This is a genomic window from Kineococcus auxinigenes (assembly GCF_050871525.1).
GTDB lineage: Bacteria > Actinomycetota > Actinomycetes > Actinomycetales > Kineococcaceae > Kineococcus.
Genome location: NZ_JBKBCT010000001.1, coordinates 115343 through 172216 on the forward strand (window position 1 = coordinate 115343; position 56874 = coordinate 172216).

Sequence of the window (56874 nt, forward strand, 5' to 3'; positions counted from 1 at the left end):
CGCGCTGCGCGCCGCCGCCGACCGGCGCGAGGGCCTGGCCCGCCTGGGCGGGCAGGTCGCCGCCGCGCGCAGCCGAGTGGAGGCCGCCGAGGCCGAGCTGGAGCGCCTGTCCGGTGCGCTGGCGGACGCCGAGCAGCGCCGCGAGCGCGCCCGCTCGGACTTCTCCGCCCTGGAGACCCAGGTCGCCGGCGTCGAGGAGGGCGAGGAGGGCCTGGACGCCGAGCACGAGGCCGCCGCCGCCGCGCTCGCCGACGCGGAGGGCGCCTGCGAGGCCGCCCGCGCCGAGGAGCGCGCCGCCGCGCAGGAGCGGGCCGGCTGGGCCGCGCGCAAGGAGGCCCTGGAGATCGGGCTGGCGCGCGGCGACGGCGCCGGGGCGCTGCTGGCCGCCGGGCCCGCCGTGTCCGGGGTGCTGGGTTCGGTGGCGGCGCTGCTGGAGGTGGAGAGCGGCTGGGAGCAGGCCGTGGCCGCCGCGCTCGGTGCGGCCGCCGACGCCGTGGTCCTGGCCGGCCCGGCCGAGGCGGTCGCCGCGATCGAGCACCTGCGCGCCGAGGACGCCGGGCGCGCCGGGATGGTCCTGGCCGGGGCTGGTGCACCCCCCACCACCCCCGCCGAGGACCCCGCCGCCGGCGCCCTGCCCGAGGGGGCCCGCCCCGCGCTGGCGCTGCTGAAGGCCCCCGCCGAGCTGGCCGGGGCGCTGGCGCGGCTGCTCGGCGACGTCGTGGTCGTCGCCGACCTGGGCACGGCCCGCGCCGTGGTCGCCGCCCGGCCCGACCTGGTCGCCGCCACCCGCGACGGCGACGTGCTCTCCACCCACCGCGCGGCGGGCGGTTCCGCCTCGGCGCCCAGCCTGCTGCAGGTGCAGGCCGCCGTGGACGAGGCCACCGACGCCCTCAGCGCCGCCGAGCACCGCCTGCAGCGCGCCCAGTTCGCCCTCACCGGCGCCCAGCACGCTCGTGAGCAGGCCGCCGACCGGGTCGAGGCGGTCCTGGAGCGCCTGCACGAGAACGACGCGCGGATGAACGCCGTCGCCGAGCAGCTGGCCCAGCTGGGTGCCGCGGTGCGCGCCGCGGCCGCCGAGGCCGAGCGCACGCTCGCCACCCGCACCCAGGTCGCCGAGCGCCTCGAGGCCGACCGCGCCCAGCTCGCCGAGCTCGGCGAGCGCCACGAGGCCGCCTCCGCCGCCCCCGACGACGACGACACCGCCACCTCCACCGACGAGCGCGACCGCCTGGCCGAGCACGCCCGGTCCCTGGGCCGCGCCGAGACGGAGGCGCGCCTGGCGCTGCGCACCACCGAGGAGCGCGCCCGCGCCCTGGCCGGCCGCGCCGACGCCCTGGAGCGGCAGGCCGCCGAGGAGCTGCGCGCGCGGGAGCGGGCCGCGGCCCGCCGCGCCCGGCGGGCCGAGCAGGCCCGCGTCGCCACCGGTGTGCGCGAGGGTGCCGACCGGGCCCTGGCGCACTGGGAGACCTCCGCCGCCGAGGCGTCGCGGCTGCGCGAGGCGGCCGAGGCGGCCCGCGCCCGCTTCGAGGAGGAGGTGGGCACCGCCCGCCGCGCCGTCGAGGCGCTCACGGCCGAGCAGCACCGCCTGGGCGACTCCCGGCACGCCGACGAGGTCGCGCGCGCCCAGCAGCGCTGGCGCATCGAGGCGCTGCGCACCCGGGCGGTCGAGGAGCTGGGCACCGACCCCGACGTCCTGGTCGCCGAGTTCGGCCCCGACCAGCTCGTGCCGCCGTCCCCGCCGGCGCCCGGAGACCCCGAGCCCGACGAGCCGCCGCAGCCGCGCCCCTACGTGCGCGCCGAGCAGGACAAGCGCCGCCGCGCCGCCGAGCGGGCCCTGGCGCAGCTGGGCACGGTCAACCCGCTCGCGCTGGAGGAGTACGCGGCGATGGAGGAGCGCCACGCCTTCCTCGTCACCCAGTCCGAGGACCTGAAGAAGTCCCGCAAGGACCTGCTGGACATCGTCAAGGAGGTGGACGAGCGCGTCGAGCGGGTCTTCTCCGAGGCGTTCGCGGACGTCTCCGCCCAGTTCGAGCAGGTCTTCCCGCGCCTGTTCCCCGGCGGTGAGGGCCGCCTGGTGCTGACCGACCCGCGCGACATGCTCGCCACCGGCATCGAGGTGGAGGCGCGCCCGGCCGGCAAGAAGGTCAAGCGGCTGTCGCTGCTGTCCGGCGGGGAGCGCTCGCTGGCCGCGGTGGCGCTGCTCGTGGCGATCTTCCGCGCCCGCCCCAGCCCCTTCTACGTCCTGGACGAGGTCGAGGCCGCGCTGGACGACGCGAACCTGTCGCGGCTGATCACCCTGTTCGAGGAGCTGCGCGCCTCCAGCCAGCTCATCGTCATCACGCACCAGAAGCGCACCATGCAGATCGCCGACGCCCTGTACGGGGTGACGATGCGCGGCGACGGCATCAGCACCGTCGTCAGCCAGCGGCTGCGCGAGGCCGCACCGGCCTGACGGGGACCGTTCCCGGAACCCGCGGGCCGGTGCCACCGGGAACCGGGTGGTGACGCATCTGCGAAGGGTTGGTCACGGAGCGGCAACATCGTCGTGGCGCGGTGGTGCACCCGGGACGCGCGGGGCACTGTTGTCCTCGTGGTGATGACGACGCTGATCGTGACGTTCTTCCTCGTGGTGGGACTCGCGCTGGCGGTCCTGCTCTCCGTCGCCGCGCCGCCCATGCGCGCCCGGGGCAGCCGGCTCCAGGCTCGCCTGGACGCCCTCGCGGCCCGCTGGACGCCGGTGCTGCTGCGCGCCGCCGCCCGGGCCCGCGCCCGCGCCCGCGCGCACGCCGAGCACCTCGCCCACCGCCTGGCGGCGCACCGGGCCCGCCCGGGCGACGAGGCCGAGGCCGCCCGCGCCCGCTGACGCGCACCTGACGCGCGGCTCCGCGCCCGACGCGCCGGGACGGCCGGCGGACGCCGCCGCACGGGTCTGGGAGGATCGGCCCCCGTGGGAACCCTCGACATCCTCATCGGCGTCGCCGTCCTGATCGCCCTCGCGGCGGTCGGTGCCGTCGCGGGCCTGGTGCGCCCGCGGCGGCGCCGCTCCTCGCTGCCGCCGCGCGCGGGGGAGCAGGCCGGCCGCTCCAGCCTCGGCCCGCGATCGGACACCGACCCCCTGCCCGGGGTCGGGGACGACGCGGAGGTGCCCCGCGACTCGCCCAGCCGCGCCGTGGACGTCGTGGAGCTGCCCGAGGAGCCCGCCGGCCCCCTCACCGAGCGGCCCGAGTCCGCCGTCGGGCGCCTGGTCCGGCTGCGCGAGCGGCTGGCGCGCTCCAACTCCGCCCTGGGCCAGGGCCTGCTGGCGCTGCTCTCGCGCGACACCCTCGACGAGTCCACCTGGGAGGAGGTCGAGGAGACGCTGCTGCTGGCGGACGTCGGTGTCGGCCCCACCACCGAGATCGTCGACCACCTGCGCGAGCGGGTGCGGGTGCTCGGCACCCGCGAGCCGGCCCAGCTGCGGGAGCTGCTGCGCGAGGAGCTGCTGGCGGCCATCGGCCCCGACGTGGACCGCTCCCTGGCCACGCAGCGCCACGGGGACCGACCCGCGGTCGTCCTCGTGGTGGGCGTCAACGGCACCGGCAAGACCACCACCGTCGGCAAGCTCGCCCGGGTGCTCGTCGCCGAGGACAAGGACGTGGTGCTGGGCGCCGCCGACACCTTCCGCGCCGCGGCGGCCGAGCAGCTGGCCACCTGGGGCGAGCGCGTCGGCGTGCCCACGGTGCGCTCCGAGCGCGACGGCGCCGACCCCGCCTCGGTCGCCTTCGACGCCGTCAAGGCCGGTGCGGAGGCCGGTGCCGACGTCGTCCTGGTGGACACCGCCGGGCGCCTGCAGAACAAGGCCGGGCTCATGGACGAGCTGGGCAAGGTCAAGCGGGTCGTGGAGCGCCACGGCCCCGTGGACGAGGTGCTGCTCGTGCTGGACGCCACCACCGGGCAGAACGGGCTGCGCCAGGCGGCGGTCTTCTCCGAGGTCGTGCAGGTCACCGGCATCGTGCTGACCAAGCTGGACGGCACCGCCAAGGGCGGCATCGTCGTGGCCGTGCAGCGCCAGCTGGGCGTGCCGGTGAAGCTGATCGGCCTGGGGGAGGGCCCGGACGACCTGGCGCCCTTCGAGGCCGAGGCGTTCGTGGACGCGCTGCTGTCCTGACCCGACCCACCACCGGCCGCCCCCCCGGCCCGCACCACCGGCCCGCACCACCGGCCCGCACCACCGGCCCCGTCGCACCCCGTGCGGCGGGGCCCTTCGCGTCCGGGGCGCGTAACACGAAGTTCACACGGCTGCCGGGCTCGTCACCGGTGCGAAACACGCGGTGGACGCGGGTGTAACAGGGCGGGTCCACGGTTGCTCCCGTTCCACCGACCAGCCCCGCCGCGCACCTCGCGGCGACCCCGTCCCCCCGCCGGCACGCGCCGGCCTCGCGGAAGGCCCCGTTGCCCATGGATACCGGTGACACCGCCTGGGTCCTCACCAGCGCCTCGTTCGTGCTGCTGATGACCCCCGGCCTCGCGCTCTTCTACGGCGGCATGGTCCGCGCCAAGAGCGTCCTGAACATGATGATGATGAGCTTCGGCGCCCTCGGCCTGATCGGGGTCCTGTGGGTGCTGTACGGCTATTCGATGGCGTTCGGGAACGACGTCGGCGGCGGCCTGCTGGGCGACCCGTTCGAGCACCTGGGTCTGAACGGCCTGCTGGGCGAGGACAACCTGTCCGCCACCCTGCCCGGCATGGCGTTCGTCGGCTTCCAGGCCGCCTTCGCCATCCTCGCCGTCGCCCTGATCTCCGGCGCCATCGCCGACCGCGCCAAGTTCGGCGCGTGGATGGTCTTCGCCGGCGTGTGGGCCACGATCGTGTACTTCCCCGTGGCGCACTGGGTCTTCGCCTTCGACAACGACGACGCCGGCGTCGTGGGCGGCTGGATCGCCAACGGCATCGAGGCCATCGACTTCGCCGGCGGCACCGCCATCCACATCAACGCCGGCGCCGCCGCCCTCGCCCTCGTGCTCGTCCTGGGCAACCGCAAGGGCTTCGGCCGCGAGCCGATGCGCCCGCACAACCTGCCGATGGTCATGCTGGGCGCCGGGCTGCTGTGGTTCGGCTGGTTCGGCTTCAACGCCGGCTCGGCCGTCTCCTCCGGCAACACGGCCGCCGTCGCGTGGGTCAACACCCTGGTGGCCACCTCCGCCGCGATCCTGGGCTGGCTGCTCACCGAGCGGTTCCGCGACGGGCACGCCACCTCCCTGGGCGCCGCCTCCGGCGCCGTCGCCGGCCTGGTCGCCATCACCCCGGCCTGCGCGGCCGTCAACCCGATCGGCGCCATCGTGATCGGCGTCCTCGCCGGCGTCCTGTGCGCCCTGGCCGTGGGCCTGAAGTACAAGCTCGGCTACGACGACTCCCTCGACGTCGTCGGCGTGCACCTCGTCGGTGGCCTGTGGGGCACGATCGCCGTGGGCTTCCTGGCCACCGCCGACGCCCCCAACGGCGTCGACGGCCTCTTCTACGGCGGCGGCGTGGACCAGCTGTGGCGCCAGGTCGTCGGCGCCCTCGCCGTCCTGGTCTTCTCCTTCGTCGTCACCTGGGTCATCGGCCTGGCGATCCAGAAGACGATGGGCTTCCGCCTGGACGCCGAGGACGAGGCCGTCGGCATCGACACCGTCGAGCACGCCGAGTCCGGCTACGACTGGGGCACCCTCGGCGGCGGCCACCTCGGTGGCGGCGGCGGAGCGCCCCGTCCCGACGCCCGCCGTTCCACCACAGGTTCGTCCTCGGAGGTCTCCGCGTGAAGCTGCTCACCGCCATCATCAAGCCGCACAAGCTCGACGACGTGAAGTCCGCCCTGGAGTCCTACGGGGTGCAGGGCCTGACGATCTCCGAGGCCTCCGGCTACGGCCGCCAGCGCGGCCACACCGAGGTCTACCGCGGTGCGGAGTACACCGTGGACATGGTCCCCAAGGTGCGCGTGGAGGTCCTCGTCGACGACGACGACGTCGACGACCTCGTCGAGGTCGTCGTCAAGAGCGCGCAGACCGGGCGCATCGGCGACGGCAAGGTGTGGACCCAGCACGTGGAGGACGTGGTGCGGGTGCGCACCGGCGAGCACGGGCCGGACGCGCTGTGAGCACCCGTCCCGGCACGACCAGGTCCGCGCGGCCGCGGGGGCGGCGCTGAGCGCCGACCTGCGCACCGAGCGGCTCGCGCTGGCGGTGCGGGCCGGGCGACCCGGCCCGCACCGCCGCGCCGAGCTGGTCCAGCTCGTGGAGTCCCGCCTGCGCGACGTGTGGGACCGCGCCGTCGCCCCGCTGCCGCAGCTGCTCGCCGACCCGGACGGTCCCGCCGGCGCCACCACGGGGCTCGCCCTGGCGTGCGTGGGGTCCCTGGCCCGCGGCGACTGCGGCCCCGCCAGCGACGTCGACCTGGTGCTGCTGCACGACGGGCGCCTGGGCGCCGACGACGTCGCGGCCCTGGCGGACCGCCTCTGGTACCCCCTGTGGGACACCGGGCTGCGCCTGGACCACTCGGTGCGCACGGCGCGCCAGTGCCGCGAGGTCGCCGCCGCGGACCTGACCGCCGCGATCGGGCTGCTGGACCTGCGGGTGGTCGCCGGTGACGGCGGCCTGGTCGCCCGCACCCGCGGGCACCTGCTGGACGACTGGCGGGCCGGTGCCCGGCGGCGCCTGCCGCAGGTGCTGGAGTCGCTGGCCGAGCGCGCCGCCCGGTGCGGTGAGCTGGCGCACCTGCTGGAACCGGACCTGAAGGAGGCCCGCGGGGGCCTGCGCGACGTGGTCGCGCTGCGCGCGCTGGTCGCCACCTGGCTCACCGACCGCCCGCACGGCGCCGTCGACGCAGCGCACGAGGTGCTGCTGGACGTGCGCGACGGGCTCCACGCGTGCACGGGGCGCCCCGGCGAGCGCCTCGTGCTGCCCGAGCAGGACGCCGTGGCGGTCGTCTGCGGCTACGCCGACGCGGACCTCCTGCTGGCCGCGCTGGCGCAGGCCGCCCGCACCGTCTGCGCCGCCGTGGACACCACCGCCCGCCGCGCCCGTCAGTCGGGGCCCTCGCGCCGCTTCCGCGCCGCGGGGCGCCGCCCCCGGCTGCGCTCGCTGGGCCACGGCCTGGTCGAGCACGACGGCGAGGTCGTCCTGGGCGCCGGCGCGGTGCCGGCGCAGGACCCGGTGCTGCCGCTGCGCGCGGCCGCGACCGCCGTGCGCGCGGACCTGCCGCTCTCGCCGGCCACCCTGGAGCACCTCGTCTCCACCTGCCCGCCGCTGCCCGTCCCGTGGCCGTCGGCCGCCCGCGAGGCGCTGCTGGAGCTGCTGGCCGCCGGGCCGGCGCAGGTGCCGGTGTGGGAGCAGCTGGACCAGGTGGGCCTGGTGGAGCGCTGGGTGCCCGAGTGGACGGCCGTGCGCAACCGCCCCCAGCGCAACGCGGTGCACCGCTGGACGGTGGACCGCCACCTCATCGAGACCGCGGTGGCCGCGCGCGCCGCCGTGCGGGACGTGCCGCGCCCGGACCTGCTGCTGCTGGCCTGCCTGCTGCACGACATCGGCAAGGTGGCCGGGTCGCAGGACCACGCCCGCACCGGCGCGCCGCTGGCCCGCCGGGCGTGCGAGCGCGCCGGCCTGGAACCCGCTGACGCGGCGGTGGTGGAGCGCCTCGTCGCCGAGCACCTGACGCTGGTGGACCTGGCCACCCGCCGCGACCCCGACGACCCGCGCACGGTCGAGGCGCTCGTGGCGGCCGTGGACGGGCGCTCGGACGTGCTGGACCTGCTGCGGGCGCTGACCGAGGCCGACGCCCGCGCGGCCGGGCCCGCGGCCTGGTCGCCGTGGCGGGCGCGGCTGGTCGACGACCTGGTGGCCCGGGCGCGCGCCAGCCTGGCGGGGGAGCCGGTGCCCGCCGTGGGCGGCTTCGACCCCGAGGAGCAGGCGCTGGCCGCGGACGTGGCCGCCGGGGGCCCCACCCGCGTGGACGTGCGCGAGGTCGACGGCTTCCTCGTCGTGCGGGTCGTGGCGCGCGACCGCACGGGCCTGTTCGCGGACCTGGCGGGCCTGCTGGCCGGGCACCGCCTGCTGGTGCGCTCGGCCCTGGTGCGCACCCTGGGCGGGGTGGCCGTGGACTCCTGGTGGGTGGAGTCACCCTCCGGCGACGCCCCGGCGGCGGAGCTGCTGCGGCAGGGCCTGGAGCGCATCGCGGCCGGCGACGTCGCCCTGCTGGACCGGCTGGCGGCCCGCGACGCGCGCACCCCCCGGCCCACCGGCGGGGTGCGCGCGCTGGTGGCGCACCCGCGGGTGGTGATCCTGCCCGGCGCCTCCGAGCGGGCCACCGTCCTGGAGGTGCGCGCGGCCGACCGCCCCGGGCTGCTGCACGCGCTGGGGCGGGCGCTGGCCACCGAGGGCGTCGACATCCGCTCCGCGCACGTGGCCACCTACGCCGCCCAGGCGGTGGACACCCTGTACCTGGCCGAGGCGGACGGGCGGCTGCTGACGCCGCCGCGGGTGGCGATGGCGGTGCGCGCGCTGTCGGACGCCGCGGAGGTGCCGGGCTGACGGGCGGGCGGGCTGGCGGGGCCGCGGCGCGCCTCCCGTAGGCTGAGCAGGTGTTCGCCACGCTCTCCGACCGCCTCACCGCGACGTTCAAGTCCCTGCGCGGCAAGGGGCGGCTGTCCGCCGAGGACGTCGACGCGACCGTCCGCGAGATCCGCCGGGCCCTGCTCGACGCCGACGTCGCGCTGCCCGTGGTGCGCGAGTTCACCGCGCAGGTGCGCGAGCGGGCCACCGGCCTGGAGGTCTCCCAGGCCCTGAACCCGGCCCAGCAGGTCGTCAAGATCGTCAACGAGGAGCTCGTGGCGATCCTCGGCGGCGAGACCCGCCGGCTGCGCTTCGCGAAGAACCCCCCGACGGTGATCATGCTGGCCGGCCTGCAGGGCGCCGGCAAGACCACCCTGGCGGGCAAGCTGGGCCGCTACCTCAAGCACAACGGGCACCGCCCGCTGCTGGTGGCCTGCGACCTGCAGCGCCCCAACGCGGTGAACCAGCTGCAGATCACCGGTGAGCGCGCCGGGGTGGACGTCTTCGCCCCCGAGCCCGGCAACGGCGTCGGCGACCCCGTCGCGGTGGCCCGCGCCAGCGTCGAGCACGCCCGCCACCACCACCACGACGTCGTCGTCGTGGACACCGCCGGCCGCACCGGCGTGGACGCCGAGATGATGCAGCAGGCCATCGACATCCGCGCCGCCGTCACCCCCGACGAGGTGCTCTTCGTCCTGGACGCCATGATCGGCCAGGACGCCGTGGCCACCGCCGAGGCGTTCCGCGACGGCGTCGGCTTCGACGGCGTGGTCCTCACCAAGCTCGACGGCGACGCCCGCGGCGGCGCCGCCCTGTCGGTGCGCCAGGTCACCGGCCAGCCGGTCGTGTTCGCCTCCACCGGCGAGAAGCTCGACGACTTCGAGCTCTTCCACCCCGACCGGATGGCCTCGCGCATCCTGGACATGGGTGACGTCCTCACCCTCATCGAGCAGGCCGAGAGGGCGTTCGACGCCGAGCAGGCGCAGTCCATGGCGGCCAAGTTCGCCGCCGACGAGGACTTCACCCTCGACGACTTCCTCCAGCAGCTCAACGCCGTGCGCAACATGGGCTCGATCAAGAAGATGCTCGGGATGCTGCCCGGCATGGCCCAGCTGCGCGACCAGCTCGACGCCTTCGACGAGCGCGAGTTCGACCGCATCGAGGCGATGGTCCGCTCGATGACCCCCCTGGAGCGCCGCCAGCCGCGCATCATCAACGGCTCGCGCCGCGCCCGCATCGCCGCCGGCTGCGGAGCCAGCACCTCCGCCGTCAACGACATGCTCGAGCGCTTCGGGCAGGCGCAGAAGATGATGCGGCAGATGCGCAACGGCCTGGGCGGCGGTGGGCTGCCCGGCATCCCCGGCATGCCCGGCGTGGCGGGCGGCGCCTCCAAGAAGCAGAAGGCGCGCGCCGCGGCCGCCAAGGGCCGCAAGGGCAAGTCCGGCAACCCGGCCAAGCGCGCCGAGCAGGAGCGGGCGGCCGCCTCGCGGGCGATCACCAGCGAGCCCGGCGGCGGCTCCGCCTTCGGCGCCGCGCAGCCGCCCGCGGAGTTCGACCCCTCGCAGCTGAACCTGCCCAAGGGCTTCGACAAGTTCCTCGGCGGTCGCTGAGCCGGGACGCGGAGCGGGCGGCGGCGTGGCCGGCATCGAGGCCCTGCACCTGAGCGGGCCGGTGCTGACCGGCCCGGACGAGGTGCGCGGCGAGGCGTGGGTGGTCGGCGGCCGGCTGACCTTCTCCCGCCCCGCCGGCGCGAGCACCACCGAGCTGCCGGGGTGGGTGCTGCCCGGCCTGGTGGACGCGCACTGCCACGTCGGGGTGGGCCCCACCGGGTGGGTCGACGACGCCACCAGCGAGGCGCAGGCGCTCGCCGACCGCGACGCCGGTGCGCTGCTGCTGCGCGACGCGGGCTCGGCCTCGCAGACCCGCTGGATCGACGAGCGCGAGGACCTGCCGCGCATCGTGCGCGCCGGCCGGCACATCGCCCGCACGAAGCGGTACCTGCGCGGGCTGGCCCACGAGATCGAGCCGGAGGACCTCGTCGAGCACGTGCGCGCCGAGGCCCGCCGCGGCGACGGCTGGGTCAAGCTCGTGGGCGACTGGATCGACCGCTCCCGCGGCGACCTCGCCCCCTGCTGGCCGGCCGACGTGCTGCGCGCCGGTGTCGAGGCCGCCCACGCGCTCGGTGCCCGCGTCACGGTGCACCAGTTCGGCGAGGAGGGCGTGGAGGACCTCCTCGCCGCCGGCGTGGACGGCATCGAGCACGGCACCGGCCTGAGCGCCGCCACGATCGAGGCCGTGGCCGCCCGCGGCGTCGCGGTCGTGCCCACCCTGGTCAACATCGCGACCTTCCCAGGCATCGCCGAGCGCGGGGAGGTGAGGTTCCCCGCGTACGCGGCGCACATGAGGGCGCTGCACGCGCGCCGGTACGCCACCGTCGCCGCCCTGCACGAGGCCGGGGCGCCCGTCTTCGCCGGCACCGACGCCGGCAGCGTCCTGCCGCACGGCCTCGTCGTGGACGAGCTGCACGAGCTGGTGGCCGCGGGACTGCCGCGCGCGGCGGCCCTGGACGCCGCGGCCTGGTCGGCGCGGCGCTGGCTGGGTCACCCGGCGCTGGCCGAGGGTGCGCCCGCGGACCTGCTGGTCCTGGACGGCGACCCGCGCGCCGACCTCGGCGTGCTGCGCCGGCCGCGCGCGGTGGTGCTGCGCGGGCGCGCGGTGGCGGGAGCGGCGCTGCGCTGACGGCGGTCGAGCGGCACCGCGCACCTCTGGCACAATGGCGGGTGCACCCGAACGCCCAGGGACCCTCTCACCCGCAGCGTTCGCGTCCACGAGCCCCGCTCACCGGCGTCCCCACACCGGGTGGTGGCGGCTCACCCTGATGAGAACCGGAGACTTCCCCACGTGGCTGTCAAGATCCGCCTGAAGCGCATCGGCAAGATGCGTTCGCCGTTCTACCGCGTCGTCGTCGCGGACTCGCGCTCCAAGCGCGACGGCCGCGCCATCGAGGAGATCGGCGTCTACAACCCGATGACGCACCCCTCGACCATCGAGATCAAGTCCGACCGGGCGCAGTACTGGCTCGGGGTCGGCGCGCAGCCCTCCGAGCAGGTCGCCGCGCTGCTCAAGGTCACCGGCGACTGGCAGAAGTTTAAGGGCACCAAGGGTGCCGAGGGTCGCTACCAGCAGCCCTCCACCACCACCAAGCAGGCCACTGCCGCGTCCCCGGCCCCCGCCGCCGCGGAGGCCCCGGCCTCGGAGTCCTGACCCGGTGCTCGCGGACGCCCTCGAGCACCTCGTGCGCGGCATCGTCGGGCACCCGGACGACGTGCGCGTGACGTCCAAGACGTCGCGCCGCGGCCCCCTGCTCGAGGTCCGCGTGCACCCCGAGGACCTGGGCCGGGTCATCGGCCGCTCCGGCCGCACGGCCAAGGCACTGCGCACCGTCGTCGGTGCCCTGGCCCCCGGGCGCCAGGTCCGCGTCGACCTCGTCGAGGTCGACCGCCGCTGAACCCGCACCACCGGTGAGCGCCGGGGTCGCCGACCGCGACCCCGGCGCTCGCTGCGTTCCACCCCCGCACACCCCTCTGCACGCATCCCAGCACCGCCCAGGAGAGACCGCCGTGGAGTACGTCGTCGCCCGCATCGGCCGCCCGCACGGCGTGCGCGGCGAGGTGACCCTCGAGCTGCGCACCGACGCGCCCGAGGAGCGCTTCGCCCCCGGCGCGGTCCTGCGCACCGACCCGCCCGCCCGCGGCCCGCTCACCGTGGCCTCCGCCCGCTGGCACACCGGCACGCTGCTCGTCACGTTCACCGGGGTGGACGACCGCAGCGCCGTGGAGGCGCTGCGCGACACCCTCCTGCTGGCCGACGTCGACGAGGACGCGGGTGCCGAGGAGGACGCCTGGTACCCGCACCAGCTGCGGGGCCTGGCCGCGGTGAGCGCCGACGGCACAGCGCTGGGCACGGTCGCCGACCTGCTCACCGGCACCGCCCAGGACCTGCTGGTCGTCACCGGCACCGACGGGCGCGAGGTGCTGGTGCCCTTCGTGGAGCGGCTGGTGCCGACGGTCGACGTGGCCGGCGGGCGGGTCGTCCTGGACCCGCCCGGCGGGCTGTTCGCCGAGCTGCCCGGCGACGAGGACGGGGCCTGAGGTGCGCGTCGACGTCGTCTCCATCTTCGGCGAGTACCTCGCACCGCTGTCGCTGTCCCTCATCGGCAAGGCGCGCGCCCAGGGCCTGCTCGACGTGCGCGTGCACGACCTGCGCGAGCACACCCACGACCGGCACCGCACCGTCGACGACACCCCCTACGGCGGCGGCGCCGGCCTGCTGATGAAGCCCGAGCCCTGGGGCGAGGCGCTGGACGCGGTCCTGGCCGACCCGCCCGACGGTGTCGGCGGGGACGGCGAGGACGGCGGGGACGGGCCGGTGCTGCTGGTGCCCAGTCCCGTCGGGGAGGTCTTCACCCAGGCGCTGGCCGTGGAGCTCGCGGCCGAGCCGTGGCTGGTGTTCGCGTGCGGGCGCTACGAGGGCATCGACGCGCGCGTCGCCGAGCACTACCGCTCGCGCGGCGTGCGGGTGCGCGAGGTCTCCCTGGGCGACTACGTGCTCAACGGCGGGGAGGTCGCCGTGCTCGTCGTCGTCGAGGCGGTGGCCCGGCTGCTGCCGGGGGTCGTCGGCAACGCCGCCAGCCTGGCCGAGGAGAGTCACGCCGCCGAGCACGACGGGCTGCTGGAGCACCCCGCCTACACCAAGCCCGCCAGCTGGCGCGGGCTGGACGTGCCCGCGGTGCTGTCCAGCGGCGACCACGGGGCGGTGGCGCGCTGGCGGCGCGAGCAGGCGCTGCGCCGCACCGCCCGGCGCCGCCCCGACCTGCTGGCCCGTCTCGACCCCGCCCGCTGCAGCGCCGCGGACCGGGCCGTGCTCGCCGAGGAGGGCTACGTCCCCGGCGCGCACGGGTTCGATCCGGCCCCGTCCGCTGTGGCAGACTGAACAGCTGACCACACCAACCAGCCGCGACGGCCGGTGACCCCTGCCCCCGGGCGGGGCGGTGCGCCCGCCACAGGGGGCGCACCCGGCCGGAGACACCCGTCGCGGGACCGATGCCCGAGCCGGGGACCTGTGGCGCCGGCAGGGGAGAAGAGCGACACCATGCACGTGCTCGACACCGTCGACGCCGCCAGCCTGCGCGACGACGTCCCGGAGTTCCGCGCCGGCGACACCCTCAAGGTCCACGTCAAGGTCGTCGAGGGCAACCGCTCCCGCGTCCAGGTCTTCCAGGGCGTCGTCATCCGCCGCACCGGCGGCGGCGTGCGCGAGAGCTTCACGGTCCGCAAGGTCAGCTTCGGCGTCGGCGTGGAGCGCACCTTCCCGCTGCACACCCCGATCCTCGAGAAGATCGAGGTCGTCACCCGCGGTGACGTCAAGCGCGCGAAGCTGTACTACCTGCGCGACCTGCGCGGCAAGGCCGCCAAGATCAAGGAGCGTCGCGACTCCACGTCGCCGCGCGGCTGAGCGGTCCTCAGCCACGACGGGCCGGGTCCCCGCGGGGCCCGGCCCGTCGTCGTCCCGGCCCCTCGCGCGCCGCCCGGACCGGCACCGCCGACGGCCACTAGCATCGGGACCGCGCCGGGGTCCGCCTGCAGCGCGACCGCCGCACCCCCGCAGCCAGGAGCACCGTGACCACCACCCGCCCGACGACGGCTCCGCGCCCGCACCGGCGCACCTCCCGGGGTGGGCGCGCCGTCGCCGTCCTGGCCGTGGCCCTGCTCGTGGCGCTGGTGCTGCGCAGCTTCGTGGTCCAGACCTTCTCCATCCCCTCGGACTCCATGAGCCCCACCCTGGAGCCCGGCCAGCGCGTCCTGGTCTGGCGCGTGGGCGCGCAGGACGTGCGCCGCGGCGACGTCGTCGTCTTCGACGGCACCGGCACCTTCGCGCCCTCCCCGGCCGAGCCCGAGGGTCTGGCCGCCCTGGGAGCGGCCGTGGGCGGGCTGCTCGGCTTCCACCCCGGCGAGAGCGACTACGTCAAGCGGGTCGTGGGCCTGCCCGGCGAGCGCATCACCTGCTGCGACGAGCAGGGCCGCCTGCTCGTCGACGGCGAACCCCTGGAGGAGCCCTACCTGCACCCCGGTGACGGCGCCAGCGACGTCGAGTTCGACATCGAGGTCCCCGAGGGCAGGGTGTGGGTGATGGGCGACCACCGCAGCCGGTCCGTGGACTCCCGCTCCCACCTCGCCGCGCCCGGCGGCGGCACCATCGCCCTGGAGGACGTCGTGGGCCGCGTCGTCGCGGTCAGCTGGCCGCCCTCGCAGATCGGCACCGTGGGCCGGGGGGTGGGCGCGTGAGCGCGGACGACGCGGCCGGCGAGCAGCCCGCGGGGCAGGGCGGCGCGGCCCGACCGGCCCGTCAGCGCGGCGGCGGCGTGCTGGCCGCGGTGCGCGAGACCGTCCTCGTCGTCGCGGTGGCGCTGGTCGTCTCCCTGGTCGTCAAGACGTTCCTGCTGCAGGCCTTCTACATCCCCTCGCAGTCGATGGAGCGCACCCTCGACATCGGCGACCGCGTCGTGGTCAGCAAGCTCACGCCCGGCCCGTTCGCGCTGCACCGCGGCGACGTCGTCGTCTTCGCCGACCCCGGCGGCTGGCTGACGGACACCCCTGAGCCCGAGCGCGGCCCGGTGGGCGCCGTCGTCGCCGACGTCCTGACCTTCGTCGGGCTGCTGCCGGAGGACTCCGACGAGCACCTCATCAAGCGGGTGGTGGGGCTGCCCGGCGACCACGTGGTCTGCTGCGACGAGCAGGGCCGCACCACCGTGAACGACGTGCCGGTCGACGAGAGCGCGTACCTCTTCCCCGGCGCCGAGCCCAGCCAGGTGACCTTCGACGTCACCGTCCCCGAGGACCGGCTGTGGGTCATGGGCGACAACCGCGCCGAGTCGGCCGACTCCCGCTACAACGGCGACAAGCAGTACGACGGCTTCGTGCCGCTGGACCACGTGGTGGGCCGCGCCTACGCCGTCGTGTGGCCGCTGTCGCACCTGGACTGGCTGGGCACGCCCGAGGCCTTCGCTCAGGTGCCCGGCCGCACGGGGGTCGGGTGAGCCCCACCCCCGCTCCCACCCTGCGCCTGGAGCGCTCCCTGCTGCGCGCCGGGCACCACCTGGTGGCGGGCATCGACGAGGTGGGCCGCGGAGCCCTCGCCGGCCCGGTGAGCGTGGGCGTGCTGGTCGTCGGTCCCGGCACCGGCAGCGCCCCGGCGGGCCTGCGCGACTCCAAGCTGCTCACCGCCGTCGCCCGCGAGGCGCTCGTGCCGGCCCTGCGCGGCTGGGCCGTGGCGTGGGCCGTGGGGCACGCCGAGCCGGCCGAGGTCGACGCGCTGGGCACCACCGCGGCCCTGCGCCTGGCGGGTCGCCGCGCGCTCGCACGGCTGCCCGAGCCGCCCTCGGTGGTGGTCCTCGACGGCAGCCACGACTGGCTCAGCGACCCGCCGGCCAGCACCCTGCCGGGCCTGGGGGAGGACGAGCCGCCCTGCGCCGCACCGCCGGTGACCACCCGCGTCAAGGCCGACACCACCTGCGCGGCCGTGGCCGGGGCGAGCGTGCTGGCCAAGGTCGAGCGCGACGCGGTCATGGTGCGCAGGCACGCCGAGCACCCGCACTACGACTGGGCGGCCAACAAGGGCTACGGCGCTCCCGGGCACCTGGCGGCCATCGCCGCGCACGGCCGCTGCCCGCAGCACCGGCTCAGCTGGCGCCTGCCGACCGCCGCCCTGCCGGCCCCGCGCGCCGCCGCCGACACGCGGGCGCCGCTGCCGCCCCCGCCCGGCCGGAACGGCGGGGCGCGGGGGGCATGATGGTCCCGTGAGCGCCGAGGACCTCGAGAACTACGAGACCGAGATGGAGCTGCAGCTCTACCGCGAGTACCGGGACGTCGTGTCGCTCTTCTCCTACGTGGTCGAGACGGAGCGGCGCTTCTACCTCGCCAACTCCGTGGACCTGCAGGTGCGCACCGGTGACGGGGAGACGTACTTCGAGCTCACCCTGCACGACGCCTGGGTGTGGGACGTCTACCGCCCGGCGCGCTTCGTGCGCGACGTGCGCGTGGTGACGTTCAAGGACGTCAACGTCGAGGAGCTGCAGAAGCGCGACATCGAGGTCCCCGACACCCCGCAGCTGCGCGACCGCTGACGCGCCGCGCTCTGCACAGCCCGCCCGCCGGCGGGCGGCGGGCCGGCGCCTGTGGACGGCACCGGCGCCGGCGCCGCCGCGGGTGAGGGTGCGCAGCGGAGGTGGTGCGCGTGCGCGCGAAGGACGGGGTCGGGCGGTACGGCGAGAGGCTGGCCGCCCGCAGGCTCACCGAGGCCGGGATGACGGTCCTGGAGACCAACTGGCGCTGCCCGGGCGGGGAGATCGACATCGTCGCCCGCGACGGCGACTGCCTGGTGGTGTGCGAGGTCAAGACCCGCCGCAGCACCCGTGCGGGCAGCGCCGTGGAGGCGGTGACACCGGCGAAGGTGGCCCGGCTGCGGCGGCTGGTGGGGCAGTGGCTCAGCGCCCACCCCGGGCTGCGCCCGACGGGCGTGCGCCTCGACGTGGTGGCGGTGACGCTGCCCGCGCGGGGAGCCCCGCTCGTGCAGCACCTGCGCGGGGTGTCCTGATGGCGCTGGCCCGCTCCCTGGCCGTCGGACTGGTCGGCCTGCAGGGGCACCTGGTCGAGGTGGAGGCCGACATCTCCGGCGGGCTGCCGGCGTTCGTCCTCGTCGGGCTGCCCGACGCCTCCCTGCACGAGGCGAAGGACCGGGTGCGGGCGGCGACGGCCAACTCCGGCTTCGCCCTGCCGCAGCAGCGGATCACGGTGAACCTGTCCCCGGCCACGCTGCCGAAGTCCGGTTCGTCGTTCGACCTCGCCGTGGCCGTGGCCGCGCTCACCGCCGCCGGCGTGCTGCCCCCCGAGGTGTCGGTCGGTGCCGTGCACCTCGGCGAGCTGGGCCTGGACGGCAGCGTGCGCGCCGTGGACGGCGTGCTGCCGGCGGTGCTGGCCGCCGCCCGCGCGGGGGTCCGCACCGTCGTGGTGCCCGCCGCCACCGCCGACGAGGCCGCGCTCGTGCCGGGGGTGCGGGTGCGCGGGGTGCGCTGGCTGGCCGAGCTGGTCGCCGACTACCGCGGCGAGACCCTCGACGAGCTGCCGGACCCGCCCACCGCGCCGGTGCCCGCCCCGCTCGCCCCGCGGCCCGTCCCGGACCTGGCCGACGTCGTCGGGCAGGCCGAGGCCCGCTTCGCCCTGGAGGTCGCCGCCGCCGGTGCCCACCACCTGCTGATGAGCGGCCCGCCCGGGGCGGGCAAGACGATGCTGGCGGCCCGCCTGCCCGGCCTGCTGCCCGACCTGGACGAGCAGGCGGCGCTGGAGGTCACGGCGGTGCACTCGATCGCCGGGGCGCTGCGCGCCCGCACCGGCGCCCCCGCGCTGATCACCCGTCCCCCCTACGAGGACCCCCACCACACCGCCTCGGTGGCCTCCGTCGTCGGCGGCGGCAGCGGGGTGCCGCGGCCCGGCGCCGTCTCGCGCGCCCACCGCGGCGTCCTCTTCCTCGACGAGGCCCCGGAGTTCGAGAGCCGCGTCCTGGAGGCGCTGCGCCAGCCGCTGGAGCACGGCGAGCTGGTCCTGCACCGCGCCCGCGGTGCGGCCCGCTACCCGGCGCGCTTCCAGCTGGTCCTGGCCGCCAACCCCTGCCCGTGCGGGCGCGCCGTCGGCAGGGCCCTGGACTGCACCTGCACCCCCCACGCGCGGCGGCGCTACGCGGCGAAGCTGTCCGGGCCGCTGCTGGACCGCGTCGACGTGCGGGTCGACGTGCGCGCGGTCACCCGCGCCGAGGTGGCCGAGCCGAGCGCGGGGGAGAGCACCGCCGTCGTCGCCGCCCGCGTGCGCACCGCCCGTGCGCTCGCCGAGCAGCGCCTGCGCCCGCACGCCGCCCGGTGCAACGGCGAGCTGCGCGGCCCGCTCCTGCGCGGTCCGCTGCGCCTGCCGCCCGCGGCGACCGCCGACCTGGACCGCGCCCTGGAGCGCGGGGCGCTGACGCTGCGCGGGGTGGACCGCGTGCTGCGGGTGGCGTGGACGGTGGCCGACCTGCGCGGTGCGCCCGCCCCCGACCGCGACGACGTCGGCCGCGCGCTGGCGCTGCGCGGCGTGGGCGGCCCCCTGGCCGGAGCGGGCGCGTGAGCGCCCCCGGCACCGCCCCCGGCACCGCCCCCGGCACCGCCCCCGGCACCGCCCCCGGCACCGCCCCCGGCACCGCCCCCGGCACCGCCCCCGGTGCCCCCTCCGGTGCAGCGTCGACCCGTTCCCCGCTCGTGCGCCGGGTGCCGCCCGCGCTGCGCCCCGCCCTGGAGGACGAGCGGCTCGCCCGTGCGGCCTGGAGCCGGCTGGCCGAGCCGGGCGACGCGGCCGCCGCCGCCCTGGTCGCCGAGGTCGGCGCCGCGCTGGCCCTGGAGGCCGTCGTCACCGGCCGGGGCCCGCGGCGCTGGCAGAGCCGGCTGGAGGACGCCGACCCCGCCGCGGACCTGGCCCACGCCCGGGCCGTCGGAGGCCGGCTGGTGGTCCCCGGGGACGACGAGTGGCCCACCGGTGTGGACGACCTGGCCCGCCACGGCGGGCCCGAGCGGCCCCTGGCGGCGCCGATCGCGCTGTGGGTGCGCGGGCCCGCCCACCTGGCCGAGGCCGTGGGCCGGGCCGCCGCGGTCGTGGGCTCGCGGGCCTGCACCCCGTACGGCGAGCACGTCACCTCCGAGATCGCGGCGGGACTGGCCGACCGCGGCTTCGGCGTCGTCAGCGGCGGCGCCTTCGGCATCGACGCGGCCGCGCACCGCGCTGCCCTGGCCGTCGGCGGCACGAGCGTCGCCGTGCTCGCCGGCGGGGTGGACCGCGTCTACCCGGCCGGGAACGCCGCCCTGCTCGGGCGCCTGGCCAGGCGGGGCGCCCTGGTCAGCGAGGTGCCGTGCGGGTCCTCGCCCACCCGCTGGCGCTTCCTGGAGCGCAACCGCCTGATCGCCGCCGCCACCGCCGGCACGGTCGTCGTGGAGGCCGCCTGGCGCTCCGGGGCGCTGTCCACCGCCGAGCGGGCCGAGCGGCTGCTGCGGCCCGTCGGTGCGGTGCCCGGGCCGGTGACCTCCGCCGCGTCGGCGGGTTGCCACCGGCTGCTGCGCGAGCGCGGCGCCGTGTGCGTCACCACCGCGGACGAGGCCGCCGAGCTGCTCGCCCCGGTCGGATCGGCCCCGGTGCCCGCGCAGCCCGCCGTGCCGGCCCGCCCCTTCGACGGGCTGGACCCCGAGGAGCTGCGCGTCGCCGAGTCGCTGCCGCGTCGCGGCGCGGCGGGCACCGAGCGCCTCGCGAAGGCCGCGGGCCTGGAGGTCGCCACCGTGCACGCGGTGCTGGGGCGCCTGGAGCTGGCCGGCACCGCCGTGCGCGAGGGGAGCGGGTGGCGGCTGGGCGCGCCGCCGCCGGGCCGCTGAGCGCCCGGCTCGCGCGCGGAGCCGGGCGCGGGTACGAAGACGGGGAGGGAAAACCGGTGGGGCCGGCGGGTCCTGTCGCCTACCGTCGACCCTCGTGCCCGCTGCGAGAGGCGTTGCGGCGCAACCGGTGCAGGTCACCGGAACAGGAGAGGGGCAGGACGTGGAGAAGCTGGGCGAGAAGCTGCTGAACTGGGCGTCGATCCTGGACGAGCAGACCCGCCGGCAGGCGCTGGCCACGTCGACGCTGCCGTTCATCCACCCGCACGTCGCGCTCATGCCCGACGCCCACCTCGGCAAGGGGGCGACGGTCGGCTCGGTGATCCCCACCGACGGGGCGATCATCCCCGCGGCCGTGGGCGTCGACATCGGCTGCGGCATGATCGCGGTGCGCACGCAGTTCACCGCCACCGACCTGCTCCGGCGGGACCTGTCGGTGCTGCGGGTGGCCGTCGAGCGCAGCGTGCCGCTGTCGGCCGGTGCGGCCAACCGCGTCGTCAGCGAGACGGCCGCGCCGCGCGTGGCGGAGCTGGAGCGCCTCGAGCCCGAGCGCGCGGCGTTCCGCGAGTCCCTGGTGCCCCGCTGGCGCCTGGCGCTGGGCTCCCTGGGGTCGGGCAACCACTTCATCGAGGTGTCCCTGGACGAGGACGGCGCGGTGTGGGCGTTCCTGCACTCCGGCTCGCGCGGCCCGGGCAACAAGCTGGCCGTGCACCACATCGCCGTCGCGCGCGAGCGCGCCCGCCGCGAGGCGCTGGACCTTCCCGACCCCGACCTCGCGTCCCTGGTGGAGGGCACCGAGGAGTTCGACGCCTACCTCGCGGACCTGTACTGGGCACAGCACTTCGCCCTGCTCAACCGCGAGGAGATGATGGACCGGGTCACCGCCCGGCTGGGGGAGTTCCTCGGCGAGCCCGTGCGCGAGCAGGAGCGGATCAACTGCCACCACAACTACACCGCCCGCGAGGAGCACTACGGGCGCACGGTGTGGCTCTCGCGCAAGGGTGCCATCGACGCCTCGGCGGGCCGGGCCGGGCTCGTCCCCGGATCGATGGGCACGGCCAGCTACGTGGTCGTGGGCCGGGGGAACCGCGAGTCGCTGAACTCCTCGCCGCACGGGGCCGGGCGCGAGTTCAGCCGCACCGCGGCGCGCAAGCGCTTCACCCGCGAGCAGCTGCGCGAGGCCATGCGGGGCATCGAGTACCGCGACACCGACGCGTTCCTCGACGAGATCCCGGCGGCCTACAAGGACATCGACCGGGTGATGGCCGACGCCGCGGACCTCGTGGAGGTCCGCCACGTGCTGCGCCAGGTCGTCAACGTCAAGGGCGATTGAACGTCGACCGCGGTCGAACGCCGGGCGGTCGAGCGTCGGGGGGCGGTGCGGAGCACGCACCGCCCCCGGGCGGGCCTCAGGCCACGGCCTGCTTGTAGCGCTCGACGACCTCGGCCTTGATGCGGCCCCGGTCGCTGACCTCGATGCCGTTCTCCTTGGCCCAGGCCCGCACCGCCGCGCCGTCCACCGCGTCGGTCCCCTCGCCCGAGCGCGGCGAGGAGGACCCCGCGGCAGGGGCGCTGCGCCGGCCGCCGACGCGCCGGCCGTGCTCGACGTACAGGCTCAGCGCCCGCCGCAGCCGCTGCGCGTTCTCGGCGTTCAGGTCGATCTCGTAGTGGGTGCCCTCCAGCCCGAAGCGGACGGTCTCGCTCGCCTCGCCGCCGTCCACGTCGTCGGTCAGGACCACCGTCGTCCGCTGCGCCACTGCTTCGCTCCTCCTGGTGCCGTCCGCTCCGGCGCGCGGCAGCGCGCCGGGCCCGCTCCGGTGCGCAGCCGCGCGCTCCCGGTCCGGACGCCGGCAATCCTGGCACGCGGCTCCCCGCCCGCCCCCCCGCGCGGCGGTGGCGGCGCGCCGCGCTTGCCCCTGCGCGCCGGGCGGGGGACGGTGCGGCGGTGGACGACGTGCGCGGGCAGCGGCTGCAGGACCTGCTGGACGACTTCGCGACCCACCTGCGCGCCGAGCGCAACCGCTCGGCGCACACGGTGCGCGCCTACTGCTCGGACGTGCGGGACCTGCTGACCACCACCGTGCCCGCCGACGCCGACGGGCGCCTGGACCTGGACCTGCTGTCGCTGGCGGACCTGCGCGCCTGGCTCGCCGGGGCGGCCGCCGACCACGCCCGCTCCACCCTGGCCCGGCGGGCCGCCGCGGCGCGCACCTTCACCGCCTGGGCCGCCCGCACCGGGCGGGCCGGTGCGGACCCGGGCCTGCGGCTGCAGGCCCCGCGCCGGGCCTCGCCGCTGCCGCACGTGCTGAGCGCCGGGCAGGTGGAGGAGCTGCTGCGCGCCGCTCAGGACGGTGCCGCGGCGCCGTCGCGGACGGCGGGCGCCGACGGGCCGGACCCGCTGGCGCTGCGCGACGCCGCTGCCGTGGAGCTGCTGTACGCCACCGGTTGCCGCGTGGCGGAGGTCGTGGGGCTGGACCTCGACGACGTCGACGGCGGGCAGCGGACCGTGCGGGTGCTGGGCAAGGGCTCGCGCGAGCGCGTGGTGCCCTACGGGCTGCCCGCCCAGGACGCGCTGGAGCGCTGGCTCGCGCACGGCCGTCCCCGCCTGGCGGGGGAGCGCTCCGGGCGGGCCCTGCTGCTGGGCCGGCGCGGCGCCCGCGCCGACCAGCGGCAGCTGCGCGAGGCCGTCGCGCGACTGGCCTCCCGGGCGCCCGGGGTGCCCACCACGTCCCCGCACGGGCTGCGGCACGCGGCGGCCACGCACATGCTGGACGGCGGCGCCGACCTTCGTAGCGTTCAGGAGTTGCTCGGTCACGCTACGCTGACGACGACGCAGATCTACACGCACGTCTCCGTCGAGCGGTTGCGGAGATCGCACCGTCAGGCCCACCCACGGGCCTGACGCACCGGGGGGAGGACACGGTGGACGCACCATCGGGGCGCGAGAGCGCCACGGCCGCGCGACCGGAGAGCGACGGCGGAGTGCAGGTGGTCACCGACGGAGGTGTCGCGGTCGACCCCCAGCAGGCTCCCGAGGAGGTCCGTCCCGCGGGTCAGCCCCAGGCCAACGCCCGCTTCGGCGGTCGCAAGGGCAAGGGCCCGGCCACTCCCGAGCAGGAGGAGGCCGAGGCGCGGCTGCGGGCCATGTGGGTGGAGTTCAAGGCCGGCGGCGACGGGCTCGTGCGCGAGAAGCTGATCATGCACTACTCGCCGCTGGTCAAGTACGTCGCGGGCCGGGTGGGCGTCGGGCTGCCGCCCAACATCGAGCAGGCGGACCTGGTCTCCTACGGGATCTTCGGCCTCATCGACGCCATCGAGAAGTTCGACATCGAGCGCGCCATCAAGTTCGAGACGTACGCGATCTCCCGCATCCGCGGCGCGATCATCGACGAGCTGCGCGCCATCGACTGGATCCCGCGCTCGGTGCGCAGCAAGGCCCGCGAGGTGGAGCGCACCTACGCCACCCTGGAGGGGGAGCTGCACCGCACCCCCACCGAGGCCGAGGTCGCCGAGCGGATGGGCATCCCGCTGTCCGACCTGCACCACATCTTCAGCCAGGTGTCCTACGTCAACGTGGTAGCCCTCGACGAGCTGCTGAGCGTGTCGGGGGAGAAGGGCGACAAGCTCTCCCTCGTCGACACCCTGCAGGACACCCGGGCCGAGGACCCCGTCGCGGCCTTCGAGGGCGAGGAGACGAAGTTCCTGCTGGCGCGGGCCGTCAACCAGCTGCCCGAGCGGGAGAAGATCGTCGTCACCCTCTACTACTACGAGGGCCTGACCCTCGCGGAGATCGGCCGCGTGCTCGGGGTGACCGAGTCGCGCATCTGCCAGATGCACACCAAGGCCGTGCTGCAGCTGCGCGGCAAGCTCAGCGACACCGACTGAGGCGGCGGGGCCGGCGGGTGAGCGCGAGGGCGGCTCACCCGGCCCGTCCCAGCGGCAGCAGCACCGGTGGGCCGACCGGCGCCAGGGACGTCAGGGGGTCCAGGTAGTCCTCCCCGCGGCGCAGCCCCAGGTGCAGGCAGGGCCGGTCCGCGCAGTGCGCACCCGCGCCGAGGGCGGCGAACGCCTCGCCGGCGCTCAGGCGGGTGCCGACCGGCGCACCGGCCAGGACGGGTTCGTAGCTGGTGCGCAGCCCGCCGGCGTGCTCCAGCACCACCACGCCCCGGCCCGCCACCGGGCCGGCGAACACCACGACGCCGTCCTGCGGCGCCAGCACGGGCTGGCCGGCGCTCGCGGTCAGGTCCAGCCCGCGGTGACCGGGCGCGTACCGCGAGACGTCGTCGTAGCCGCGCAGCACCGCCGGTCGCGGGTGCAGGGGCCAGGACCACCCCGCGCCGGACGCGGGCTCCGCCGGCGCGACGGCCCTGGCCACGGGGGTGGCGGGCACCGCGGGCACGGCGGGGACGGCGGGGACGGCGACGAGGGCCGCGGCGAGCAGACCGGTCGACAGGGCCGCCAGGGGCGCGGCAGAGGAGGGCACCCGCGCAGGGTGGCGCCGGGGTGCCCGCCGGTGGCGGGCGCGGGGGGCGCGCTGTGGACGGACCGGTCCCGCAGGTCCCTGGGGAGACCGCGGGACACCGGCTCCTCAGCGACGTCCCGGCCGGTGCGGCGAGCCCGCCGCGGCGCAGGCGATGCACGTCGTCGCCCAAGGCCGGGCGGCCAGGCGCCCGGCCGCGATCGGCAGCCCGCAGCGCTCGCACCGCCCGAAGCCCGGTTCGTCGAGGCGGCGCAGGGCGTCCGACAGCAGCGCCAGCCGCTCGCGCACCTGCCCGAGCACGGCGGCGACCTGCGCCCGCTCGAACGCCGTGGTCGACCCCTCGGGGTCGTGCTCGTCGTCGGCAGCGCCCTCGGCGGCGACCTCGAGGGCGCTGGCGAGCTCGCGCTCCAGGGCGGCGGCGCGCTCGCGGGCCGCGGCGCGCTCCGCCTCCAGCGCCGCGCGCACCTCGCCGTGCGTCGCGCTCACCTCGGCCGCAGCGCCTGCAGCCGCTCGCACGCCTCCAGCAGCACCGCGTCGGACTTGCAGAACGTGAAGCGCACCAGCGCTCGCGCGGGCTGCGCAGCGGGACCGTCCGGCGCGCAGAACGCGGCCACCGGGACCCCCACGACACCCGCCAGCTCCGGCAGCGCGCGGCAGAAGGCGGTGCCGTCCTCGAAGCCCAGCGGGCGCGGGTCGGCCACGACGAAGTAGGTGCCCTCCGGCACGCCCGCGGTGAACCCGGCGGCCAGCAGGCCCTCGCGCAGCAGGTCGCGACGTCGCTGCAGGTCACCGGCCAGGTCGCGGTAGAAGTCGTCGCCCAGCGCCAGGGCGCGCGCCACGGCGGGCTGGAACGGTGCGGCGTTGACGTAGGTGAGGAACTGCTTGACGGTGCGCACCGCGGCCACCAGGTGCGCCGGGCCGGTGACCCAGCCGACCTTCCAGCCGGTCACGGAGAACGTCTTGCCGGCCGAGGAGACGGCCAGGGTGCGCTCGGCCATCCCCGGCAGGCTCGAGATCGGGACGTGCTGCGCACCGGTGAAGACGAGGTGCTCGTACACCTCGTCGGTGACCACCAGGGCGTCGTGCTCGACGGCCAGCTCCGCCACCGCCGCCAGCTCCTCGCGCGTCAGCACCGTGCCGGTGGGGTTGTGCGGGGTGTTCAGCAGCACCAGGCGCGTGCGGGGGGAGAAGGCCGCGCGCAGCCCCTCGCGGTCCAGCGCGAAGCGCCCGGAACCGTCGGCGGCGGGCAGCAGGGCCACCGGGCGCTGCACCGCCCCGGCCAGGGCGATCACGGCGGCGTAGGAGTCGTAGGTCGGCTCCAGCACCACGACCTCGTCGCCCGGTTCGGCCAGCGCCAGCACGGCGGCGGCGACGCCCTCGGTGGCACCGGCCGTCACCAGCACCTGCGTGGCGGGGTCCAGGGCGAGCCCGTGGAAGCGGTGCTGGTGCTCGGCCACGGCCCGCAGCAGCTCGGGGTCCCCCTGCCCGGGCGGGTACTGGTTGCGGCCGGCGCGGATCGCCGCGGCCGCGTCGGCCAGCAGCGACGCGGGCCCGTCGGTGTCGGGGAAGCCCTGACCCAGGTTCACCGCCCCGGTGCGCAGCGCGAGCGCCGACATCTCGGCGAAGATCGTCGGGCCGAAGCGCCGCATGCGCCGCACGACACCGCCGCGGTCGAGGCTGGTGCTCACGACCCGTAGACTACGGGGGCACGACGTGCGCGCCCGGCCCAGCCGATCGCGGTCGCCGTGACATCGCGTCCCCGCGTCCTGCGCGTCGCAGGGAGCCACCCCTCTCGGTCCGCCGCACGCCGGCGGTCGGGGTGCGCTGCCGGGGACCAGGCGCGACGGACCGCCCGGTCCGCCGCGGGAAACCGATCGGCCCCCGGGCGGGGGCCGGCACGAGGAGGACCACCCATGGCCGTCGTGACGATGCGCCAGCTGCTCGAGTCCGGTGTGCACTTCGGGCACCAGACGCGCCGCTGGAACCCGAAGATGAAGCGCTTCCTGTTCACGGAGCGCAACGGCATCTACATCATCGACCTGCAGCAGTCGCTGTCCTTCATCGACCGCGCCTACGAGTTCGTCAAGGAGACCGTCGCGCACGGCGGCTCGATCCTGTTCATCGGCACGAAGAAGCAGGCGCAGGAGCCCATCGCCGAGCAGGCCCGCCGCGTGGGCATGCCGTTCGTGAACCAGCGCTGGCTCGGCGGCATGCTGACCAACTTCTCCACCGTCTCCAAGCGGATCGCGCGCCTGCGCGAGCTCGAGGAGGTCGACTTCGACGACGTGGCCGGCTCGGGCCTGACGAAGAAGGAGCTCCTGGTCCTGCGCCGCGAGAAGGAGAAGCTGGACAAGACCCTCGGCGGCATCCGGGACATGTCCAAGGTCCCCTCCGCGGTGTGGATCGTCGACACCAACAAGGAGCACCTGGCCGTCGACGAGGCCAAGAAGCTCAACATCCCGGTCGTCGCGATCCTGGACTCCAATTGCGACCCGGACGACGTGGACTACCGCATCCCCGGCAACGACGACGCGATCCGCTCCGTCACGCTGCTGACCCGCGTCATCGCCGACGCCGTCGCCGAGGGCCTGCAGGTCCGCCACGGCGGGGGCGCGGCCACCGAGGCCGAGCCGCTGGCCGCTTGGGAGCAGGACCTGCTCGCCGGCAGCGAGGGCATCCAGTCCGGCGGTTCCGAGAGCATCGCCACCGCCGAGGGCTCGGAGCGCCCGGAGGCCGCCGCCGCGGCCGCCGCCACCGGTCAGGACGCCGAGGCCGTGGCCCTGTCGGGCGACGAGCCCACCGAGGCCGAGGCCCCCTCGCAGACCGTCGGCGCCAGCACCCAGGCCTGACCGCGAACGCCCCGGGCCGGCAGCGGCCCGGGGCGTCCGTGCGTCCGGCCCCACCCACCTCGAGATCGTCCCGACACCCCAGGAGGAGAAGGACCGATGGCTGCGTACACCGCCGCTGATGTCAAGGCCCTGCGCGAGAAGACCGGCGCCGGCATGCTGGACTGCAAGAACGCGCTCGTGGAGTCCGGCGGAGACGTCGAGAAGGCCGTCGAGCTGCTGCGCATCAAGGGTCAGAAGGGCGTGGCCAAGCGCGCGGACCGCGACGCCTCCAACGGCCTGGTGGCCGTGCACACCGACGGTGGTCTCGGTGTGATGGTGCAGCTCAACTGCGAGACCGACTTCGTCGCCAAGAGCGAGGGCTTCGTCGCGCTGTCCCGGCAGATCCTCGACCAGGCCGTGGCCGTCGGCGCGACCGACGCCGAGTCGCTGCTGGCCTCCGAGCTGGACGGCCGCACCGTCCAGCAGCTGCTCGACGAGGCCAACGCCACCATGGGCGAGAAGATCCTCCTGCCGCGCGTGGCCCGCGTGGAGGGCACGCACGTCTCGTCGTACCTGCACCGCACCGCGACCGACCTGCCGCCGACCATCGGCGTGCTCGTCGCCCTCGACGCGGTGAACGACGAGGTCGGCAAGGACGTGGCCATGCACGCCGCCGCGATGAGCCCGACCTACCTCACCCGTGAGGACGTCCCCGCCGAGACGGTCGAGAGCGAGCGCCGCATCGCCGAGGAGACCGCCCGCGAGGAGAACAAGCCCGAGGCCGCCATGACGAAGATCGTCGAGGGCCGGGTGAACAGCTTCTTCAAGGACAACGTCCTGCTGGAGCAGCCGTTCGCCAAGGACCCCAAGACGACCGTCACCAAGCTGCTGGCCGGGGCAGGGGTGCACGTCACCGCCTTCGCGCGCTTCCGCGCCGGCGCCTGAGACGTCCCACCGCGGGGCGGGTGGACCTCCGGTCCGCCCGCCCCGTTCGCGCGTCCGGGGCGCCCGCACCCGTCCGGACCAGCGCACCGCCCGCGCGCGCCGCCCCGTGCGCGCCCGTGCGGCACACTTCCCGAGAGCCGACCCCCGCAGTGAGGAGACCCCGCGTGCCGGACACCACCGAGCCGAGCCTGACCGTCGACCTGGAGGCCGGCACGGTCGGGCCGGCGCCCGCGTACCGCCGGGTCCTGCTGAAGCTGTCGGGGGAGTTCTTCGGCAACGGCTCCGTCGGCGTGGACCCCGACGTCATCGCCCAGGTCGCCCGGGAGATCGCCGCCGGGGTCAAGCTGGGCGTGCAGGTCGCCATCGTCGTCGGCGGCGGCAACTTCTTCCGCGGCGCGGAGCTGTCCCAGCGCGGCATGGAGCGCAGCCGCGCCGACTACATGGGCATGCTCGGCACCGTGATGAACGCGCTGGCGCTGCAGGACTTCCTGGAGCAGGCCGGGGTGGACACCCGCGTGCAGACCGCCATCACCATGGGCCAGGTCGCCGAGCCGTACATCCCGCGCCGCGCGATCCGCCACATGGAGAAGAACCGCGTGGTCATCTTCGGCGCCGGTGCGGGGATGCCGTACTTCTCCACCGACACCGTGGCCGCCCAGCGCGCCCTGGAGGTCCGTGCGGACGCGGTCCTCATGGCCAAGAACGGCGTGGACGGCGTCTACACCGGTGACCCGCGCAAGGACCCGTCCGCCACCAAGATCGACGAGATCACCTACTCGCAGGCGCTGCAGCAGGGCCTGCGAGTGGTCGACACCACGGCCTTCAGCCTCTGCATGGACAACGGCCTGCCCATGATCGTCTTCGGCATGGAGGGCCAGGGCGTGGCGCGCGCGCTGCGGGGTGAGAGGATCGGCACGCAGGTGACCGCGGGCTGAGCCGCGCCGGGCCCGGGGGACCGGGTCCGCCGCTCACCGCGGGCGCCGTCACGCGTCGGAGCAGGACGAAGGGACCACCGTGATCGACGACACCCTCCTCGAGGCCGAGGAGAAGATGAGCAAGGCGATCGACGTCGCCAAGGAGGACTTCGGCGCCATCCGCACCGGTCGCGCCAACGCCGCCATGTTCCACAAGATCTTCGTGGACTACTACGGCGCCCCCACCCCGCTGCAGCAGCTGGCCTCCTTCCAGATCCCCGAGGCCCGCTCGGTGCTCATCACGCCGTTCGACCGCGGTGCCATGGCCGAGATCGAGAAGGCGCTGCGCAACTCCGACCTCGGGGTCAACCCCGGCAACGACGGCAACGTCATCCGCGTGGTGCTGCCGCAGCTGACCGAGGAGCGCCGCAAGGACTACATCAAGCTCGCCCGGACCAAGGCCGAGGACGCCCGCGTCTCGCTGCGCAACGTGCGCCGCCGCGCCAAGGAGGAGCTGGACCGCATCGTCAAGGACGGCGAGGCCGGCGAGGACGAGGTCACCCGCGCGGAGAAGGACCTCGAGGCCACGACGAGGAAGTACGTCGAGGCCGTCGACGACCTGCTGAAGAACAAGGAAGCGGAACTCCTGGCGGTGTGAACGCGCCCGCACCCGACGCGGCCACCGGTACCGCGCGCAAGCCCCGCGCCGGGCGCAACCTGCCCGCCGCCGTCGGCGTGGGGCTGGCGCTCGGCGCGGTGCTGCTGCTCAGCCTGTTCGTGCGCCCCGAGGCGTTCGTCGTGCTGGCCTGCGCCGCCGTCCTGTACGGGACGGTGGAGGTGGTGCGGGCCTTCCGCGCCCACCACCTGCGGGTGCCGGCGCTGCCGGCGGTGGTGGGCACGCTGGCGATGCTGCCCGGCGCCTACCTCGGCGGCAGCGAGACCCTCCTGGTCGCCTACGCCCTGACCGTCTTCGCCGTGCTGGTGTGGCGGGTCCTGGACACCGGCGGCGACCACGGCACCCCGGTCCGCGTGCCGCCGGTGCGCGACGTCGCCGGCGGCGTCTTCGTCGTCTCCTACGGCCCGCTGCTGGGCTCGTTCGCGATGCTGATGCTCGCCGCCTCCGACGGCCCCTGGCGCGTGCTGCTGTTCGTGCTGCTGGCCGTGGCCAGCGACATCGGCGGGTACGCGGCCGGCGTCTTCCTCGGCAAGCACCCCATGGCCCCCTCGGTCAGCCCGAAGAAGTCCTGGGAGGGCACCGCCGGGTCGCTGCTGACGGGGGCGGTCCTGGGGGCGGTGTGCCTGCCGCTGATGCTCGGCGGACCGTGGTGGGGCGGGCTGCTGCTCGGACTGGTCACCGTGGCCGTCGCCGTCCTGGGCGACCTGTCGGAGTCCATGCTCAAGCGGGACCTGGGCATCAAGGACATGGGGGACCTCCTGCCGGGTCACGGCGGCGTGATGGACCGGCTGGACTCCCTGCTGCCGACGGCGCCCGTGGTGCACCTGCTGCTGATGGCCCTGCTCGGCCCCTGACGCGCACGGGGGCCGGGGCCCGGGGCCTTTACCATGGGAGGACCATGCCGACTCCCCCCGCCCCCGCCGCCGCGGCGGACGCCCCCCAGGACTTCAGCCAGGACTTCGCCCGGGACGCGGAGCGCCGCCCGCTCCCGCTGGCGCCCGCCGGTCCCGGTGCGCTGGTCATGTCCGCCCCCCGCCGGGGCAAGCCCCCGCGCCACTTCAGCGACCTCGAGCCCGCCGAGCGCGCCGACGCGCTGGCCGAGCTGGGAGAGAAGCCGTTCCGCGCCCGGCAGCTGGCCACCCAGTGGTTCGAGCGCCTGCAGGACGACCCGGCCCGCATGACCGACCTGCCCGCCGCGAGCCGAGAGCGCATCGCCGGGGCCCTGCTGCCCACGCTGCTGACGCCCGTGCGGTCCCTGACGGCCGACCGGGGCCGGACGGTGAAGACGCTGTGGCGCCTGCACGACGGCGCCCTGGTCGAGTCCGTGCTCATGCGCTACAAGAACCGCGACACGCTGTGCATCTCCAGCCAGGCCGGTTGCGGCATGAACTGCCCGTTCTGCGCCACCGGTCAGGCGGGCCTGACCCGCAACCTGTCCACCGCGGAGATCGTCGAGCAGGTGCTCGCCGCCGCCCGCTCGCTGGCGCGCGACGAGGTCGCCGGTGGTCCGGGCCGCGTCTCGAACGTGGTGTTCATGGGCATGGGGGAGGCGCTGGCGAACTACCGCTCCGCCGTCGCGGCCGTGCGCCGCTTGACCGCCCCCACCCCCGACGGGCTGGGCATCTCCGCGCGCGGCCTCACCATGTCGACGGTCGGCCTGGTCCCGGCCATCGACAAGTTCGCCGCGGAGGGCATCGCCGCGACCCTGGCGCTGAGCCTGCACGCGCCCGACGACGAGCTGCGCGACGAGCTGGTGCCGGTCAACCGGCGCTGGAAGGTCGGTGAGGCCCTGGACTCGGCCCGTCGCTACTTCGAGGCCACCGGACGGCGCGTCAGCATCGAGTACGCCCTCATCCGCGACGTCAACGACCAGGCGTGGCGCGCCGACCTCCTCGGCAAACTGCTCAACGCGCGCGGGCGCGGCTGGGTGCACGTGAACCCGATCCCGCTGAACCCGACCCCGGGCTCGAAGTGGACCGCCAGCGACCCGGCGGTGGAGCGGGCGTTCGTCGCGGCCCTGGAGGCGCGCGGCATCCCCACCACCGTGCGCGACACCCGCGGCAGCGACATCGACGGCGCCTGCGGCCAGCTGGCCGCCGTGGCCCCGGAACAGCCGCGCGCGTGAGCGGCGCGCACGCCGCCGGGGCGCGCCGGTGACGCAGGAGCTGGGTGAGCGGGGCGTCGCCGAGCAGCTGCTGGGGCGTCGCCCCCACCGCACGGGGCGCCTGCACCGCGGTTACCGCGTCACCGACGTCGACGCCTTCTTCGAGCACGCGGAGCGGGCCGTGCCCGCGCGGCGGCTCAGCGCCGCGCAGGTGCGGGCGGTCGGCTTCGGCTCCCAGCTCGGCGGGTACGACGTCGAGGCCACCGACGCGGTGCTGACGCAGCTCGAGGACCGCCTCGCCCGCCTGGAGCGCGTGCGGGCGCTGGGGGGCGGGGCGCAGCGGCAGTGGGCCGAGCGGCACGCCGCGCTGAGCGCGGCCGTGCTGGGCCGGCTCGACGAGCCGGACGGGGAGCGCTTCCCCCGGGCCCGGGGCCTGCGCCGCGGGTACCGCCCCTCCGACGTGGACGCCCTGTGCGCCCTGCTGGCCGAGCGGTTCGCCGGCGGTGCGCGCCTGGACGCCGAGGACGTGCGCGCAGCGCTGTTCCGGCCCCGCCGGGGCCGGCGCGCCTACCGGGAGGCGCCGGTGGACGCCTTCCTGGACCGCGTCGTGGAGCTCGTGGTCTCCCACGAGCCCTGACGGACCGCGGCGGCGGGGACCTCAGTCCCAGGGCGGCACCGATCCGAGCACCCGGTCCACGGCGATCGCGACGACCACGCGCCGCGGGTTGGGCCGGGGCGTGCGGTACCGCTGCGCGTAGCGCTGCTCGGCGTCCGTGACCTCACCGGGGTCGGTGAGCAGTCGGGCGGGACCCTCCAGCGCCAGCCAGCGCCGGCCGTCCACCTGGGCCACCACGGCGCGCGTGCCGCGCCGCACGTGCGCGGCCTTGCGGGAGGTGCCCGAGGTGATGACCCGCACCGTGGTGGTGGCGGCCTCGAAGGTGAAGCCCACGGGCACCACGTGGGGCGAGCCGTCGGTGCGCAGGGTCGTCAGGGTCGCCAGGTGCCGCTCGGTCAGGAACTCCAGCGCAGCGGGCGGCAGGTCGCGGGGGTCGAGGGCCACGGGCCGGTCCTCAGACGGCCGCAGCCGCGGCGGCGGCGCGCTCGTACACCTCGCGCTCCGCGGCGCCCAGCCGCGGACCGTAGAGGCGCTCGGGGGCGGAGCGGTAGCTGAAGCTCACGACCGAGGTGACGGTGCCGGTGCCGGCGGCGGGGTCGAAGCCGGACAGCCACGGCCCGCCGCTGGACCCGCCGCCCATGTCGCACAGGGTGCCGTGGTCGGTGGTGCCGCCGGTGTCGGGGAAGCGCCAGCCGGTGCAGTGCTGCAGCGTGTACCCGTCGCTCCTGCCGCTGGCGGCGGGGTAGCCGAACACGGTGACCCGGTCCAGGGGCGCGTCGAAGGCGATGTCCAGCGCGCCGGTCCGCTCGGCCAGCGCCACCCCGTCCTGGCGGCCGAGCACCACGAAGCCCACGTCGTGGTTGAGGGCGGCGGGGGAGTCCTGGTCCTCCTCCAGCCACTGCCGCGTGGCGAACGTCCCCGTCGCCGCCCACCGCCCGTACGGCTCGACCGTGCCCGCCATGCCGGGGACGAAGACGACGTCCTCGGAGGTGCGCCCGCCCTCGCTGAGGCAGTGCCCGGCCGTCACCAGGACGCTCGTGCCGCCCGCGCGCACGCTGCTGGCCGAGCACTCGTAGGGCAGCCCGCCCTGCGTGAAGTACAGCCGGCCGATCCTGGCCGTGACGGCCGCGTCCCCGGTCCAGGGCGAGGCGACGGCCACGGCGCCCCCGGTGACGACGGCGGCTGCGCTGCGCTGGCGGCGGGACACCGCGGGCGCACCGGCCTGCGCGGCGAGGCTGCGAGCGGCCTGCTCCCCGGTGGGCTCGGCGGTGGGCTCGGCGGCCACCGCCTCGACGGGGGAGCCGGTGGCCTCCGGGACCACCTGCCCGGGCGAGGCGGGCTGCGCCTGCGCCATCCGCTCCGGCGTCCAGTACTCCAGGGCCGATTCCTGCGCGGCCGCGCCGACCCGGGACAGCAGGTGCGCCGTGCCCCCGGCGGCGGTCGTGCCCGTCGCCGGGGCGGCGCCGGCCGGGACCGCGGACGCGGTCGCGAGGGCCGCGAGAGCGGCTGCGGTGAGGCCGGCGGTGCGGCGGCGGTGGGTCGCGGGCATGTGGGGTGTCCTCCCGTGGAGCGGTGCGCTCGGGCCATCCTCGCCGATGACGGGGCCGGCCGGGGCCACCGCGGAGGTACCGGTCCGGGCGGCGCGTGCCGGGCGCGGTCAGAATGTCCCGGTGAGCACCGACCTGCTGCGCCCCGCACCCGCCGCCCGCCCCGGGGCGCCGGACCCCTCCGGCACGACCGATGGGCCGGTGCGCGAGGTGGTCCTGCTGGGCAGCACCGGCTCGATCGGCACCCAGGCCCTGGACGTCGCCGCCGCCGCGGCCGGTCGCTTCCGCGTCGTGGCGCTCGCGGCGGGCGGCGCGGACGTGGACGCCCTGGCCCGGCAGGCCGTGGAGCACGAGGTCCGCGTGGTCGCCGTGGCCCGCCCGGAGGCGGAGGAGCCGCTGCGCGCGGCGCTGGCCGCGCACGCCCGGGCCGCCGGGCGCGGCGGCTGGTCCCCGCGCGTGCTGGCCGGGCCGGACGCCGCGGCCGAGGCGGCCGCCGAACCGTGCGACGTGGTCCTCAACGGCATGACGGGCTCGGTGGGGCTGCGCCCGACGCTGGCGGCGCTCGCGGCGGGGCGCACCGTGGCGCTGGCGAACAAGGAGTCGCTGGTCGCCGGCGGGCCGCTGGTCACCCGGGCGGCGGCCCCCGGGCAGCTCGTCCCCGTCGACTCCGAGCACTCCGCGCTGGCGCAGTGCCTGCGCGGCGGCGCGGCGGGGGAGGTCGCCCGGCTCGTGCTGACCGCCAGCGGTGGGCCGTTCCGCGGCCGCAGCCGCGCCGAGCTCGCGGGCGTGACCCCGGCGCAGGCGCTGGCGCACCCCACCTGGTCCATGGGGCCGGTGGTCACCACGAACTCCGCCACCCTGGTCAACAAGGGCCTGGAGGTCATCGAGGCCTCGCTGCTGTTCGGGATCGGCTACGAGCGCATCGACGTCGTGGTCCACCCTCAGTCGGTGGTGCACTCCATGGTGAAGTTCACCGACGGCTCGACCCTGGCGCAGTGCTCGCCGCCGGACATGCGCCTGCCGATCGCGCTGGGGCTGGGCTGGCCGCACCGGGTGCCGGGCGCGGCGGCGGCGGTGGACTTCACGCGCGCGGCGAGCTGGACGTTCGAGCCGCTGGACGCCGAGGCGTTCCCGGCGGTGGACCTGGCGCGGGAAGCGGGGCGGCGCGGCGCGACCGTGCCGGCGGTCCTCAACGCCGCCAACGAGGAGTGCGTGGCCGCCTTCCACGCCGGGCGCCTGCCGTTCCCCGGCATCGTCGACACCGTCGCCCGCGTCGTCGTCGAGCACTCCCCGGGCGGCGACCCGCGCGACGTGGCCGACGTGCTGGCCGCCGAGGACTGGGCCCGCGCCCGCGCCCGCGAGCTGACGGGGGCGCGCTCGTGAGCGAGGTGCTGCTGTGGGTCGTGGGCATCCTCGTGGCGGCCGTCGGCGTGGCGGTGTCCATCGCCCTGCACGAGGTGGGGCACCTGCTGCCGGCCAAGCGCTTCGGCGTGAAGGTCACCCAGTACATGGTCGGCTTCGGGCCCACCCTGTTCTCGCGCCGCCGGGGGGAGACCGAGTACGGGGTGAAGGCGATCCCGCTGGGTGGCTACATCCGCATGATCGGGATGTTCCCGCCGCAGCCGGGCGACGAGCCGGGCCGGGTGCGGGCCAGCTCGACCGGCCGCTGGGCGCTGATGGCCGAGGAGGCGCGCGCCGCCAGCTTCGTGGAGGTCGGCCCGGGCGAGGAGCACCGGACCTTCTACCGGCTGCCTGTCGCGAAGCGCATCGCGATCATGTTCGGCGGCCCGTTCGTCAACCTGCTGCTGGCCCTGCTGCTCACCGCGGTGGCCGCCAGCGCGATCGGCGCACCGGGCCTGGTGCCCACGGTCTCCAGCGTGTCGCAGTGCGTGCTGCCCGCCGGCACCACCGCCACCGAGTGCGGCCCGGACGACCCGCCCGCCCCCGGGGCCGAAGCGGGCCTGCAGCCGGGGGACGTCGTCGTCTCCTTCGCCGGGGAGGCGGTCACCGGCTGGCAGCAGCTCTCCGACGCCATCCGCGCCTCGGGCGGGCGCACCGTCGACGTCGTCGTCGAGCGCGACGGGCGGCGCGTGGAGCTGACCGCCACCCCGGTGCTCACGCAGCGGGCCGTGGTCGACGAGGACACCGGCGAGGTCACCGACCGCGTCGAGGAGGTCGGCTTCCTCGGCGTCTCGCCGAGCATCGCCGTGGTGCGCACCCCCCTGGCCGAGGTGCCCGGCGTGGTGGCCGAGCAGGTGGCGGACGTGGCCGGGATCGTGCTGCGCCTGCCGCAGCGGCTCGTGGACGTGGCGCAGGCCGCCTTCGGCAGCGAGGCCCGCGACCCGAACGGGCCGATCGGCGTGGTCGGGATCGGCCGGCTCGCCGGGGAGCTGAACGCGCAGCCGGCGGTCATCGCCGGTGACGAGCTGGCCGAGCGCACCTCGCGCCTGGTGTCGCTGCTGGCCGGGCTCAACGTCGCCCTGTTCGTCTTCAACATGATCCCGCTGCTGCCGTTCGACGGCGGGCACATCGCCGGCGCGCTGTGGGAGGTCGTGAAGAAGGCGCTGTTCCGGCTGCGCCGGCGCCCCGACCCCGGTCCGGTGGACGTGGCCAAGGCCATGCCGGTCGCCTACGGGGTCTCGCTGGTCCTCATCGGGATGAGCGCGCTGCTGCTGTACGCCGACATCGTGCGCCCGGTCACCCTGGGCTGAGGGTCCCGGGCGTCCGTCCCCGCGCACGCCCCGGGTGAACACCCGGTGGCGGCGCGGTGCAGGCCCGCGCCCGTGGTCGTCGCCGCGCCCGCGCGGGTCGATACTGGGCGGGTGACCGTGAGCCTCGGCCTGCCCGCCCTGCCGCCGCCCGTCCTGGCCCCGCGCCGCAAGACGCGCAAGATCAAGGTGGGCACGGTCGACGTCGGCGGTGACGCCCCGATCTCGGTGCAGTCGATGACGACGACGCCGACGACGAACATCAACGCCACGCTGCAGCAGATCGCCGAGCTGACCGCGACCGGCTGCGACATCGTGCGGGTGGCCTGCCCCAGCGCCGACGACGCCGAGGCGCTGCCGATCATCGCGAAGAAGTCGCAGATCCCCGTGATCGCGGACATCCACTTCCAGCCCAAGTACGTCTTCGCGGCCATCGAGGCGGGCTGCGCGGCGGTGCGCGTCAACCCGGGCAACATCCGCAGGTTCGACGACCAGGTCAAGCAGATCGCGCAGGCGGCCAAGGACGCGGGCGTCTCGATCCGCATCGGCGTCAACGCCGGCTCCCTGGACCCGCGCCTGATGGCCAAGCACGGCAAGGCCACGCCCGAGGCGCTGGTGGAGTCCGCGGTGTGGGAGGCCTCGCTGTTCGAGGAGCACGACTTCCACGACTTCAAGATCTCGGTCAAGCACAACGACCCCGTCGTCATGGTCCGCGCCTACGAGCTGCTCTCCGAGCGCGGCGACTGGCCCCTGCACCTGGGCGTCACCGAGGCCGGTCCCGCCTTCCAGGGCACCATCAAGTCCGCCACCGCCTTCGGTGCGCTGCTGAGCAAGGGCATCGGCGACACGATCCGCGTCTCGCTGTCCGCGCCGCCCGCCGAGGAGGTCAAGGTCGGCATCCAGATCCTGCAGTCGCTGAACCTGCGCCCGCGCAAGCTGGAGATCGTCTCCTGCCCCTCCTGCGGCCGCGCCCAGGTGGACGTCTACTCCCTCGCCGACGCCGTCACCGAAGGGCTGGAGGGCATGAGCGTGCCGCTGCGGGTGGCGGTCATGGGCTGCGTCGTCAACGGCCCCGGCGAGGCCCGCGAGGCCGACCTGGGCGTGGCCAGCGGCAACGGCAAGGGGCAGATCTTCGTCAAGGGCGAGGTCATCAAGACCGTTCCCGAGCACGCGATCGTCGAGACCCTCATCGAGGAGGCGAACCGGCTGGCCGCCGAGATGGGCGAGCCGGGCGACGAGTCCGCCGCCGGCAGCCCGACGGTCACGGTCGGCTGACGGGGAGCCCCGTGCGCCGCGGTCGAGGTCGCGGCGGGGGTCGCGTGGACGCCTCGCCCCCCGCGCGACAGGATGCCGGGGTGCACCCGACCGCGTCCACGGCCACGTCCCGCGGGTCCGCCGGGCCCGGCGCCCTGCGCGTCCTCACCGGCGCCGACGCACCGGCCCTGCTGCGGCTGTGCGACCGCGACCCCGTCGCCAACCTCTTCGTGTCCGCGCGGGTCCTGGGCCTGCTGGCCCGTCCGGGCACCGACCTCGGTGGCCAGGTGTGGGGCTGGTTCGAGGACGGCCGGCTGGTGTCGGCCTGCTGGGCCGGCGCCAACCTGGTGCCGGTGGAGGCCACCCCGGCCGCGCTGGACGCCTTCGCCGCGCAGGCCCGCGCGCAGGGCCGTCGCTGCTCCTCGCTGGTCGGCCCCGCCGAGGCCGTCCTGGCGCTGTGGCAGCGCCTGGAGCCGCACTGGCGCGGCGTGCGCGAGGTGCGCGCCCGCCAGCCCTTGATGGTCTGCGACGGCGAGCCGGCCGTGCCCGCCGACCCGGCGGTGCGCCGGGCCACCCTGCGCGAGCTGGACCTCGTGGTGCCCGCCTGCGTGGCCATGTTCACCGAGGAGATCGGCTACGCCCCCGCCCCGCCCGACGGCGGTGGCGCGTACCGCGCCCGCGTGGCCGAGCTGGTCTCCACCGGCCGCTCCTTCGTGCGGGTGGATCCCGGCCCGACCGGTCCCGAGGTGGTCTTCAAGGCCGAGCTGGGCGCCGTGGCGCCCAGGGTGGTGCAGGTGCAGGGCGTGTGGGTGCCCCCGCACCGGCGCGGCGAGGGCCTGGCGGCCCCCGGCATGGCGGCGGTCGTGCAGGCCGCCCGCGCCGGCGGCGTGGACGTCGTCTCGCTGTACGTCAACGACTACAACGCGAAGGCGCTGGCGGCGTACCGCCGCGTCGGCTTCCGCGAGGTCGGCACCTTCGCGACCGTGCTGTTCTGACGCCCTCTCCTCCCGGCGTCCTGCTGTTCCCGCGCCCCGCCCCGGCCGGGCGCGTCCCCGGGCGCGGATAGGCTGCCGGGCGTGCTGATGCGGATGTCGACGCTGTTCCTGCGGACCCTGCGGGAGGACCCGGTCGAGGCCGAGGTCGCCAGCCACAAGCTGCTGGTGCGGGCCGGGTACATCCGTCGCGCCGCCCCCGGCATCTACACCTGGCTGCCGCTGGGGCTGAAGGTGCTGCGCAGGGTCGAGGCCGTGGTGCGCGAGGAGATGGACGCCGCCGGGTTCCAGGAGGTCCACTTCCCGGCGCTGCTGCCGCGCGAGCCGTACGAGGCGACGAACCGGTGGACCGAGTACGGCGAGGGCATGTTCCGCCTGAAGGACCGCAAGGGCGCCGACTACCTGCTGGCGCCGACCCACGAGGAGATGTTCACCCTCCTGGTCAAGGACCTGTACTCCTCGTACAAGGACCTGCCGCTGTCGATCTACCAGATCCAGACGAAGTACCGCGACGAGGCCCGCCCGCGGGCCGGGGTCCTGCGCGGGCGCGAGTTCGTGATGAAGGACTCCTACAGCTTCGACGTCGACGAGGCCGGTCTGGAGGTCTCCTACGAGAAGCACCGCGAGGCCTACGTCCGCGTCTTCACCCGCCTGGGTCTGGAGTTCGTCATCGTCTCGGCCGTGTCGGGCGCCATGGGCGGCTCGCGCAGCGAGGAGTTCCTGCACCCCACCCCCATCGGGGAGGACACCTTCGTGCGCTCGGCGGGCGGGTACGCCGCGAACGTCGAGGCCGTCACCACGCCCGTGCCGCCCGCGCTGCCGTTCGACGACGCCCCGGCCGCGCACGTGGAGGACACCCCCGACACCCCCACGATCGAGACGCTCGTCGCGTCCGCCAACGCCGCCCACCCGCGCCCCGACCGGCCGTGGACGGCCGCGGACACCCTGAAGAACGTCCTGGTCGTGCTGCGCCACCCCGACGGCACCCGCGAGCCGCTGGCGGTGGGCCTGCCGGGCGACCGCGAGGTGGACCTCAAGCGGCTGGAGGCGGCGCTGGCCCCGGCGGAGCTGGAGGCCTTCGAGGAGAAGGACTTCGCGGCGAACCCGGCGCTGGTCAAGGGCTACATCGGCCCCGGGGTCCTGGGGGAGGGGTCCGCCTCGGGCATCCGCTACCTGCTGGACCCGCGCGTGGTGGAGGGCACTCGCTGGATCACCGGTGCGGACGAGCCGGGCAAGCACGTGTTCGACCTGGTCGCCGGTCGCGACTTCACCGGCGACGGTGTCGTCGAGGCCGCCGAGGTGCGCGCCGGCGACCCGGCACCGGACGGTTCCGGCCCGCTGGAGCTGGCCCGCGGCATCGAGATCGGCCACATCTTCGCCCTGGGCCGCCGCTACGCGCAGGCGCTGGACCTGAAGGTCCTCGACGAGAACGGCAAGCAGGTCGTGGTGACGATGGGCTCGTACGGCATCGGCGTGACCCGCGCCCTGGCCGCCATCGCCGAGGGCAACCACGACGACAAGGGCCTGGTGTGGCCGCGCGGGCTGGCACCGGCCGACGTGCACGTCGTCGCCACCGGCAAGGACCCGGAGGTGTTCACCACCGCCGAGCGCATCGCCTCGCAGCTGCAGGCCGACGGCGTGGAGGTCCTGCTCGACGACCGCCCGAAGGTCTCGCCCGGGGTGAAGTTCAAGGACGCCGAGCTGATCGGCGTGCCGACGGTCCTCGTCGTCGGCAAGGGCCTGGCCGAGGGGGTCGTGGAGCTGCGCGACCGCCGCAGCGGCGAGGCCCGCCAGGTGCAGCTCGCCGAGGCGGTGCCGGCCGTCACCGCCGCCGTGCGCGGCTGACCCTCACCGCCGCCGCGCGCGCAGCCGCACCGCGGCGGTGGTCCCCGCGACCACCGCCGCGGCGGCTGCCGCGGCCACGGCCGCCGCGGTGGAGGAGTCCGTCCCGGACAGCCGCCCGGCGCACACCCACGCCAGGCCCCACGTCAGCGCCGCCCCGAACGCCAGGCGGCCGTGCGAGCGGAGCGCGGTGAACACCCCCACCGCGGCCGCGACGGCGAGCACCCCCACCGCCCACGCCGGCTCACCGGCCGTCAGCCCGGCCTGCTTCAGCCAGGCCGCGGTGTTCGCGACCGTCGCGATGCTCACCCACCCCAGGTACAGGCCCACGGTGCCGTCCACGAGCACGGCTTCGAGGCGGCTGCTCGGGCGGATCGCGACCAGGCGCCCGAAGGCGACGACGAGCACCGCGAGCAGTGCGGCGATCACCAGGACCGAGGCGCCGACCCACCCCGCCTGCACGGTCGCGATCCAGGCCAGGTTGAGCACCAGCGAGGCCGCGACCCACCAGCCGGTCGCCCGCTGGCGCGCGTCGTGCGCGTGCGCGGGCAGCGCCTGCCACACCGCCAGGGCCACCAGGCCGGTGTAGACCACGCTCCAGATCGCGAACGCCGGGCCGGCCGGTGCCACGAGCGTCGCGTCGGCCGACAGGGCCCCGCCCGCCGCCTCGGCGATCGGGGTGCCGCCGAAGGCGCCGGAACCGACGGCCGAGCCGATCACGGCCACCAGGGCTCCGACGGCGACGGCACCGCGGCGCAGGCCGTCGCGCGAGGGGGTGCCACCGGCGGAGCGGGGCAGGGCGGAGGCGGTGCTCATGCACCGATCGTCCGGCGGACCGACCTGGTCCGCACCCCGGCGCAGCACCGAGGAGGGCCTGTCGGAGGCCGCTGGCGAGCCGGTCTCAGGGCTCCAGGTCGACGAGCACCGCGGCGTGGTCGGAGGCCCACACCCCGTCCACCGGCTCGGTGGCCACCAGGCGCGCCGAGCGCACCGCCCCCTCCCCGCTGAACGGGGTCAGGCCCACCAGCACGTGGTCGATGCGGGCGCTGGGCTGGTGCACCCGCGCCACCCAGGGGTTGCGCCGGTCCCACGTCAGGCCGGGGTCGGCCGGGTCGGCGAAGCGCCAGGCATCGACGAGCACGAACCCCTCCACGGGCCCCGCCGTCTCGTACCCGAGGGCCAGGCGCAGCTCGTCCGAGGTGACCACCGCGTTGAAGTCCCCCGTGAGCACGGGTGGGTAGCGCTCGCCCTTGCGCCGGCTCGCGGCCACGAAGGGCACGAGCCGGCGCACCTGCGCCACCCGCACCGCCGACTCGGCGGGCGAGGAGTTCAGGTGCGTGGTGGTGAACGGCAGCGGCCGCCGGGGGGTGTCCACGAGCACCTGCAGGGCGGTGCGCCCCTCGTCCTCGTGCCCGCCGGCGGGCAGCTGCAGGACGCGCTGCTCCAGCAGCGGGTACCGGCTGAGCACGGCGTTGCCGAAGTCCACGTCGCCCGCGCCCGGGTCGTGCGGGGACAGCCGCCGCTGCCAGCGCGCGGGTCGCGGCGAGGGGGACCACGCGGCCCGCATGCCCAGGCGCTCGGCGAGCCAGTGCGCGAGGTTCTCCCCGCCGGGACCGCCGGTGGCCCACACCTCCTGCAGGCCCACGACGTCGGGGCGGTGCTCGGCGAGGACGGCGAGGATCGCCTCGCGGCGGGCGCGCCAGTCGCCGAAGCGCCACCAGACGTTCCAGGTCATGATCCGCAGCGGGCGGCCGGCGGGCACGGGTTCGGGGGCGCTCATCTCACCCTGCAGTCTCCCAGCGCGCCGGCGGCGGCGGCCGCGGGGGTCGGCCGCCGCTCAGGCACCCGGGGTCGGGTCGGCGGGGGCGGTGGTGGTGCCGGTGGGCAGCGGCAGGCCGTCCTCGCCGGTTGCGGGCAGGCCGGGCAGGTTCACGGTGGTCCCGCCCCATCCGCGCGCGGCACCGGCGGTGCGCAGCACGCCGGCGGCGGCGAGGGCGCGGTCGGCGCGCGAGGCGGCGGCCAGGTCCGCGTAGACGGCGGTGAGCCGCTCCTCCACCGAGGCGGCCAGCAGGCGTGCCGCCTCGGCCGTGGGGGCGGCCGCGTCGTAGGCGGCCTGGGCCCCGACGGGCTCGGCGCCGCGGGCGCGCAGGGTGCCGGTGAGGTCGTCGCGGACGGCCCGGTGCGCGACCGCCGCGGCCAGGGCCCGTGCGCGCGGCTCGTCCACCAGGCGGCCGGCGACGAGCCCGTAGCACCACACGGCCGCGTGCTCGCCGGCCAGGACCGCCTGCAGGGCCGCCACGCCCCCGGCGTCGGGGGAGGGGGACGAGGGGGCGGCGGGTGCGGAGGAGGGGGCCGGGACGACCGGGACCCGCGGCGGGGACGCGCCGGCGGCGGTGGCCGTCGCGTCCGCCAGCAGGACCCGCGAGGCGGCCACGGAGCACAGCAGCCGGGCCATGCCGCCCCCCACCCCGTCGAGGGCGTCGAGGGCGCGCGCGGCGGCGGCGGCGAGCTCCTGCGCCAGGGCGCTCGCGTCCCCGGGCGCGCTCTGCTGCGCGGACGCGGGCACCACCGGGTCGGCCCCCAGGGCGCGCAGGTGGGCCGTGCACGCGTCGGCGACCGAGACCGCGACCTGCTGCACGGCGGCGGGGGCGGTCGCCGGGGCGGTGGCTCCCGCGCCCGCCGGCGCGAGGGCCAGGGCCTGCGCCAGGAGGCGGTGGGCGTCGTCCACGGCCCGCTCGCGGGCCTCGTCGTCGGGCCCGCGCTGCGCCGTCGGGGTGGGCTCCGCCCCGCTCACCCAGCGCACGCCGCAGCCGGCGACCAGGGGGGTGCCCGCCAGCGCCGCGAGGGCGGCGAGGGCGGTGCGCCGGTCCGGTGCCCGGCGGTCCGCTGCGGGGGCGCGCTGCGCGGGGCGGGGGAGAGCGGGCACCCCGGGATCGTGCCACGCGCGTGGTCGGGCGCCTGGCGCGCGCCGGGATACCCTGGGCAGTCGTCGTGGCGAGCGGCGGGTGGCCCCTCGGGGGAACACCCGCCGCTCGCGCGCGCAGAGCTCTAGAGCAGGGGAGGGACGGTCGTGCCGTCGCTGGACGAGGCCGTGGCCAGGCAGCTGGGGGCCGTCTTCGCGGACGAGCGCCGCTCCGCCGGCCTGGCGCTGGAAGCGGTGGAGGTGTCCACCGCCGGTCGCCGGCGCGTGGTGCGCGTGGTGGTCGACCTGGCCGGGGAGGAACCGGGCGAGGTGGACATGGAGGCGGTCGCCGTCGTGTCCGCGGCGGTGTCCGAGGTGCTGGACTCCTCCGACGTCCTCGGCGCGGCGCCGTACACCCTGGAGGTCACCTCCCCCGGTGTCGACCGCCCCCTGACCACGCCGCGCCGTTGGGCGCGCGCCCGCGGCCGCCTGGTGCGCGCGGTGCTGACCGACGGCGGCGCGCTGCTGGGCCGGGTGGAGTCGGTGGACGCGCAGGGGGTGCTGCTGCGCCTGGAGCCGCAGCCCGTCAAGGGCCGCCCGCCGCGCGCGAAGGACGTGGGCGTGCCCCGGGAGGTGCCGTTCGCCGAGCTGGTGCGCGGTGAGGTGCAGGTGGAGTTCCGCCGGGCCGACGGCCCGGACGAGCTGGACGACGCGCCGGCGGACGAGCTGGACGACGAGCTGGACGACGAGCTGGACGACGCGGGACGCGAGGACGAGCAGTGAACATCGACATGGCGGCGCTGCGGCTGCTGGAGCGCGAGCGGGAGATCCCGTTCGAGGCGCTCGTGCGGGCGATCGAGCAGGCGCTGCTCACCGCCTACCACCACACCGAGGAGTCCCAGCAGCACGCCCGCGTGGAGCTGGACCGCAGCAGCGGTGAGGTGCGGGTGCTCGCCACCGAGCGCGATGCCGAGGGCGCCGTGGTGCGCGAGTACGACGACACCCCCGACGGCTTCGGCCGCGTCGCGGCCACCACCGCGCGCCAGGTCATCCTGCAGCGGCTGCGCGACGCCGCCGACGAGCAGGTGCTGGGGGAGTTCGCGAGCACCGAGGGCGACATCGTCTCCGGGGTCGTGCAGCAGGGCCGGGACCCGCGGGTGGTGCAGGTGGACCTCGGCTCCCTGGAGGGCGTGCTGCCCCCGGTGGAGCAGGTGCCGGGCGAGGAGTACCGCCACGGCAGCCGGCTGCGCTGCTTCGTGGTGAGCGTGAAGAGGGGGCCGAAGGGCCCGCAGGTGGTCCTGTCGCGCTCGCACCCGAACCTGGTGCGCCGGCTCTTCGCGCTGGAGGTGCCGGAGATCGCCGACGGCACGGTGCAGATCACCGCGTTGTCCCGCGAGGCGGGGCACCGCACCAAGATGGCCGTGCGCGCCACGCGCCCGGGCGTCAACGCCAAGGGCGCCTGCATCGGCCCGGTGGGACAGCGCGTGCGGGCCGTGATGGCCGAGCTGCGCGGGGAGAAGATCGACATCGTCGACCACAGCGACGACCCGGCCACGTTCGTCGCCAACGCCCTGTCGCCCGCCCGGGTCACGTCCGTGGAGGTGGTGGACGCGGAGGCCCGCTCGGCCCGCGTCGTGGTCCCCGACTACCAGCTGTCCCTGGCCATCGGCAAGGAGGGGCAGAACGCGCGGCTGGCCGCGAAGCTGACCGGCTGGCGCATCGACATCCGGCCCGACACCGAGCAGCCGCAGGCGCCGGGGGCCGCGGGCGGGCGCTGACGGCCGGTCGACTCCCGCGACCCGCCCGAGCGCGTGGCGGCGCTACACTGTCCCCATCGTTACACTCGCTGAGGCCGGTCGCTCCGACCGGCGATCCACCGCCCCCGCCGTCCGTCCCGCCTCCCAGAGCGCGGGCACGGAACACGCGAGGACGTGCGTGGGTTGCCGTGAGAAGGGTTCCCGGTCGACTCTGTTGAGGGTCGTCGCGGCGAGCGGCGAGGACCAGATCCTCGTCGACGAGCGACGGCGGCTCCCCGGCAGGGGCGCGTGGCTGCACCACAGCACCGCGTGCCTGGACCGGGCGGAGAAGCGCCGGGCCTTCGCCCGTGCGCTGCGACGCACCGGCCTCCTCGACACCTCCGGCGTGCGGTCCTTCCTGGAACCGCCCGCCGAGGGGGTCGTTCCCACCACCACCGATGAGAGCGGGTCGAACAGCTGATGAGCACCCGATGAGCTCGTGCAGATGAACCCCGACGACTGACGACGGTCCGCGCCCGGTAGTGGTGGCCCGGACCAGACAGGAGAGATGTGGCAAAGGTCCGGGTCTACGAACTCGCCAAGGAGTTCGGAGTCGAGAGCAAGGTCGTCCTGGCGACGCTGAAGGAGATGGGCGAGTTCGTCCGGTCGGCGAGCTCGACCGTCGAGCCGCCGGTCATCCGCCGGCTGAAGGACAAGTTCCCCGCGGACGGCGCCTCCGGTGGCGCGCGTCCCACCCCGGCGGCGAAGCCGGGTCCGCGCCTGCCGCAGGGTGCCCGTCCGGGCCCCGTGCGTCCGGCCGCTCCCGCTGCTCCGCCCGCCCCGGCGGCCCCCGCCCCCGCGGCGGCTGACGCCGGAACCCCCTCCGCGCCCGCCCCGGCACCGGCGAGCCCGGCCCCGGCCGAGGCGCAGCCCCCGGCTCCGGCGGCGCCGGCGTCCCCCGCCTTCCAGGCACCCGCACCGTCGGCACCCGCACCGTCGGCACCCGCCTCGCCGCAGCAGCGGCCGGCCGTGCCCGGCGCGAACCGCCCGGTGCCCGGCGGTCCCCGTCCGTCCACGCCCCCGGCCGCCGGTGGCCCCGGTGCCGGCACCAGGCCGGGCGCGCGTCCCGGTGGTCCCGCCACCCCGGGCGCCCGTCCCGGTGCTCCGGCCGGTCCGGGTGCGCGCCGTCCCGGACCGCCCGAGCGCGCCGAGCGCCCGGGTCCCGGTGGTGACCGTCCGCGCGGCGACCGTCCCGAGCGCAGCGAGCGCCCGGACCGCGGCGAGCGCCCGGCTGCGGGTGCCGGCCGTCCCGGTGCCCCCGGAGGTGCCCGTCCGGGTGCCCCGCGCCCGGGCAACAACCCCTTCGCGAACAGCCAGGGCATGCCGCGCCCGCAGGGCGGTGCGCGCCCGGGCAACAACCCCTTCGCGAACAGCCAGGGCATGCCGCGCCCGCAGGGCGGTCCCCGCCCGGGTGCGGCCGGCCCCGGTGGCCCCCGTCCGGGTGCTGCCGGTCCGGGTGGTCCCCGTCCGGGTGGTCCCCGCCCGAACCCCGGCATGATGCCGGCGCGCCCGACGGTCGGCCGTCCGGGTGCTCCCGCCGGTCGTCCGGGTGCTCCCGGACGCGGTGGCCCCGGTGGCGGCCGCGGTGGCTTCGGCGGTCGTCCCGGTGGCGGCACCGGCGGTCCCGGTGGCACCGGTGGCGGTTTCCAGGGGCGTCCGGGTGGTCCCGGTCGCGGTGGTCGCGGTGGTACGCAGGGCGCGTTCGGTCGCGCCGGTGGCCGCCCCGTGCGCGGGCGCAAGTCCAAGCGCGCCAAGCGCCAGGAGTACGAGGCGATGCAGGCCCCCTCGGTGGGGGGTGTGCAGGTCCCGCGCGGTGACGGCTCCACGGTCGTCCGCATCCGCCGCGGCGCCTCGCTGACCGACTTCGCCGACCGCATCGACGCGAACCCCGCGTCGCTGGTGACGGTGCTGTTCCACCTCGGTGAGATGGCCACGGCCACGCAGTCGCTGGACGAGGACACCTTCCAGGCGCTGGGCGCCGAGCTCGGCTACGTCGTCGAGGTCGTCTCCCCGGAGGACGAGGAGCGCGAGCTGCTCGCCGGGTTCTCCATCGACCTGGACGCCGAGCTGGAGGCCGAGGGCGACGAGGAGCTGGAGTCGCGCCCGCCGGTCGTCACCGTCATGGGTCACGTCGACCACGGCAAGACGAAGCTGCTGGACGCCATCCGCTCGACCGACGTGGTGGCCAAGGAGGCCGGGGGGATCACCCAGGCCATCGGTGCCTACCAGGTCTCCAAGGAGCACGAGGGCGTCGAGCGGGCGATCACCTTCATCGACACCCCGGGCCACGAGGCCTTCACGGCCATGCGTGCCCGTGGCGCCAAGGTGACCGACATCGCGATCCTCGTGGTCGCGGCCGACGACGGCGTGATGCCCCAGACGATCGAGGCGCTCAACCACGCCCAGGCGGCCGACGTGCCGATCGTCGTGGCGGTCAACAAGGTCGACAAGGAGGGCGCGAACCCGGCGAAGGTCCGGCAGCAGCTCACCGAGTACAACCTGGTGGCCGAGGAGTACGGCGGCGAGACGATGTTCGTCGACGTCTCCGCGAAGCAGGGCATGGGCATGGACAGCCTCCTCGAGGCCGTCCTGCTCACCGCCGACGCCGCGCTGGACCTGCGGGCCAACCCCGACAAGGACGCTCGCGGCATCGCCATCGAGGCGAGCCTGGACAAGGGTCGCGGCCCCGTCGCCACGGTCCTCGTCCAGTCCGGCACGCTGCACGTCGGTGACGCGATCGTGGCGGGCACCGGCTACGGCCGCGTGCGCGCCATGCTCGACGAGCACGGCAACCAGCTCTCGGAGGCGACCCCGTCGCGTCCGGTGCAGGTGCTGGGCCTGACGTCGGTGCCGGGTGCGGGCGACACGTTCCTCGTGGCGCCCGACGACCGCACCGCTCGTCAGATCGCCGAGAAGCGCGACGCCGCCGAGCGCAGCGCCCTGCTGGCGAGGTCGCGCAAGCGCATCTCGCTGGAGGACTTCACCAAGGCGCTCGAGCAGGGCAAGGTCGAGACCCTCAACCTCATCCTCAAGGGTGATGGTGCGGGCTCGGTCGAGGCCCTCGAGGACGCCCTGCTGAAGATCGACGTCGGTGACGAGGTCGAGCTGCGCGTCATCGACCGCGGTGTCGGGGCCATCACGAAGAACAACGTGAACCTCGCCGTCGCCTCGAACGCGATCATCCTCGGCTTCAGCGTCCGCCCGGAGCAGCAGACCAAGGAGTACGCGGACCGCGAGGGTGTCGACATCCGCTACTACTCGGTCATCTACCAGGCGATCGAGGACGTCGAGAACGCCCTGCGCGGTCTGCTCAAGCCGGAGTTCGAGGAGGTCCAGCTCGGGACGGCGGAGATCCGCGAGGTCTTCCGCTCCTCGAAGTTCGGCAACATCGCCGGCTGCCTCGTCCGGTCGGGGCTCATCCGCCGCAACACCAAGGCGCGCGTGCTGCGCAACGGTGTCGTGCACGGGGACAACCTGACCATCGAGTCGCTGCGACGGTTCAAGGACGACGCCACCGAGGTCCGCGAGGGCTTCGAGTGCGGTATCGGCCTCGGCTCGTACAACGACCTCCAGGTCGACGACGTCATCGAGACGTTCGAGATGCAGGAGAAGCAGCGCTCCTGACGCGGTGATCGACGGCCGGGGCGGGACCTCCCTCCCGCCCCGGCCGTTCCCGTCCGCACCCGCGGGCGGAGCGGGCGAGTCGCGCGGGGGAGGCCGCACCCCCCCGACGTGTTCACAGGCACCCTGACGTTCGACCTCCTCCTCGGCGACGTGCACTCGCTCAAGGGCAAGCGGAGCCTCGTGCGACCGCTGGTCGCCGAGCTGCGCCGCTCGTTCGACGTGGCCGCCGCCGAGACCGGTTCTCTCGACCTGCACCGGCGCGCCGAGGTGGCCGTGGCGGTCGTCGCCCCCGACGCCGCCCGCTGCACCGACGTGCTGGACCGCTGCGAGCGGCTGGTCGCGGCGCACCCCGAGTTCCAGATCCTCTCCACCCGGCGGCAGTTCCTGTCGTCGGACGACTGAGCACCTCCAGGAGGGAAGTCCCGTGGCGGACCCCACTCGCGCCCGCAAGCTCGCCGACCGCATCAAGGTCGTCGTGGCCGAGGCGCTCGAGAAGCGCGTGAAGGACCCCCGTCTGGGGTTCGTCACCATCACCGACGCCCGGGTCACCAACGACCTGCAGCACGCGACGCTGTACTACACGGTGCTCGGCAGCGACGAGGAGCGCGCCGGCACGGCCGTGGCCCTCGAGAGCGCCAAGGGCGTGCTGCGCGCGGAGGTCGGCAAGCGCACCGGCGTGCGCCTGACCCCGACGCTGACGTTCGCCAGCGACGAGGTCCCCGAGACGGCCACCCAGATCGAGGAGCTGCTGCGCGCCGCGGCCGAGCAGGACGCCCGCGTGGCGGCCCTGGCCGCCTCCGCCCAGCCGGCCGGTGAGGCGGACCCGTACAAGAAGCCCGTCGAGCACGACCTCGGCGAGGACGACGACTTCGACGAGGACGACTTCGACGAGGACGACGGCCTCGAAGAGGACCCCGACGAGGACGGCGGCGCCCCCGGCGACCGCCCGCTGCCCTGAGCGCTGCGGCGGAGGGCGCCGGGCGCCCGCAGGTCGGCGACGGGATCCTCGTGGTCGACAAGCCGGCGGGCTGGACCAGCCACGACGTGGTGGGCCGCTGCCGGCGCCTGCTGGGCACCCGCCGCGTCGGGCACGCCGGCACCCTGGACCCCGCGGCGACGGGGGTGCTGGTGCTGGGCGCCAACCGCGGCACGAAGTTCCTCACGCACCTGGTGGCCCACGACAAGGCGTACACCGCCACCGTGCGGCTGGGCCTGGCGACGACCACGGACGACGCCGAGGGTGAACCCCTGGGCGAGCCCGCGGACGCCACCGGCCTGGGCGCGGACGCGCTCGCCGCGGCGGTGGCGGCTCTGACCGGCGACCTGCAGCAGGTTCCCAGCTCCGTCAGCGCCATCAAGGTCGACGGGAAGCGCTCCTACGCCCGGGTCCGCGAGGGTGAGGTCGTGGAGCTGCCCGCGCGCCCCGTGAGCGTGTCCCGCTTCGAGGTCCTCGCCCGTCGCACGGACGGGCCCTTCGTGGACCTCGACGTGGAGGTCGAGGTCTCCAGCGGCACGTACGTGCGGGCCCTGGCCCGTGACCTCGGCGCCGCGCTCGGTGTCGGCGGCCACCTGAGTGCGCTGCGCCGCACCCGCTCGGGGCCGTTCACCCTCGCCGAGGCGCGCACGCTGGCCGAGGTCGAGGCGGCCCCGGCCGTCACGCCGCTGGCGCAGGTGGCCCGGCGGTTGTTCCCCGTGCGCGAGCTCGACGCCGGGGAGGTGGGGAGGGTCGCGCACGGCGGTTTCACGCCGCCCTCCGGCCACGACGGCCCGGTCGCCGCCTTCGCGCCGGACGGCACGCTGGTGGCGCTGCTGGGCGACACCGCCCGCGGGGCCAAGCCCCTGCTGGTGCTGACCCCCGCGGGCTGACGGGTCTCACACCAGCGTGTAGCCGCCGTCGACGGCGATGGACTGCCCGGTGACGTAGCGGGACGAGTTCGAGGCCAGGAACGCGACCAGGCCGTCGAGGTCCTCGGGTTCTCCCATGCGTCCCAGCGGGGTCAGCTCCTCCCAGCGCCGGCGCAGGTCCGGGTTCGCGTCGGTGAACTGCCGCGTCATGTCCGAGAGGAAGTAGCCGGGCGACACGGCGTTCACACGCACACCCGTCGCCGCCCACTCCACGGCGAGCGACGCCGTGAGGTGGGCGACCCCCGCCTTGGAGGCGTTGTACGCCGCCTGGTGCTGGGGCACGTTGACGATCGTCGCCGACATCGAGGCCACGTTGACGACCGCGCCCCGGCCGGCGGGCACGGCGCGCCGGCCGAACGCCTGGCACGCCAGGAAGGTCCCCGTCAGGTTGATGTCGATCACCCGGCGCCACTGCTCGGCGGACTGGTCCAGCGCGTCCGCCCACACGGCCACGCCCGCGGCGTTCACCAGGACGCGGGGCGTGCCCAGTTCGGCCTCCACCCGTTGGAAGGCCGCCTCGAGCGCGTCGGGGTCGGTCACGTCGGTGACGGTCCCGAGCGCCGCGACGCCCGTCTCCCCGTGCAGCCGAGCCCCCTCCTCCTCGACGGTGCCGAGCACGTCCAGCAGGGCCACGGACATCCCCTGCCGGGCGAGCGCCGCCGCCATCGACCTGCCCAGTCCGCGCCCGCCGCCGGTGACGACGGCGACGGCGCCGGCCAGGTCGGGGTGGACCGCTTCGCGGGCCGCGCCGCTCACCGGCTCAGCCCCTCCTTGGCGAACCGCAGCGCATCGCTCGCCAGGGCCCGGTTGTCGGTCCACAGGTTCCGCCAGATCGCCAGGGAGTTGGACAGCGTGGGGTGCACGACCTCCGAGGAGAACGACTCGAAGGTGACGATGCCGTCGTACTGCACCTCGCGCAGGGCCGTGAAGAACTCCTCCCACGGGACCGTCCCGGTGCCGAGGGCTCCCCGGTGGGACTCGCCGATGTGCACGTACCCCAGCTTGCCTGCGGCGGCGGCGGCGTGGACCGCCTCGGAGAACGACCTCTCCTCGATGTTCATGTGGTACGTGTCCAGGTGGGCGACGACGTTGTCGCGGCCGACGGCGGCGATGTAGTCGAGGGTCTGCTGCACCGTGTTCACGACGTTGGTCTCGTACCGGTTGCAGAACTCGATGCCCAGGGTGATGCCGGAGGCGGCGGCCTCGTCGGCCAGCCGGGCGATCGTCTCCTGCGAGTTCGCCATCCCCCGCTCGGTGACGGGGCCGTCGTACTTGCCCAGCTTGGAGTAGATCACCCCGCACAGGACGCTCCCGCCGACGTCGCGCACCACGCGCAGGGCCTGCCCCAGCCGTTCGCGACCGCGGGCCACGACCTCGGGGTCCTCGCTGGAGACGTCGGTCGACTCGTCCAGGCCCAGCGAGCCGCTGGCCCGCAACCCGTGCTCGGACAGCAGGCGCGCGGTCGCGGCGGTGTCGAAACCGCTGGGCTCGATGAGGGCGAGCTCGATGAGGTCGTAACCCGCCTCGGCGGTGGCGGAGATCGCACCGCGCGCCTCGGTCTCGCTCCAGCCCCCCGTCCAGACGAGGGCGTGGACGCCGTGGGTGGTGCTCATGGTCTCCTCCGGGGTGGGAGCTGGGGGTCAGGGGCGGGTGCCGCCGCGCAGGGCACGGCTGCGGTCGGCGATGTCAGGGCGGGCGAAGAACGTCTCGAGCGAGTCGGCGGGCAGTGGCCGCACCCCGCCGGCAGCCGCGGCGGCCAGCCGCACCAGGGCTGCCTTGACCGTCATGCGGGTGACGGCGTCGAGCGCCTCGGCCGTGGGGGCGTTGACGACGATGCCGTGGTTCCCCAGCAGGACCAGGCGGGGCAGTTCCCCGTACCGGTCGGCGTGGCGGGTGATGCCAGCGAGGTAGCTGCGGCCCAGGTCGATGCCCGGCTGGGCGTAGGGGACGAAGAGCGGCCGGCCCAGCACGACGGCCTCGTCGGAGTAGGCGAAGGACTCCCAGGCGCGGGCGGCGTCCCGGCCCGCCAGCAGGCCCGTCACGGCGGTGGGGTGGGTGTGGCCGACGAACTCCACCGCCTCCACGGCCCGCGCGGCGACGTGGACGGGCGTCTCGATCGAGGCCCGCCGGCGTCGGCCGGCGTGCTCGCCGGCGTCGAGGGCGGCGCTGAGGTCCCCCTGGGTGGCGGCGGGGTCGCGCAGCAGGTCCAGCACCCGCCCGGGGTCGACGACCGCGAAGTCCTCGGCGGTGGCGCGCGCCATGCCGGACCCGGACGTCTTCACGACCACGCGGCCGTCGGGCAGCAGTTGCGAGGTGTTGCCCTCGGCGAGGATGACGAGGTCCCGGTCCGGGTCGCCCAGGAGGTGGGTGAGGGACAGCAGTTCCGCGCTCACCAGGGCGGGGTCCCAGCGGGTGGCCGTGCTCGGGGTGGTCATCGCGCCTCCGTGGTGGTGAGTCGTCCGGTCCGGTCCGCGCGCTGCGGCTCGCGGGCGGCGACGGCTCGGGCGAGCCGGTCGGCGGCCTCGACCCACGCGTCGGCGCCCGGCTCGTCGCCGGTGCCGTCGCCGGGTTCCACGACGCGCTCCTGCACGCTGGCGGCGACGACGCGGCGCAGGTCGGCCAGGTCCCGCAGCTCGCCCAGGGCGATGAGCTGCACGCCGGCGTTGCCGAGCGCGGTGGCCTCGACGGGGCCGCAGTGCACGGGCAGACCGGTGGCGGCGGCAGTGGCCCGGGCCAGCCCGGGGTGCTGCGAGCCCCCGCCGGTGACCTCGATCGCGGTCGGCGCGGTCCCCGTCGCGGCCGTGAGCTCACCCACCACGGTGCGGTAGGCCAGCGCCAGGGAGTCCACGACGCACCGGGCGACCGCGCCGGGCGTGACCGGGACCGGTTCACCGTGGTCCGCGCACCAGGCCCGGATCCGCCCCGGCATGTCGCCGGGCGCCACGAACTCCTCCGCGTCGGGGTCCACGAGGCTGCGCAGCGGCGGCTCGGCCGCGGCGAGCGCGGCCAGGGCGGGGTAGTCCAGGGCGAGGCCCTCGCGGGCCCACCACCGCCGGCACTCCTGCAGCAGCCACAGCCCCGCCACGTTGCGCAGCAGCAGGTCGCGGTTTCCGGCGCCGGCCTCGCGGCTCAGCGCCGGAGGACGCTGCGGGCCGGCGCCGGGGGCCACCTCGGCCCCCATGAGGGACCAGGTCCCCGAGGAGCAGAACAGCGCGCCCGGTCCGGCGAACGGTGTCGCGGCGACCGCGCTGGCGGTGTCGTGCGCGGCCGGGGCGACGACCCGGGCGCCGCGCAGCCCGGCCACGGCCAGGTCACCGGTGAGGGGACCGGTGTCGGTGCCGGCGTCCACCACCTCGGGCAGGATGCGCTCCGGCACGCCCAGGTCCGCCAGCAGGTCGGTGTCCCACCGGCGGGCGGCGCTGTCGTACGCACCGGTCGTCGACGCCAGGGTCCGCTCGGTCGCGCGCGTGCCGGACAACCGGTGGTGCACGAGGTCGGGGAGCATCAGGAGCGTGTCAGCGCGGGCGAGCCGGTCGCCCTCCGACGCGTCGGCGTGCAGGCCGAAGACCGTGTTGATGGCCTCCACCCGGGCACCGCTCGTCGCCCTCAGCCGGGCCAGGCCCACGGTCCGCAGCGCGGACGCCATGCCGCGCCGCTGCCGGGGGTCGCGGTAGCAGGTGGGACGGTCCACGAGCGCGCCGCCGGCGTCCAGCAGCGCGTAGTCCACCCCCCAGCCGTCGACCCCCACGGAGGCGACGGCGGTCCCCGCGGCCAGGGCGCGCAGGGCCAGCGCGGTCCGGTCGAAGAGGTGGTCCACGTCCCAGCGCAGCGCGCCGTCGACGTGGACGGGCGCGTGCGGGAACCGGTCGACGGTGCGCCAGTGGAGGCGCTGGCCGTCGAAGGAGACCGAGACCACCCGTCCGCTCTCGGCGCCGAGGTCGACGGCGGCCACGGTGCGGGTGGTCACGCGCCCCGGCCCGGGGGTGTCCCGGTGTGCGTACCTGCCACTGCGCACCACGTCCTCGTGACGGTTCCGTTCGCTGCGCCGCGACCGGAGCGGGTTCGGTGCTGTGAAAACTAGCGTTCGCTCACACCGGCGGCAAGGGTCGCCGCGCTACCCTCGTGGGCGCCGTGGCGGGCGCCGCGGGGGGGAGGGGGACGCGCGTGTCGCTGATGGGAACCCCGGACGCCGCGGCCCGGCGCGCTCGGTTGCGCGAAGTCCTGCTCAGCCAGGGCGTGGTCCTCCTGGCCGACGCGGCGCGCCTGTTCGAGGTGCACCCCATGACCATCCGGCGGGACTTCGAGCACCTGGAGAACTCCGGCCTGGCGCGGCGGGTGCGCGGCGGCATCGTCAACACCGGCGGGGAGGGTTTCGCGCAGCGCCGGAACCGCCAGGCAGCCGCGAAGCGGCGCATCGGCCGCAAGTTGCTGGAACTCGTCGGGCCGGGGGGTGCCGTGGGTCTGGACTCCTCGACGACGGTCCACGCGCTGGCCGAGGTCCTCCCCGCCGGGCAGGGGATCTCCGTGGTCACCACCGGCCTGGAGGCCTTCGACACCCTGCGCGGGCGCGGGGGAGTGCGCTGCTACCTCACCGGTGGTGAGCACGAGGAGGAGAACTCCAGCCTGGTCGGCCCGTTGGCGGTGAACGCGCTGCGCACGTTCCACCTGGACGTCTGCTTCCTGTCCGCGCTGGGGGTGCACCCCGCCACAGGCACGAGCGAGTCGACCCTGGAGCAGGCGGGGGTGAAGGAGGTGATGGCATCGGTCTCGGCTCGGGTCGTCCTGGCGGTCGACTCCAGCAAGCTGGGCTCGCGGTCACGGGTCAGGGCACTGCCCCTGGAGCGCGCGGACGTCCTGGTCACCGAGCTGGACCCCGCGGACGGCAGGCTCGAGGAGTACCGCGACCGGGTCGGGGAACTGCGCTGAGGGATAAACCCGGCCGAGATCGTTGACGCGCTCCTGGACCCCACTTAACATCCTTCACAGCGCCGACCCGCGCACCGCGAACACCGCCGGTCACCGACGACCCCGGGGCGCGCGAGCGGGAACGGCCCGCCGGGCACCTGCGCGGGCCGTCCTCCCACCACCTGAGGAGAGTCGATGAGGAACCTCCGATTCCTGGCAGCCGCGGCCACGACGCTCGTGCTGGCCGCCGGCACCGCCGGCTGCACGTCGCGCAACGACACCGCCGCGGAGGGCGAGGCCACCTCCGACGGGCCGACTCGCATCGCGTTCGTGCCCAAGCTGCAGGGTTCTCCGTACTTCGAGGCCATGGACGCCGGTGCTCAGCGCGCCGCGGAAGAGCTCGGTGACATCGAGTGGCTCTACCAGGGGCCGACCACGGCGGACGCGGCGCAGCAGGCCGACGTCGTCCGCTCGTTCATCCAGCAGCAGGTGGACGTCCTCGTCGTGGCACCCAACGACCCCGACTCCATGGCACCCGTGCTGCAGGAGGCGCAGGCCGCCGGAATCCACGTGGCGACCTCCGACACCGACGCGCCGAACTCGGTGCGCGAGGTGTTCGTGAACCAGGCCACCGCCGACGGCATCGCCAAGCAGGTCATCGACTCCCTCGCCGCCGCCATGGGCGAGAGCGGGGAGTTCGCCATCGTGTCCTGCGGGGAGACCGCGGAGAACCTGAACTCCTGGATCGCCGCGGAGAAGGAGTACGTCGCCGCG

General features: G+C 76.0%; 57 protein-coding genes and 1 pseudogene (2 of these 58 only partly in view). 45 read left to right on the forward strand and 13 right to left on the reverse strand.

Going from position 1 to position 56874, the window contains the following annotated elements:
* From smc to ACRYR9_RS00615, 21 genes are all read left to right on the forward strand, one after another.
* Positions 1 to 2452, forward strand: the 3' portion of a protein-coding gene (gene smc, locus ACRYR9_RS00515) for a chromosome segregation protein SMC (protein WP_432491644.1). 1142 nt of this gene lie to the left of the window's left edge; only the last 2452 of its 3594 coding nucleotides appear in the window; its start codon lies beyond the left edge, outside the window; the stop codon is at positions 2450 to 2452.
* A gap of 144 nt (positions 2453 to 2596) precedes the next feature.
* The gene (locus ACRYR9_RS00520) at positions 2597 to 2863 is read left to right on the forward strand and encodes a hypothetical protein (RefSeq protein ID WP_432491646.1); all 267 of its coding nucleotides are present in this window, start codon (positions 2597 to 2599) and stop codon (positions 2861 to 2863) included.
* An 84-nt stretch (positions 2864 to 2947) separates the two neighbouring features.
* Positions 2948 to 4147 (forward strand): signal recognition particle-docking protein FtsY, encoded by a 1200-nt coding sequence (gene ftsY / locus ACRYR9_RS00525; RefSeq protein ID WP_432491648.1) that lies wholly within the window; start codon positions 2948 to 2950, stop codon positions 4145 to 4147.
* A gap of 290 nt (positions 4148 to 4437) precedes the next feature.
* Positions 4438 to 5781: an ammonium transporter gene (locus tag ACRYR9_RS00530; protein WP_432491650.1), complete on the forward strand. Its 1344-nt coding sequence runs from the start codon at positions 4438 to 4440 to the stop codon at positions 5779 to 5781.
* Complete coding sequence (locus ACRYR9_RS00535; protein ID WP_432491652.1) at positions 5778 to 6116, forward strand: P-II family nitrogen regulator; 339 nt, start codon at positions 5778 to 5780, stop codon at positions 6114 to 6116. Before ACRYR9_RS00530 ends, ACRYR9_RS00535 begins: the two co-directional genes overlap by 4 nt.
* Positions 6117 to 6174: 58 nt before the next feature.
* The gene (locus tag ACRYR9_RS00540; RefSeq protein WP_432491812.1) at positions 6175 to 8544 is read left to right on the forward strand and encodes a [protein-PII] uridylyltransferase; all 2370 of its coding nucleotides are present in this window, start codon (positions 6175 to 6177) and stop codon (positions 8542 to 8544) included.
* Positions 8545 to 8594: 50 nt separating this feature from the next.
* Positions 8595 to 10175, forward strand: a complete 1581-nt coding sequence (gene ffh, locus ACRYR9_RS00545) for a signal recognition particle protein (RefSeq protein WP_432491654.1) — start codon at positions 8595 to 8597, stop codon at positions 10173 to 10175.
* Positions 10176 to 10209: 34 nt separating this feature from the next.
* Entirely contained in the window at positions 10210 to 11304 is a 1095-nt protein-coding gene (locus ACRYR9_RS00550) for an amidohydrolase family protein (protein ID WP_432491814.1), read from the forward strand.
* A gap of 162 nt (positions 11305 to 11466) precedes the next feature.
* Entirely contained in the window at positions 11467 to 11829 is a 363-nt protein-coding gene (gene rpsP / locus ACRYR9_RS00555) for a 30S ribosomal protein S16 (protein ID WP_432491656.1), read from the forward strand.
* A 4-nt stretch (positions 11830 to 11833) separates the two neighbouring features.
* Complete coding sequence (locus tag ACRYR9_RS00560) at positions 11834 to 12073, forward strand: RNA-binding protein (protein WP_432491658.1); 240 nt, start codon at positions 11834 to 11836, stop codon at positions 12071 to 12073.
* Between the two features lie 112 nt (positions 12074 to 12185).
* On the forward strand, positions 12186 to 12716 hold the full coding sequence (gene rimM, locus ACRYR9_RS00565) for a ribosome maturation factor RimM (protein WP_432491659.1): 531 nt from the start codon (positions 12186 to 12188) through the stop codon (positions 12714 to 12716).
* Between the two features lies 1 nt (position 12717).
* Positions 12718 to 13557, forward strand: a complete 840-nt coding sequence (gene trmD, locus ACRYR9_RS00570) for a tRNA (guanosine(37)-N1)-methyltransferase TrmD (RefSeq protein ID WP_432491661.1) — start codon at positions 12718 to 12720, stop codon at positions 13555 to 13557.
* A 159-nt stretch (positions 13558 to 13716) separates the two neighbouring features.
* The gene (rplS, locus tag ACRYR9_RS00575; RefSeq protein ID WP_432491663.1) at positions 13717 to 14079 is read left to right on the forward strand and encodes a 50S ribosomal protein L19; all 363 of its coding nucleotides are present in this window, start codon (positions 13717 to 13719) and stop codon (positions 14077 to 14079) included.
* Positions 14080 to 14243: 164 nt separating this feature from the next.
* Entirely contained in the window at positions 14244 to 14909 is a 666-nt protein-coding gene (gene lepB / locus ACRYR9_RS00580; protein ID WP_432491665.1) for a signal peptidase I, read from the forward strand.
* A complete protein-coding gene (gene lepB, locus ACRYR9_RS00585; protein ID WP_432491667.1) occupies positions 14906 to 15661 on the forward strand; it encodes a signal peptidase I in 756 nt (251 codons plus the stop codon). Before lepB (ACRYR9_RS00580) ends, lepB (ACRYR9_RS00585) begins: the two co-directional genes overlap by 4 nt.
* Entirely contained in the window at positions 15658 to 16413 is a 756-nt protein-coding gene (locus ACRYR9_RS00590; RefSeq protein WP_432491669.1) for a ribonuclease HII, read from the forward strand. Before lepB (ACRYR9_RS00585) ends, ACRYR9_RS00590 begins: the two co-directional genes overlap by 4 nt.
* 7 nt (positions 16414 to 16420) lie before the next feature.
* On the forward strand, positions 16421 to 16747 hold the full coding sequence (locus ACRYR9_RS00595; protein WP_432491671.1) for a DUF2469 domain-containing protein: 327 nt from the start codon (positions 16421 to 16423) through the stop codon (positions 16745 to 16747).
* A gap of 110 nt (positions 16748 to 16857) precedes the next feature.
* Positions 16858 to 17217, forward strand: a complete 360-nt coding sequence (locus ACRYR9_RS00600; protein WP_432491673.1) for a YraN family protein — start codon at positions 16858 to 16860, stop codon at positions 17215 to 17217.
* Complete coding sequence (locus ACRYR9_RS00605; protein ID WP_432491675.1) at positions 17217 to 18776, forward strand: YifB family Mg chelatase-like AAA ATPase; 1560 nt, start codon at positions 17217 to 17219, stop codon at positions 18774 to 18776. The genes ACRYR9_RS00600 and ACRYR9_RS00605 overlap by 1 nt, the downstream gene beginning before the upstream one ends.
* A gap of 131 nt (positions 18777 to 18907) precedes the next feature.
* A complete protein-coding gene (gene dprA, locus ACRYR9_RS00610) occupies positions 18908 to 20065 on the forward strand; it encodes a DNA-processing protein DprA (protein WP_432491816.1) in 1158 nt (385 codons plus the stop codon).
* A gap of 160 nt (positions 20066 to 20225) precedes the next feature.
* On the forward strand, positions 20226 to 21395 hold the full coding sequence (locus tag ACRYR9_RS00615) for an RtcB family protein (protein ID WP_432491818.1): 1170 nt from the start codon (positions 20226 to 20228) through the stop codon (positions 21393 to 21395).
* A 76-nt stretch (positions 21396 to 21471) separates the two neighbouring features.
* Here the strand turns inward: ACRYR9_RS00615 and ACRYR9_RS00620 are convergent, their stop codons facing one another.
* Positions 21472 to 21819 (reverse strand): histone-like nucleoid-structuring protein Lsr2, encoded by a 348-nt coding sequence (locus tag ACRYR9_RS00620; protein ID WP_432491677.1) that lies wholly within the window; start codon positions 21817 to 21819, stop codon positions 21472 to 21474.
* Positions 21820 to 22007: 188 nt separating this feature from the next.
* Between ACRYR9_RS00620 and ACRYR9_RS00625 the strand changes: the two genes are divergently transcribed.
* Together ACRYR9_RS00625 and whiG are read left to right on the forward strand one after the other, a co-directional pair.
* The gene (locus tag ACRYR9_RS00625; protein WP_432491679.1) at positions 22008 to 22964 is read left to right on the forward strand and encodes a tyrosine-type recombinase/integrase; all 957 of its coding nucleotides are present in this window, start codon (positions 22008 to 22010) and stop codon (positions 22962 to 22964) included.
* An 86-nt stretch (positions 22965 to 23050) separates the two neighbouring features.
* Positions 23051 to 23947, forward strand: coding sequence for an RNA polymerase sigma factor WhiG (gene whiG, locus ACRYR9_RS00630; protein ID WP_432491820.1), 897 nt, complete (start codon positions 23051 to 23053; stop codon positions 23945 to 23947).
* Positions 23948 to 23981: 34 nt separating this feature from the next.
* On the opposite strand, the gene ACRYR9_RS00635 is transcribed toward whiG, so the two are convergent.
* The 3 genes from ACRYR9_RS00635 to ACRYR9_RS00645 form a co-directional block, all read right to left on the reverse strand.
* On the reverse strand, positions 23982 to 24545 hold the full coding sequence (locus tag ACRYR9_RS00635; RefSeq protein ID WP_432491680.1) for a murein hydrolase activator EnvC family protein: 564 nt from the start codon (positions 24543 to 24545) through the stop codon (positions 23982 to 23984).
* A 105-nt stretch (positions 24546 to 24650) separates the two neighbouring features.
* The gene (locus ACRYR9_RS00640; RefSeq protein WP_432491682.1) at positions 24651 to 25028 is read right to left on the reverse strand and encodes a TraR/DksA family transcriptional regulator; all 378 of its coding nucleotides are present in this window, start codon (positions 25026 to 25028) and stop codon (positions 24651 to 24653) included.
* Positions 25025 to 26191 carry a pyridoxal phosphate-dependent aminotransferase gene (locus ACRYR9_RS00645; RefSeq protein ID WP_432491822.1) on the reverse strand — a complete coding sequence of 389 codons (1167 nt, stop codon included), beginning with the start codon at positions 26189 to 26191 and terminating at the stop codon, positions 25025 to 25027. Before ACRYR9_RS00645 ends, ACRYR9_RS00640 begins: the two co-directional genes overlap by 4 nt.
* A gap of 264 nt (positions 26192 to 26455) precedes the next feature.
* Here ACRYR9_RS00645 and rpsB point away from each other — a divergent pair, with 264 nt between their 5' ends.
* The 7 genes from rpsB (at position 26456) to ACRYR9_RS00680 (ending at position 32646) form a co-directional block, all read left to right on the forward strand.
* On the forward strand, positions 26456 to 27391 hold the full coding sequence (rpsB, locus tag ACRYR9_RS00650; RefSeq protein WP_432491684.1) for a 30S ribosomal protein S2: 936 nt from the start codon (positions 26456 to 26458) through the stop codon (positions 27389 to 27391).
* A gap of 96 nt (positions 27392 to 27487) precedes the next feature.
* Positions 27488 to 28315, forward strand: a complete 828-nt coding sequence (gene tsf, locus ACRYR9_RS00655; protein WP_432491686.1) for a translation elongation factor Ts — start codon at positions 27488 to 27490, stop codon at positions 28313 to 28315.
* Between the two features lie 188 nt (positions 28316 to 28503).
* Positions 28504 to 29250, forward strand: coding sequence for a UMP kinase (pyrH, locus tag ACRYR9_RS00660; RefSeq protein ID WP_432491824.1), 747 nt, complete (start codon positions 28504 to 28506; stop codon positions 29248 to 29250).
* A gap of 79 nt (positions 29251 to 29329) precedes the next feature.
* Positions 29330 to 29887 (forward strand): ribosome recycling factor, encoded by a 558-nt coding sequence (gene frr / locus ACRYR9_RS00665; protein WP_432491688.1) that lies wholly within the window; start codon positions 29330 to 29332, stop codon positions 29885 to 29887.
* On the forward strand, positions 29884 to 30759 hold the full coding sequence (locus ACRYR9_RS00670) for a phosphatidate cytidylyltransferase (protein ID WP_432491690.1): 876 nt from the start codon (positions 29884 to 29886) through the stop codon (positions 30757 to 30759). Before frr ends, ACRYR9_RS00670 begins: the two co-directional genes overlap by 4 nt.
* A gap of 167 nt (positions 30760 to 30926) precedes the next feature.
* On the forward strand, positions 30927 to 32030 hold the full coding sequence (gene rlmN / locus ACRYR9_RS00675) for a dual-specificity RNA methyltransferase RlmN (RefSeq protein WP_432491826.1): 1104 nt from the start codon (positions 30927 to 30929) through the stop codon (positions 32028 to 32030).
* Between the two features lie 28 nt (positions 32031 to 32058).
* Positions 32059 to 32646 (forward strand): DivIVA domain-containing protein, encoded by a 588-nt coding sequence (locus ACRYR9_RS00680; protein ID WP_432491692.1) that lies wholly within the window; start codon positions 32059 to 32061, stop codon positions 32644 to 32646.
* 21 nt (positions 32647 to 32667) lie between these two features.
* On the opposite strand, the gene ACRYR9_RS00685 is transcribed toward ACRYR9_RS00680, so the two are convergent.
* Both ACRYR9_RS00685 and ACRYR9_RS00690 read right to left on the reverse strand, forming a co-directional pair.
* Positions 32668 to 33069 carry a pyridoxamine 5'-phosphate oxidase family protein gene (locus ACRYR9_RS00685; RefSeq protein ID WP_432491694.1) on the reverse strand — a complete coding sequence of 134 codons (402 nt, stop codon included), beginning with the start codon at positions 33067 to 33069 and terminating at the stop codon, positions 32668 to 32670.
* A 10-nt stretch (positions 33070 to 33079) separates the two neighbouring features.
* Positions 33080 to 34174, reverse strand: a complete 1095-nt coding sequence (locus ACRYR9_RS00690; protein ID WP_432491696.1) for a trypsin-like serine peptidase — start codon at positions 34172 to 34174, stop codon at positions 33080 to 33082.
* A 121-nt stretch (positions 34175 to 34295) separates the two neighbouring features.
* Here ACRYR9_RS00690 and dxr point away from each other — a divergent pair, with 121 nt between their 5' ends.
* The 5 genes from dxr to ACRYR9_RS00715 all read left to right on the forward strand — a co-directional run bounded on the left by dxr (position 34296) and on the right by ACRYR9_RS00715 (position 40971).
* On the forward strand, positions 34296 to 35555 hold the full coding sequence (gene dxr, locus ACRYR9_RS00695; protein ID WP_432491698.1) for a 1-deoxy-D-xylulose-5-phosphate reductoisomerase: 1260 nt from the start codon (positions 34296 to 34298) through the stop codon (positions 35553 to 35555).
* Positions 35552 to 36883 (forward strand): M50 family metallopeptidase, encoded by a 1332-nt coding sequence (locus ACRYR9_RS00700; protein ID WP_432491700.1) that lies wholly within the window; start codon positions 35552 to 35554, stop codon positions 36881 to 36883. The genes dxr and ACRYR9_RS00700 overlap by 4 nt, the downstream gene beginning before the upstream one ends.
* 111 nt (positions 36884 to 36994) lie before the next feature.
* On the forward strand, positions 36995 to 38155 hold the full coding sequence (ispG, locus tag ACRYR9_RS00705; RefSeq protein ID WP_432491702.1) for a flavodoxin-dependent (E)-4-hydroxy-3-methylbut-2-enyl-diphosphate synthase: 1161 nt from the start codon (positions 36995 to 36997) through the stop codon (positions 38153 to 38155).
* Between the two features lie 80 nt (positions 38156 to 38235).
* A complete protein-coding gene (locus tag ACRYR9_RS00710) occupies positions 38236 to 39129 on the forward strand; it encodes a GNAT family N-acetyltransferase (RefSeq protein WP_432491704.1) in 894 nt (297 codons plus the stop codon).
* Between the two features lie 81 nt (positions 39130 to 39210).
* Positions 39211 to 40971 carry a proline--tRNA ligase gene (locus ACRYR9_RS00715; protein ID WP_432491706.1) on the forward strand — a complete coding sequence of 587 codons (1761 nt, stop codon included), beginning with the start codon at positions 39211 to 39213 and terminating at the stop codon, positions 40969 to 40971.
* 3 nt (positions 40972 to 40974) lie between these two features.
* Here ACRYR9_RS00715 and ACRYR9_RS00720 read toward each other — a convergent pair whose 3' ends face one another.
* The 3 genes from ACRYR9_RS00720 to ACRYR9_RS00730 form a co-directional block, all read right to left on the reverse strand.
* A complete protein-coding gene (locus tag ACRYR9_RS00720; protein ID WP_432491708.1) occupies positions 40975 to 41784 on the reverse strand; it encodes a tryptophan-rich sensory protein in 810 nt (269 codons plus the stop codon).
* A gap of 85 nt (positions 41785 to 41869) precedes the next feature.
* Complete coding sequence (locus ACRYR9_RS00725; protein WP_432491710.1) at positions 41870 to 42748, reverse strand: endonuclease/exonuclease/phosphatase family protein; 879 nt, start codon at positions 42746 to 42748, stop codon at positions 41870 to 41872.
* Positions 42749 to 42805: 57 nt separating this feature from the next.
* The gene (locus tag ACRYR9_RS00730; protein ID WP_432491712.1) at positions 42806 to 43894 is read right to left on the reverse strand and encodes a DUF4439 domain-containing protein; all 1089 of its coding nucleotides are present in this window, start codon (positions 43892 to 43894) and stop codon (positions 42806 to 42808) included.
* Between the two features lie 144 nt (positions 43895 to 44038).
* Between ACRYR9_RS00730 and ACRYR9_RS00735 the strand changes: the two genes are divergently transcribed.
* The 8 genes and pseudogenes from ACRYR9_RS00735 to truB all read left to right on the forward strand — a co-directional run bounded on the left by ACRYR9_RS00735 (position 44039) and on the right by truB (position 51156).
* Positions 44039 to 44653 carry an LSm family protein gene (locus ACRYR9_RS00735; RefSeq protein ID WP_432491714.1) on the forward strand — a complete coding sequence of 205 codons (615 nt, stop codon included), beginning with the start codon at positions 44039 to 44041 and terminating at the stop codon, positions 44651 to 44653.
* Positions 44650 to 45648 (forward strand): transcription termination factor NusA, encoded by a 999-nt coding sequence (gene nusA, locus ACRYR9_RS00740; protein ID WP_432491716.1) that lies wholly within the window; start codon positions 44650 to 44652, stop codon positions 45646 to 45648. Before ACRYR9_RS00735 ends, nusA begins: the two co-directional genes overlap by 4 nt.
* Before the next feature lie 193 nt (positions 45649 to 45841).
* On the forward strand, positions 45842 to 46087 hold the full coding sequence (locus tag ACRYR9_RS00745) for a YlxR family protein (RefSeq protein WP_432491718.1): 246 nt from the start codon (positions 45842 to 45844) through the stop codon (positions 46085 to 46087).
* 89 nt (positions 46088 to 46176) lie between these two features.
* Positions 46177 to 46266 (forward strand): annotated as a pseudogene (locus tag ACRYR9_RS00750) (translation initiation factor IF-2 N-terminal domain-containing protein); the annotation flags it as partial.
* Positions 46255 to 49290 carry a translation initiation factor IF-2 gene (gene infB, locus ACRYR9_RS00755; RefSeq protein ID WP_432508692.1) on the forward strand — a complete coding sequence of 1012 codons (3036 nt, stop codon included), beginning with the start codon at positions 46255 to 46257 and terminating at the stop codon, positions 49288 to 49290. The pseudogene ACRYR9_RS00750 and the gene infB, both read left to right, overlap by 12 nt.
* 108 nt (positions 49291 to 49398) lie before the next feature.
* Positions 49399 to 49692 carry a DUF503 domain-containing protein gene (locus ACRYR9_RS00760; RefSeq protein WP_432491720.1) on the forward strand — a complete coding sequence of 98 codons (294 nt, stop codon included), beginning with the start codon at positions 49399 to 49401 and terminating at the stop codon, positions 49690 to 49692.
* A gap of 22 nt (positions 49693 to 49714) precedes the next feature.
* A complete protein-coding gene (gene rbfA, locus ACRYR9_RS00765) occupies positions 49715 to 50248 on the forward strand; it encodes a 30S ribosome-binding factor RbfA (RefSeq protein ID WP_432491722.1) in 534 nt (177 codons plus the stop codon).
* On the forward strand, positions 50245 to 51156 hold the full coding sequence (truB, locus tag ACRYR9_RS00770; RefSeq protein WP_432491830.1) for a tRNA pseudouridine(55) synthase TruB: 912 nt from the start codon (positions 50245 to 50247) through the stop codon (positions 51154 to 51156). The genes rbfA and truB overlap by 4 nt, the downstream gene beginning before the upstream one ends.
* A gap of 6 nt (positions 51157 to 51162) precedes the next feature.
* Here the strand turns inward: truB and ACRYR9_RS00775 are convergent, their stop codons facing one another.
* The 4 genes from ACRYR9_RS00775 to ACRYR9_RS00790 are packed head-to-tail and all read right to left on the reverse strand — an operon-like array spanning position 51163 to position 55162.
* Entirely contained in the window at positions 51163 to 51951 is a 789-nt protein-coding gene (locus ACRYR9_RS00775) for an SDR family oxidoreductase (RefSeq protein WP_432491724.1), read from the reverse strand.
* Entirely contained in the window at positions 51948 to 52808 is an 861-nt protein-coding gene (locus ACRYR9_RS00780) for a sugar phosphate isomerase/epimerase family protein (RefSeq protein ID WP_432491726.1), read from the reverse strand. Before ACRYR9_RS00780 ends, ACRYR9_RS00775 begins: the two co-directional genes overlap by 4 nt.
* Positions 52809 to 52835: 27 nt before the next feature.
* Entirely contained in the window at positions 52836 to 53630 is a 795-nt protein-coding gene (locus ACRYR9_RS00785) for a class II aldolase/adducin family protein (protein ID WP_432491728.1), read from the reverse strand.
* A complete protein-coding gene (locus tag ACRYR9_RS00790; protein ID WP_432491730.1) occupies positions 53627 to 55162 on the reverse strand; it encodes a rhamnulokinase in 1536 nt (511 codons plus the stop codon). The genes ACRYR9_RS00785 and ACRYR9_RS00790 overlap by 4 nt, the downstream gene beginning before the upstream one ends.
* Before the next feature lie 206 nt (positions 55163 to 55368).
* On the opposite strand from ACRYR9_RS00790, the gene ACRYR9_RS00795 reads away from it, so the two are divergent.
* Positions 55369 to 56121 carry a DeoR/GlpR family DNA-binding transcription regulator gene (locus tag ACRYR9_RS00795; protein WP_432491832.1) on the forward strand — a complete coding sequence of 251 codons (753 nt, stop codon included), beginning with the start codon at positions 55369 to 55371 and terminating at the stop codon, positions 56119 to 56121.
* Between the two features lie 174 nt (positions 56122 to 56295).
* Positions 56296 to 56874: the 5' portion of an autoinducer 2 ABC transporter substrate-binding protein gene (locus ACRYR9_RS00800; RefSeq protein WP_432491732.1), read on the forward strand. The gene runs 450 nt beyond the window's last position; only the first 579 of its 1029 coding nucleotides appear in the window; the start codon lies at positions 56296 to 56298; the stop codon falls past the right edge of the window.

What these genes read in the sequence shown, in the direction of transcription:
- ACRYR9_RS00520 (WP_432491646.1), top strand. Translation starts at nt 2,597, where the DNA reads ATGACGACGCTGATCGTGACGTTCTTCCTCGTGGTGGGACTCGCGCTG.
- ACRYR9_RS00530 (WP_432491650.1), top strand. Translation starts at nt 4,438, where the DNA reads ATGGATACCGGTGACACCGCCTGGGTCCTCACCAGCGCCTCGTTCGTG.
- rplS (WP_432491663.1), top strand. Translation starts at nt 13,717, where the DNA reads ATGCACGTGCTCGACACCGTCGACGCCGCCAGCCTGCGCGACGACGTC.
- ACRYR9_RS00605 (WP_432491675.1), top strand. Translation starts at nt 17,217, where the DNA reads ATGGCGCTGGCCCGCTCCCTGGCCGTCGGACTGGTCGGCCTGCAGGGG.
- ACRYR9_RS00645 (WP_432491822.1), bottom strand. Translation starts at nt 26,191, where the DNA reads ATGCGGCGCTTCGGCCCGACGATCTTCGCCGAGATGTCGGCGCTCGCG.
- rpsB (WP_432491684.1), top strand. Translation starts at nt 26,456, where the DNA reads ATGGCCGTCGTGACGATGCGCCAGCTGCTCGAGTCCGGTGTGCACTTC.
- tsf (WP_432491686.1), top strand. Translation starts at nt 27,488, where the DNA reads ATGGCTGCGTACACCGCCGCTGATGTCAAGGCCCTGCGCGAGAAGACC.
- rlmN (WP_432491826.1), top strand. Translation starts at nt 30,927, where the DNA reads ATGTCCGCCCCCCGCCGGGGCAAGCCCCCGCGCCACTTCAGCGACCTC.
- ACRYR9_RS00690 (WP_432491696.1), bottom strand. Translation starts at nt 34,174, where the DNA reads ATGCCCGCGACCCACCGCCGCCGCACCGCCGGCCTCACCGCAGCCGCT.
- ACRYR9_RS00720 (WP_432491708.1), bottom strand. Translation starts at nt 41,784, where the DNA reads ATGAGCACCGCCTCCGCCCTGCCCCGCTCCGCCGGTGGCACCCCCTCG.
- ACRYR9_RS00725 (WP_432491710.1), bottom strand. Translation starts at nt 42,748, where the DNA reads ATGAGCGCCCCCGAACCCGTGCCCGCCGGCCGCCCGCTGCGGATCATG.
- infB (WP_432508692.1), top strand. Translation starts at nt 46,255, where the DNA reads ATGGGCGAGTTCGTCCGGTCGGCGAGCTCGACCGTCGAGCCGCCGGTC.
- ACRYR9_RS00780 (WP_432491726.1), bottom strand. Translation starts at nt 52,808, where the DNA reads ATGAGCACCACCCACGGCGTCCACGCCCTCGTCTGGACGGGGGGCTGG.
- ACRYR9_RS00785 (WP_432491728.1), bottom strand. Translation starts at nt 53,630, where the DNA reads ATGACCACCCCGAGCACGGCCACCCGCTGGGACCCCGCCCTGGTGAGC.
- ACRYR9_RS00795 (WP_432491832.1), top strand. Translation starts at nt 55,369, where the DNA reads ATGGGAACCCCGGACGCCGCGGCCCGGCGCGCTCGGTTGCGCGAAGTC.